We start from the raw sequence: 56,394 nt of genomic DNA, 5'->3' as shown, positions 1-56,394 counted from the left end.
TGGCGCGGGATTCCTGAGCCTGAACGTCCGGACGGGAGCCCGGACGTTCAGGACGGGCATCGGACGTTCAGGACAGCCCCTGAGCGTTCAGGACAGGCCCTGCACGCTCAGGACGGGACGGGGGCCTTCGGCGGTGCGGGCTCCTCCCCCGCCGCCCGGGACGCGAACACGGACGGCGTCATGGCTCCCCAGGCGAGGACGACGACCACGGCCATGGCCCCGAATCCCACCCAGAACGGCGCGACGATGCCGAACGTCCTGGCGACGACACCGCCGATCAGCGAGCCGAGGGCCAGTCCGCCCATGCTGAACAGCAGATGGACGCTGTTGACCCGGCCGAGCAGCCCGGCCGGTGCGGCCCGCTGGCGATAGGTGTCCGCGACGACTCCCCAGACGGTCGCGTGGGCGCCGAAGACGACCAGGGTGACGGCCGCCACCCACGGGGACCGGGTCACCGCGAACACGAGGTGGGAGCACGTCTCGACGAGCAGCCCGGCCCGCAGCAGGGGTGCGGCGCCGAACCGGGCGTCGAGGCGCGCGGCCGACAGCGTGCCGACCACACCGCCGATCGCGGTGGCCGACAGGAGGAACCCGTAGCCGACCTCGGTCAGTCCGAGACGTTCACGCGCGTACAGCACGTATGCCGCGAAGGCGCCACCGAAGGTGATGTTCATGAGGCCGACGACCAGGGCGAGCAGCCGCAGCGCGCGGTGGTTCCACAGCCAGCGGAAGCCTTCGCCGATGTCGCGCCGCATCGACGAGCGGGCCGGTCCCGGCTCCGCGGCCTGCTCCGTGTCGCCGGTGCGCGGACGTATGGAGAAGACGAGCCCGGCCGCGAGGAGGAAGGTGGCGGCGTCCACGCCGAACGGAAGCGCGGCCGCCGCGGCGAAGAGCCATCCGCCCAGGGGCGGCCCGGCGAACTGGCTGCACAGCATCCGGGCTCCCGAGAGCCAGGCGTTGGCCTTGGCGAGGTCTTCCGGGGGAACCACGCTCGGTACGAGGGCCTGGCTGGCGTTGTCCGCGAGCGTCGAGCCGAGGCCCATGAGGAAGACCGCGCCGTACACGGCGGGAACGCTCAGCAGGTCGCCCCAGGCGAGGAGGGCCAGCCCCCCGATCACGACTCCCCGCACCGCGTCGACGACGGCCACCACGATCCGGCGGTCCACGCGGTCGACGAGGGCTCCGCTGAGGAGCGAGAAGATCAGCCAGGGGAGTTGCTGCGCGAAGACGGCACCCGCGATGAGCGCGGGATCGTCGGTGAGGGTCGCCATCAGCAGCGGGCCTGCGGCCAGGGTGACCCCGTCTCCCAATGCTGAAGTTCCGGAGGCGAACCAGAGTTTGGCGTAGTCACGCTTCTGCGGCGTCATAAGGCGCAGACCTTAGCAAACATGATCATTTCTGATCAAAGTAGGTCCCGTGCGCGGGAGTAGCCCTCGCCCGCGTACAACCCGGCCCCTCCGGAGACATGCGGAATCATGAGCCCCATGACCGATGACCACACACGCGTCCAGGAGTTCTTCGCGGCACGCGCCGCCGACTGGGACAGCCGCTTCCCCGACGACGGCCCCGCCTACCGCGCCGCCGTGGCCGCACTCGGCCTGCGGCCGGGCGCCCGGGTCCTCGACGCCGGCTGCGGCACGGGCCGCGCCCTGCCGGCGCTGAGGGACGCCGTGGGGCCCTCCGGGACGGTCCTGGGCGTGGATCTCACCCCGGCCATGCTGGAGGCCGCCGTACGGGCGGGCAGGCAGTCCTGCGGCCGGCTCCTGCTCGCGGACGTGGCACGGCTGCCCGTACGCGCGCAGACGCTCGACGCCGTGTTCGGCGCGGGCCTCGTCGCGCACCTGCCCGACCCGGCCGAGAACCTGCGGGAGCTGGCGCGGGTGGTGCGCCCGGGAGGCCTGCTGGCGCTGTTCCACCCCGTGGGGCGCGCGGCCCTCGCCGCTCGCCAGGGCCGCCAGATCACCCCGGACGACCTGCGCGCCGAGGACAACCTCGGCCCGCTCCTCGCCGGTTCGGGCTGGCAGCTGACGTCGTACATCGACGAGGACGCCCGCTTCCTCGCCCTCGCCGTACGACAGGACTGACGCACCTCAGAGCGCACGAGGACGTCACTCAGGAGCGTCCCGCGAGCACCGCGGCGAAGGCGGGCGGGTTGTCCAGCATGACGTTGTGCCCGGCATCGGGCACGGTGACGACCCGCACGCCGGACGCCTCCAGGTCGTCGCCGCCCGGGACGTCTCCGCTCAGCGCGCCCTGCACGAAGACGCGCTCCACGGAGAGCGCCATCAGCGTCGCGCGCATCGTGGGCCGCGTCCCGCGCGCGAGGCCCATGGCACTGCGGTGCAGGGCACGCGGATCGACGAGGCGCATGGTCGCGGCCCATGCCGGGCCGACCTTCTCCAGTACGCGCGCGTACCCCTCGGCGACGAAAGCGTCCTCTTCGTAGCCCACGATTCCGCTGCTGCCCGCGGTCCTCGGCGGATACGGGTCGAGGTTGGCCTCCGTGAGGACGAGGCGTGCCACCAGGTCGGCCCTGCGGTGGGCCAGCACGATGGCCACGGAGCCGCCCATGCTGTGCGCGACGATCTCCGCGTCGCGCACCTCCGCCTCGTCCAGGGCCGCCGCGACAGCGTCCGCATGGTCTTCCAGGGTGTAGCCGAAGCCGCTGGGGCGGTCGCTCAGGCCGTGACCGGGCAGGTCCACGAACAGCGATCTGCGCCCTGCCAGTTCGGACCGGGCGGCGATGTGCGCGTGGTAGGGCGCCGAGGCCGCCCCGAGGCCGTGCACGTACACCCGCGCGGGGCCTTCGCCCTCGAACTCGGTCCACCGGATCAGACTGCCCTCCGCGTCGAACCGCGCGTTCCTGATCGTCATGTTCCGCTCCCCCTTGAGTGCCGCTGAGTACTGCTGAGTGCCGCTGAGTGCCGAGCTCCGCCGGGCACGGCTTTCCGTTTGAGCACGGTGTTCCGTTTGAGCACGGCTTGTCGTTGAGCGCCGGGTTCCGCTTCTGCGTCCGGCGCCTCGTCGCACAATACATCGCCTCCGAAGTACTACGGACCCGATGTACTCCGCGAGTGCGGCAGAATGCGGACATGCTGGAGCTCGCCATCCTTGGATTCCTGTACGACTGCCCGCTGCACGGCTACGAACTGCGCAAGCGCATCACCGCTCTGACGGGGCACGTCCGTCCGGTCGCGGAGAGCACGCTGTACCCGGCCATCAAGCGGCTCGAGAAGGCGGGGCTGCTGGCCCGCGAGACCCAGCCCGGGGCCGTGGCAGCGCCGCGCCACGTCCTGAGCCTCACCGCGGACGGCAGGAGCGAGCTGCACCGCCGTCTGGCCGAGCCTGAGCGGGGGGACATCACCGACGAGAACCGCTGGTTCACGGTGCTCGCCTTCCTGCGGCACCTGGAGGACCCGGACGCCCAGGCCGCGGTGTTGCGGCGGCGTCTCACCTTCCTCCAGGAGCCCGCCAGCTTCTTCTACGACGGCGACCGGCCGCTGCGCGCGGAGGAACTGGACGACCCGTTCCGGCAGGGCATCCTCACCATCGCGCGAGCCACGAGCCGCGCCGAACTCGCCTGGCTGCGCAAGACCCTCGCGTCACTCGGCTGAGCCCGCGGCGGGCGCCTCCTCGTGCCGCACCGGACAGCCGCGCACGCCGGGCACCGGCCGGGTGCCGAGCTCGCCGATCCTGTAGCCGTCCGGGTAGCCCTTGACCTCCCAGTTCTGCCGTGCGTAGCGCGGGGCCGTGCGCGGCGGGAGGAGGCGGACCGCACGGCCGCGCAGCCGCACCGCGCGCCGGGCCAGCGCACGCGTCGCGGCGGACGGCTGTGCGTAGTCGAAGGCCCGCAGGAGCGACTCGTCGAGCAGCGCCAGGGTCGCCCTGCGCAGGACGGGCGCCAGCGGGCGCGGATACCAGGAGACCATCAGCTCCAGGGTCGCGTCGGAGACACTGCGCGCCCCTTCGTCCCATCCGAAGTGGGCCTCTTCGTAGGCGTCGAGACACTGGGCGAACTCTTCGTAGGAACCGGGGATCTCCTTGATGCCCATGTGCTGGCCCAGAGTGCGGTAGTACGCCGCCGCCGCGGCCATCTCGTGCCGCGACAGCCTGCGCCATCCGTAGCTGTCGATCCAGCGCTTGGGCATCACGACGAACGTGCACAGCACGTAGCGCATGTCGTCATTACTGATGTCGTAGCTGCGATGCATCTGGTTGATGCGGCGGATCGCCGTGTGCCCCTCGTCGCTGTCGAAGCCGTGCTCGACGATCGCGTCCAGGAGCAGCGCCGTGTCGTCGTACCGCTTCTGCGTACGGGTGCTGAACTCCGCCGTCTCGGCCAGGAGGGCACCGATGCTCGGCACCGCGTAGGTGCGGTACAGCGCGAGCTCCAGCGCGCGTGCGTGGTCCCAGGGGAACTCGTAGGTCGCGGACAGTCGGTAGATCTCCAGGTAGTCCTTCTCCGGGTCGAGGCACCGGATCTGCTGGAGCCGCTCGTAGCGCTTCACCGCACGGTTCCCCTTCTGCCGCCGAGCCTTCAACTTTACTTTGAGATACGAAGGATGAGCATCCAGTAGCGGGACCCGCGCGGGGGAAGGTGACCTGAATGTTCGACTGGATCCGCAAGCTCTGGAGGGTGGACACGGCGCCGGGCGACGACAAGCGCACCCACAACCTCTTCGAGGCGGCCGCCGTCTATGTGGCTGCCTGTGCCGAGGACGACCAGGAGCGGATCGACGAGGCCTCGGGCTGGGTCTCGCCGGAAGCGCTGTCCTTCGGAGTGAACGAACTGGCCTGCCGGGCGGTCATCGCCCTCGCCCGTGAGCACGACGAGTCGCCGGGCGCCGTGGCGCGTACGCTCCTCGGCCTGCCCGCCGCGTGACGTCGGTGTGCGTGGGGTCGGGGCAGACGAGCGCCACCGTGAGCGGAACGCCTGTCCCGGCGGCACCGTGAGCGGAACGCCCGTCCGGGCGGCGTGGGCGAGCCGCTCACGGACCTCGCACGGCGTGCGGGGGCGGTAGCTCGGACCCCGTCCACAGCAGCCCTGATGGAAGCGCACGCCCGCCCTCAGAACCGCTGACAGGGCGCGCCAGGCGGCGATGTCTTCCTGGTCACGGACCCTCGACGGCGCCTGGGGCCAGTGGTTATGGTGCGCCGTCGGAGAAACACGTGGGCAGTGATGGGGAGGCCTGCATGGCCGGAACGGACGACGCCGTCGCCGCCGATGACGACGCCCTGTACGTACTGACGGCGGTCCTGCTGACGCCCGCGAAGTTCCCCAGTGTGCTCGGCGACGACTACCCGGAGGCGTGTGCGGCCCTCGACCTTCCGCCGGTGGCCGCCGGGTACGGCCTGGTGCTCGGCCAGGACGGCTCCGGCGCGCGCTGGACGGTCGTGACCGACGACGTCTCGCTCGTCGCCGTCGCGATCGCCTCCTGGGACTGCGGCATGGAGTACGACCTGTCGCCGGGCGAGCGCACCGTGGTCGAGGCGCTGCCCGGCTGGCCGCTGGCGGTGGCCGTGGCCGCGCCGGGCGTGCCCGCGCCGCACGACCCGCAGCCCGAACCCGGGACGCCCCACCGCATCCCCCTGTCGCCACCGGAGTCGGACGCGTGGGGGCCCGCGCAGCGGCGTCTCGGTGCCGACGAGATCGCTCTGCAGTGGGCCGTCTGGCGCGAGCAGATCGACGACGCCGACTTCACGGCGGGCGATGGGGCCGGGGCCGGGCAGCCGCACGACGGCTCCCGGGCGGTCGCCGTCGAGTCCGCGCACTCCGAGCCGCTCACGGGTGTACGACGCGTCCTGGCCGAAGTACGCGCCTACGTGGAGACGCCTCCGCCCCTGGGCCGGGTCCGGTCGTCGTTCGCCTCCGGGGAGGCCCGCACCCTGCGTGCCGACGGTCCCGGCTGGTCCATGGTCGCCAGGACCGACGACATCGCGTTCGTCCTGCTCGACGAGGAGCCGGGCGAGGTTCTTCCGGTGGGGCGCGGGTCCGAACTGCCCGGCCTTCTCGCAGCACTCGACAGGATGGCGGTACGCCCCTCCTGAGATCTGGCTCCTCCTTGGCCGGGCGGTTCAGCGTCTTGCGGTGTTCAGCAGGAGCGCGGCCTTCCGGAGTGCAGGAGGAGCGCGGCGGTCGCCGTGTCGCTGTCCTCGTGCCGTCGCAGCGCCGCCAGTTCGGCCTGCCAGGTGTCGTCCCATGAGGTCGCCCTCCCACCGGCGCCGACCAAGGCGAGGGCCATCAGCCCCGATACCGGGGTGCCGCGTTCTCGCAGCAGTCGGGCGGCGGTGAGCAGTGCGCTCCTGGCACGCGGTTCGTCCACGTCCAGGTACGGCTCGCGTGCGAAGGCGAGCCGTTCAGGGCGTTCCTCGACCAGTTCGAGGAGCCCTTCCCAGCGTTCCTGGTCGCACCGGCCGTGCCGCAGCGCGGCCAGGCAGATGTCCCACAGGAGACGGACCGCCTCGCGGCGCAGTCCAACAGCGCATAGAGCCGTGGCGAGTTCGTCGGCGACGGACAGGGACTCCACCGTCGCGTGCTGGACCTGCGGCACGGCATCGGCGATGCCCGCCAGGCGCCGCAAGGCATCCTCTCTCCCTTGCCGGTCGGCCCCGGTCCCCTGTCGTCGCAGCTCATGGAAGGCGTTCGTGAGGGCACGGAGGCCGGACGGGCCGAGGGGAAGCCACATCAGCTGCCTTGCCGCCGCGTTCCACTGTCGAGGACTGCGCGCCCGGTCGACGGCCACGGCGATCAGCGCCCGCAGCACGTCGTCACTGTCCTGCGCGCACCATGCCGGCAACGCCCTGCACGCGGCGACGGCGGTCTCCTCGTCCGCTTCCTTCAGGAGGCGCATCAGAAACGCCCGGTAGGCCGGGGCCATGGAGTCCCTGACGGGCCCCACGCGCGTGTGGATGATCGCGTCGCGGACGGCGGGTTCGGTGGCGCCGCGCAGCAGCCGTTCGGCGATTCCGGCGCGGTCGATCGTGGCCACGAGGGCGAGCGCCAGGACGGCACGCACATCACGGTGCTGCCGTGGCGTGTCCCAAGCGGACACCAGGGCGTCGTGGGCCGCCACCCCGGGCAGCCCGGCCAGCGCGCGGGCGGCTTCCTTGCGGGTGCCCACCGGCGTGTCCTCAGCGCACACGACCGGCGCGAGCAGCATGAGGGTGTCCTGCTCGGGCAGGGCCTTCAGGAGGCTCCGCAGGGCACCCATGGCCGCGCGGCCGCGGACGCCGCCCGTCGCGGCATGGCGCAGCAGAGCGTCGAGGACGGGCTCGTTCCTGGGCGTCGCCGTGCCGTACGCCGTGCCGTACGCCGTGTGCCGAGCGTCCAGCAGCGGCCCGACGGCCGGCCCCAGCGCTCCCAGTGCGGCCGCGGCGACCGGCTGGGGTGCCGTGTCGGCGAGCGCGGTGAGCAGACTCGGGTCGCGCAGCTGAGCGGCCGCGTCGGCGCGGGCGCGCAGCGGGGCGTGGGGATCTTGGGCGACCCTCGCGTGATGTGTCTCCCAGGCGTGGCGCTGTGCGGGCAGCCAGCGGCCTCGGACGCCCGCGCGCAGCCGAGGGGCCCAAGGGAGGGCACGGGGCCGCACGCGACCGATCAGACCTCCGGGAACGGCCGTGAGGAGTTCGCTCAGGAGGTCGGTGCGTCGGGTGACGAGAGTCTCCAGGACGCGCGGCACTGTCGCGAACGAGGCGTCGATGCCGACCAGTTCGGCACAGCGCTCCTCCCGTAGCGGCCCCGGCGCCACCCAGGCGGCCGCCGCGCGGGCCGCGAGGTGCGGGTCGTCGTCCTCCAGTGCGGTCCGGCGTACCAGGGCGTCGAGGTCGGGCAGGGCGGCCAGGTGAGGCGCCAGGAGTTCGGCGAGGTGGACGCGGCGGTCGGCACGCGCGCGTGACTCTGGCGTTGTGGCCTTCCAGATGGCCTGCGCCGTCGCCCTGTCGATGCGCAGGGGACGCGTCGACCGGGTGAGGCGCGGGTCGCTGACGACGTGGCCCAGCAGCTCCACCGCGTAGGCGGCACGGCCCACGCTCCCCCTCGACGCCGCACCGTGGACGGCCCGGCGCAGCAGCCTGTCGACCGCGGCCAACGTGCCGGTGGTCGAGTCGCGCGACTGCACGGCGGTCAGCGCGGCATCGCGCAGTACATGGTCCGGGAGGGCCGCCAGGAGCTGCCCCGAGGCGCCGGAAAGCTGCTCCAGGGCGGCACGACGCACGTCGTCCTGATCGTGCCACGCCCGTTCGCAGTCACCGGCGACGCGGGCGAACTCATCCGGATCGCCTTCGAGTTCGGCGCAGGCGAGGAGCGCGGGCCAGGCCAGAGCACGCTCGTGCGCGCGATGGCCTTCGGCGAGGGCACGGAGCAGCGGTTCGCCTTGGGCGAGCGGCAGCGCGGGGGCGAGTCGGCACACCATCCAGTCCCGGCGCGACCAGCGCGCCACCCAGGGGCCCACAAGGCGCCCGCGATCTGCCGCGGACAGGGCCGCGAGCGTGGGGAGCGGAATGGAGCGGACGGCGCGCGACCGCGCGGTCCGCTCTCTGAGCAGACGGTCCCGCTCCGGCGCGGGGAGAAGCGCCAACAGGCCGTCCGGGGAGACCTCCACGCGACGGGAACGGCCGGAGCCGACACGGGTCGGCGGGCAGCGTCGCGCGAGATCCACCAGGTCCGCGGGCGGGAGCGCGCGCAGGGCTCGGCGCACGGCGGGCGGCAGGGGCCCTGGCGGCAGCGGGAGTTCGCGCGGGGATCCGTCCTCCCGGGGCGGTGCGGTGCGCAGGATCTCCAGCACGCGGTCGGGCCAGCGCAGCAGGTGGCGGGCCGTGGGCCCGGACACCAGGTCGGGGGCTTGGTCGAGCAGGAGCAGTGCGGCGTCCCGGTCTCGCCGCGCCGCGAGGCTCGCGACCGCTCTGTGTCCGCCCGTGAAGCGACGGCGGTGACCGGCGGCACCCCGGGAGCGGGCGGCGAGCAGGCCCGCGACCGCCCGTGGCGCCGTGCGGGCCAATGTGTGCAGCACGCCTTGCGGCGGGTCGAGCCGAGGCAGCCAGTCGGCGACGGTCTCGGCGGGGCATGCGGGCAGCAACAGGGCGGCGTCCCGCGCACCGTACTGCTGGTGCACGGCTGGCAGGAGGCGGGCCGCGAGGGCGGAGCGGCGGCCGTGCCGCAGGACGCGGTACGTCTCGTGCCGGGCCGCCCCCACCGGACTCAGCGCGAGCTGCTCCAGGGCCTCGTCGGCGATGGGCAGCCGGATGGCCGCCGCCAGGGCGCGGCGGCGCAACAACGGGTCGGTCAGGGCATCGGCGACGGTCGTGAGGTCGCGGCGGGCGACGGCGAGGAAGAGCGCGGTGTGCCGCTCGTCGGGCGTACCGGCATCGAGGGCGCGGCGCAGGGAGTCGTACGCGGCCGGGGCGAGGGTGCGGGCGTAGCGCGCGAGCGCGCCGGTGCGTGCCGGGAAGGGCAGCGCGTCGAAGTGGGTCCTCAACCAGGCCGGTGTCAGCGGCGCTGGGGCGCTCTCGGGTGTGGCCTGAGGCTGGACGTGGTGCGTCTGGTGCGTCTGGTGCGTCTGTTGTGTCTTTTGCGTCTGTGACGACGCTTCGTGTGCGGCCATCAGCGATCACCGTGGGATCGCTGGGCCTCCTTTCCGGAAGTCATGGGCGTCATGGTGCTGGGCTGCGCCGGCTGACGCAACGGGTTTTCGATCTCGCCGGGCTGTCTCCTTCTCCCACGCCGTCACTGGGCCTTCTCCATCACTGGGCCTTCTCCATCACTGAGCCTTCTCCGCTCCGGCCCTCCCGAGCCTGCTGCGCCCTGGCTTCCCCGAGCCTTCTGCGATCCGGCTTCCCCGGGTCCTTCTCCTCCTGAGTCAGCCCTTCCCAGAACGGCTTCTCCCCGCCCACGGGAGGCCCGTCGCACACCACGTCCCGTGGGCGCAGCAGCGGCCGCCGGACCTGCGCCCCTGCGCCGATCCCGGCGTGACGCCGGAGGAGCCACGGCGTCTCAGCGGCCGAGCTCCTTGCGGCTGACGCGGCGCAGCCTGCGCCGCTGCGACGGGTCGAGTGTCAGATAGGCCGCCGCCGGAACGCCGAGCACGATCAGGAAGGCAGCCCACCAGGGCAGCCAGATCAGCAGAATGAGCCCTACCGCCACGCCTCCCGCAGCGATCTTCGCTTTCTTCGACATGTCCGTCGCCTCCTTCGCGGCTGGTGCCGCTCTCTGCCTTGAGAAACGGGATCGACCCCGTGTCCAGTTCCGGAACGCGACCCTGACCGGTCCCTGAGGTGCGACCCCGAGAGAACCCCGAGTCACGCCCTGGGGGTCTCCTCGACGCCCTCGGCCCCACTCGGCGCCACCCGGCCTCACTCCGCCCTGAGCGGCTCCCCCACCTCGTACATGTGGCGAAGCACCTGCCGGTAGGAGTCGATCAGGCCCGTCTCTGCATAGGGCATACCCACAGCATGGCAGTGTGCGCGGACCAGCGGCTGGGCGAGGCGCAGGTGCGGCCGGGGCATGCTCGGGAAGAGGTGATGCTCGATCTGGTAGTTGAGGCCGCCGAGGAGCCAGTCGGTGACCTGTCCGCCACGGATGTTCCGGGAGGTGAGCACCTGCCGCTGGAGGTGCCCCCAATGCTCGCCGTCCGGATTGGGCATCTCCATGCCCTTGTGGTTGGGCGCGAAGGCCATGCCCAGGTGCAGGCCGAACAGGGCCTGGTGGAGGGCGGCGAACGCGAGCGCGTGCCCCAGGGGCATCGCGGCCAGGAGCAGGGCTCCGTAGCCCACGAGGTGAGCCACCAGGAGGGTGCCTTCCACCGCGCGCCCGCGCGGGCTCTGACGGCGCAGGCCCTGGAAGCCGTACACCTTCATGGCTATGCCCTGCAGCAGCGTGAGCGGGAAGAACAGCCAGGCCTGGTGACGGGTGAGCCAGCGCCGGAAGCCGACGCGGACTCCGGCCTGCTTGCTGGTGAACACCAGGACGTCGGCGGCGACGTCAGGGTCCTTCTCGATGTGGTTGGGGTTGGCGTGGTGACGGTTGTGTTTGTCGTTCCACCAGCTCACGCTCATGCCCAGCAGGAGGTTGCCGTGGAAGAGCCCGATGAGTCTGGCGGCCGTACGGTTGCCGGTGATCTGGGAGTGTCCGGCGTCATGGCCGATGAACGCAGTGCGGACGCACAGCACGGAGAGCACGGGGGCCAGCAGCAGGACCCACCAGGTGTGCCCCAGGGCGAACAGGCCCACCGCCACGGCCGTCAGCGCCGCCGCGTTGGCGATCACGCTGCGGGCGTACCAACCGGTGCGCCGTTCCAGGAGCCCCTGAGCCTTGACCGTGCGCAGCAGCGGTGCGAAGTCGCTTCCGGCGGGCGGCCGCCGGGACGCGCCCTGGGGGCGATCCGCGACGGCTGTGCTTGCCTGGGGCATGGTCGGTTCTCCGGCTTCCACGAGGACGGGCTGACCTGAGGAAACGTACGGATCGGTGACCGTTGGCAACCATGGCGCCACCACCCGTATCGGGCCGGGTGCCAGCAGGAGGCCATAGGGGTGCTGAGTACACCCTCACCACAGAGAGTGATCGGGATCACGGACTCACGAGGCCCATGCGTCCGGAATCATGTTGTACTCTCGGCCGCTCCGGTCTCATTAGTCAAATTTGAGGAATGCGCCATCGCTGTGCACAGGCTCCCCGCTGTCACTCCCTCCGAGATCTCAGAACTCTCTCAGTGCTCCGTCGTCTTCGTGCCCGGTGATCCCGGGCGGACCGGGCACGTCGCCTTCTGGCACCCGGACGACGACGCCCCGCCCACCACGGCCGCGGGCACCGTTCAGGACCTGACCGTCGCAGTGCCGGACGACGACGGTGTCCGCCTCCATGTCGTACCGGCGGTGCTGCTCCCGGTCCGGGCCGCACTGCCCGTCCTCACCCGTGTGCGGGCCGCCTCCGGGGCTCACCCGACCGCCGCCTTCTGGGGTACGGCCGCCGTACTCGCCCTGCAACTGGCGGCCCGGGGGCTGCTGTTGCCGGGGCTCACCGAAAGTGACCACGACGCGTGGCGCGCGGGCCCGCTCGGCGCCGCGGATGTGGAGCGGTTGCGCGAGCTGGCCGCCGCGATGCCCCCCGCGGCGCACACGGTCCCGCTCGACGGCGCCGTGCCGCCGCGCCTGCCCGCGCCCGAGCGGCTGCTGCGCCAGTTCCTCGACGCGGTCGCCGACACCCTGCCGCGCTCCCCCGCCGCCGTTCCGGCCGCGGGCCACCGGGCCTTCGCCGCGCCCGAACCGCAGCACGTACCGGAGCAGCGCTCCTGGGCCGCGGACGTCGCGGCCGGGCACGACGCGGGGGTGCGGATCTCGCTGCGGGTCGAGGTACCCGGGCTCCTTGCCGAGTCCTCCCAGGAGACGCGGCTGCCCTTCCGGGCCGTGGTGCAGATCCACAGTGTCAGCGACCCGTCGCTCGTCGCCGATGCCGCGGAGGTGTGGTCCGGCTCCGGTGCCGCGGCGGAGGCCTTCGGTCCGCGGGCCCGGATGGACGCGCTCCTGGCTCTGCGACGCGCCACGCGCGCGTGGTCGCCGCTCGGCCCGCTGCTGCAGGCGACGGTCCCCGACGCCCTGGAGCTGGCCGACGAGGAGGTGACCGCTCTCCTCGGTGAGGGCGCTCGCGTGCTCGCCGTGGCGGGCGTCGACGTGCACTGGCCGAAGGAACTCGCGCGCAGCCTGACCGCACGCGCCGTGATCGGCCCCACCGACGACGAGGCCCCCAAGGGCCCCGACAAGCTGACCTCGGACACGCCGTCGTACCTCTCCGCCGACGCGCTGCTCGCCTTCAACTGGCGCTTCGCCCTGGGCGACCAGCAGCTGACCCGCGAGGAACTCGACCGGCTCGCGGAGTCGAACCGGCCCGTGGTCAGGCTGCGCGACCAGTGGGTGCTCATCGACCCCGACGAGGCGCGCCGGGCCCTCGCGCAGCAGGACCGCAAGGTCACCCCCATCGACGCGCTCGGCGCCGCCCTGACGGGCACCGCCGAGATGGACGGCCGTCGTGTCGACGTACAGCCCACCGGATGGCTCGCGACGCTGCGCGAGCGCCTCGCGGACCCCGAGGGCATGGAGCCCGTCGGGCAGCCCGCCGCGCTCGCCGCCGACTTGCGCGACTACCAGCTGCGCGGCCTGAACTGGCTGGCCCGGATGACGTCCTTGGGGCTCGGCGGCTGCCTCGCCGACGACATGGGCCTGGGCAAGACGATCACGCTGATCTCGCTGCACCTCCACCGCCAGGGCGACACGTCCACGGCAGGACCCACCCTCGTCGTGTGCCCCACGTCCTTGATGGGCAACTGGCAGCGCGAGATCCAGAAGTTCGCGCCGGGCACGGCGGTACGCCGCTTCCACGGCACCCAGCGCGACCTGGAGGACCTGGCCGACGGCGAGTTCGTCCTGACCACCTACGGGACGATGCGCCTGGACACGGAGCGGCTAGCCGAAGTCGGCTGGGGCCTGGTGGTCGCCGACGAGGCCCAGCACGTCAAGAACCCGTACTCCGCGACGGCCAAGCAACTGCGCGCCATCGGGGCACGCGCGCGCGTGGCGCTCACCGGCACCCCGGTGGAGAACAACCTTTCCGAGCTGTGGGCGATCCTCGACTGGACCACCCCGGGGCTGCTCGGCAGGCTCAGCACCTTCCGCACCCGCTACGCCCAGGCCGTCGAAGGCGGCACGGACCCGACCGCGGCCGAGCGGCTCGCCAAACTGGTGCGCCCCTTCCTGCTCCGCCGCCGCAAGTCCGATCCGGGCATCGCCCCGGAGCTGCCGCCCAAGACGGAGACCGACCGCGCGGTGTCGCTCAGTACCGAACAGGCGGGCCTGTACGAAGCGGTGGTGCGCGAGGCGCTCGCGGAGATCTCCGGGGCGGACGGCTTCGCCCGCCGCGGCCTGATCGTGAAGCTGTTCACGGGCCTGAAGCAGATCTGCAACCACCCCGCGCAGTACCTCAAGGAGGACGCGCCGCGCCTCACCGGCCGCTCGGGGAAGCTGGAGCTCCTCGACGAGCTGCTCGACACGATCCTGGCGGAGGACGCGAGCGTCCTCGTGTTCACCCAGTACGTGCAGATGGCCCGGCTCATCGAACAGCACCTGGCGGCGCGCGGCGTCCCGACCCAGTTCCTGCATGGCGGCACCCCGATCGCCGAGCGCGAGGCGATGGTGCAGCGCTTCCAGGACGGGGAAGTGCCGGTCTTCTTGCTGTCGTTGAAGGCGGCCGGCACCGGCCTGAACCTCACGCGGGCCGAGCACGTCGTGCACTACGACCGCTGGTGGAACCCGGCCGTCGAGGCACAGGCCACGGACCGCGCCTACCGCATCGGGCAGACGCAGCCCGTCCAGGTGCACCGCCTGATCGCGGAGGGCACGATCGAGGACCGCATCGCCGAGATGCTGCTGCGCAAGCGCGAGTTGGCCGACGCCGTCCTGGGCTCCGGCGAGACCGCCCTGACCGAGCTGACCGACGCCGAGCTGGCCGACCTGGTGGAGCTGCGAGGGGGCGCGCGATGAGTGACGCGTACGACGAGACCTGTCCAGGGACACACGAGCACGGCATCAGTGACACCGACGGGAGTGACCATTTGACGGCGTACGACGGCGAGTCGGTGGCAGGCGACGGCGAGCGGACCTTCGCCGCCCTGCCGCCCGCGCACGGGCGGGGCTTCGCGCAGACCTGGTGGGGCCAAGCCTGGCTGCAGGCGCTGGAGGACACGGCCCTGGACACCGCGCAGCTCAAGGCCGGTCGCAGACTGGCGCGCGCGGGGGCCGTGGGCGCGGTCTCCGTACGCCCCGGACGCATCACGGCCGTCGTACAGGGCAAGGACGGTACGCCGCACCGCTCGGACGTACTGCTCCAGCGGCTGAGCCCGCAGGAGTGGGACCGCTTCCTGGGCATGACCGTCGAGCGGGCCGGGCACATCGCCGCGCTGCTCGACCGGGACATGCCGCCTCATCTGGTGGAGGACGCGGCGGCAGCGGGCGTCGAGCTCCTGCCGGGCATAGGCGACCTGGAGCCCGAGTGCGACTGCGAGGCGTGGGACCACTGCGGGCACACGGCCGCGCTCTGCTACCAAGTGGCGCGGCTGCTCGACCAGGATCCCTTCGTCCTGCTCCTGATGCGGGGCCGCGGCGAGCGTGAGCTTCTCGACGAGCTGCAGGTCCGCAGTGTCGCGCACCAGGACGTCGCGGACGCCCTGCCTGCCGAGCCCGCCGACACCGCCCAGGAGGGCGTGGACGCCGCTCAGGCGTACGCGGACGGGGTGATCCTGCCTCCGCTGCCCGAGCTGCCTGCGCTGCCCTCAGAGCCCGGTCTGCCGCCGTCGCTGGACACGGAGACGGACCCCGCGCCCGGCGTCGACGTGATGGCGCTCGCGTTCCTCGCGACCTGCACGGCGGTCGAGGCGCACCGGCTGCTCGCTGAGGCCCTCTCCCCCGGTCACGAAGGGCAGCCCGTCGAGGCCGAGTTGGCGCTCGCCGAGGACGCCGTGCGCCTCGCGGCGGCCGCGCCCGCGGCGATCGGGGCCCGGCTCGCGGACGGCTCGGGCAGGGACTCGGACGGGCTCACGCGTGCCGTGCGGGCGTGGGAGTTCGGCGGGCGGGCCGCGCTCGCCGTCCTTGAGGAGGAGTGGACTCCGGAAGGCGAGGCGCTGGCACGCGCCCGTGCCGTGCTCGACGCGGCGTGGGACGAGGACGAGCGGCCGACGCTGCGCGCCGCCGCCAACCGCTGGACGGTCGTCGGCGCCGACGCCCAACTGCGCCAGGGACACGACGGCCGCTGGTGGCCGTACCGCAAGGAGCACGGTCGCTGGATGCCGGCGGGACCCGCGGCCCACGACCCGGCGACGGCACTGGCGGTTGTGACGAGCGGGGAGTGACCGCGACCGCTCGCCCGGTCACGGTGGCCCCGCAGCGCTGAGCCGTGGCTGAAACATGTACGGCGACACCGGCGTATCCACACGCGCGCCGTGTGCGCCGGGAACACCGGCGCGCGCACTCGCCCCGGTCAGCGATTGAGCGCGGTCATGGCATCGAGGACCGTGGAGCGCACCGGTGCAGTCGGCGGAGCTGGCCGAAAGGGGGATGACGAAGCAGGTGCCCCACCGCTGCTGACCGGCTGGTGATGACCGTCGGCGCCTCCCGCCCCTCGCGGGAGGCGCCGTCGGCGCACCGGGAGCGCCGGGTCCCAGGGACCGCGTTCAGGGCGCGGCGACCACTACGGAAGCGCGATCTTCACGAACGACACGTGATTCATCCGGAGGACTCCCGTCGGTTCACTCTCACGACACCTGGCGTTCGCGGGGGCGGCGAAGGGTGGCGCCGTTACCGATCTCGTGCCCCAGGAGGCTCCGATGTCCGCGCCCGTCGCCGGTCAGCGCCGTATCCGCAGATCCACCGCTGTCGGCGTCCCGCTCGCCGTCCTCACCGCCCTCGCGGTGACCGGCACCGCCATCGGCGCCCCCGCCGACACCGGGCGCCCGGGAGGTGCCGCACGCGTCACCGCCAAGGCCACGCTGGGCGACATCTCTCTGGGCAAGTTCAGCAACCGTCTGCTGCCCGGCACCGTGCGCAACGACCGCGGCGTCGACCTCGGCGGCATCGGCAGCGACATCTACCCGGCGGGCCGCAAGGGCGAGTTCTGGACGGTCACCGACCGCGGACCGAACGGGCAGATCAAGATCGACGGCAAGAAGCGCCGGACGTTCCCCGTCCCCGGCTTCGACCCGGCCATCGTGAAGATCCGCGTGTCCGGCCGGACCGTGAAGGTCATCGACGCCCTGCCGATCACCACCCGCTCCGGAAAGCCCGTCACCGGGCTGCCCAACCAGGAGGGTCGCGACGAGGCCCCGTACTCCTACGACGCCTCCAAGCCCCTCTCGTACGACCCGAACGGTCTGGACACCGAAGGGATCGTCCGGGCCGCGGACGGCAGCTTCTGGCTGGTCGACGAGTACGGCCCGTCGCTGGTGCACGTCTCCGCGCGCGGGAAGGTCATCAAGCGCTACGTCCCCAAGGGGCTGAAGCTGCGCGGCGCGGACTACCCGGTCGTCGAGGCGCTGCCGGGAGTACTCCTGCACCGGAAGGTCAACCGCGGCTTCGAAGGGCTCGCGCAACTGCCGGGCGGTGACCTGGTGATGGCGGTGCAGAGCCCGCTGTCGCTGCCGGACGAGGGCGCGGGAGAGGGTTCGCGCACGGTTCGGCTGCTGCGCTTCTCACCGGGCAAGCAGGCGGTGACGGCCGAGTACGCGTACCGCTTCGACCCGGTGGGTGTCGTCGACCCCGGGGAGGACGACACCTCCGAGCTGAAGATCTCCTCCCTGGTCGCCGTCGGCCGCGACCGCCTGCTCGTGGAGGAGCGCACCGACAAGGCGGCCCGGCTGCAGCTCGTCCGTCTGGACCGGCAGGCGAACATCCTCGGCAAGAAGTGGGACGACGCCGCGACCCGCCCCTCCCTGGAGCAGCTCGACGATCCGCGGGCCTCGGGGGTGCCGGTGCTGCGCAAGCGCCTGGTCGTGGACCTCGGCACCGTCAAGGGGGTGCCCGGCAAGATCGAAGGCGTGGCCCGGGTCGACCGCCGCACGCTGGCGCTCATCAATGACAACGACTTCGGGATGACGGACGGCCCTGAAGCGTTCGACAAGAACGGCCGCCTCGTCGACAGCGGTGTGGAGACTTCCGTGACGTACGTCAGGCTTCCCCGGGCGCTGTAGCCGCCCGGGGCTCCAGGACCGCTGGGGCCTTCAGGGCGCTTCGTTGCCCGCAGGCGTCGGCAGGAGCGACTCGAGGTCGCTCGGCAGCCCCGTGGGCAGCGTCGGGAAGTCACTGGGCAGCTCCGTGGGGAGCTGACTGGGGAAGTCGCTCGGCAGACGCGTGGGGATCCGTGTCGGGATGCTCAGGGAGGGCGTGGGGCGGGTCTCGCTGCTCTTGGTGCTCTCCGAAGGCCGCTTGTCGTCCGGAGAGTCCTCGCTTCCGGTGGCGACGAGGGCCACGGCGACGATCACCCCGACCGCCACGAGCGCGGCGAGCAGGATGAACAGGCCGTTGCGCCGCCCGGGCGGCCTCCCCTCGGGCGGCGGCTGCCAGCCGCCGCCTCCGGGAGGCGGCCCGTACCCGCCGGGAGGAGTCCCGTGGTCACCTCCGCCAGTAGGCGGCCCGAAACCACCACCTCCTGGGGGCGGGCCGAAACCACCACCCCCGGGAGGGACATCACCGGGCGAACGAGGAGGCTGCGGCGGTACGGGTGGGGTGGCCATACCGTCAAGAGTCATCTCGAAGCGGTCATGACGCGAGCCCTGCGCGGGAGTTGATACACACACGGGCTACGGAACGGACGGTTCCGGTACACGCGGTCCAGGACTCGGACGGGGCCGGCCGTCAGCCCGTGGGCCCGACCGTCAGCCCGTGGGCCCGACCGTCAACCCGTGGCCCGGCCGTCAGCCCCGCGCCCCCAGCAGGTGGTCCATGGCCAGCTGGTCGAGCTGTTCGAAGGCCATGCCGCGCGCGGCGGCCGCCCCCACGTCGAACTCCTCGTAGGCGCCGCGGTCGGCGAGCAGCCCCATGAGGCCGTCGTCAGCCGTGGGCCGCGCCAGTTCGTGCAGGCGCGATGCACGCAGCGCCTGGCCCACCTCCGGATCGGCGCGGAAGGCCGCCGCGCGCTCGCGCAGGATCAGATAGTTGCGCATGCAGCCCGCGGCGGACGCCCACACGCCCTCGAAGTCCTCGGTGCGCGGCGGCTTGAAGTCGAAGTGGCGCGGCCCGTCGTAACCGCCCCTCTCCAGGAGGTCGACCAACCAGAAGGCGCTGCGCAGGTCTCCCGCGCCGAACCTCAGGTCCTGGTCGTACTTGATGCCGCTCTGGCCGTTGAGGTCGATGTGGAAGAGCTTGCCCGCCCACAGGGCCTGGGCGATGCCGTGCGGGAAGTTGAGGCCCGCCATCTGCTCGTGGCCCACTTCGGGGTTCACTCCGTAGAGCTCGGGCCTCTCCAGGCGCTCGATGAACGCGAGGGCGTGCCCGACGGTGGGCAGCAGGATGTCGCCGCGCGGCTCGTTCGGCTTGGGCTCGATCGCGAAGCGCAGGTCGTATCCCTGCTCGGTCACATAGGCGCCGAGGAGGTCGAAGGCCTCCTTCATCCGGTCGAGCGCGTCGCGTACGTCCTTGGCCGCGCCGGACTCGGCGCCTTCCCTGCCGCCCCAGGCGACGTAGGTGTGCGCGCCGAGTTCGACGGCGAGGTCGATGTTCCGGATCGTCTTGCGGAGCGCGTACCTGCGGACCTCCCGGTCGTTGGCCGTGAACGCGCCGTCCTTGAAGACGGGGTGGGTGAACAGGTTGGTGGTCGCCATCGGAACGACAAGTCCGGTGGCGTCCAAGGCCGTACGGAAGCGCTTGACGTGGGTGGCGCGATCGGCGTCCGAGGAGCCGAACGGGATGAGGTCGTCGTCGTGGAACGTCACTCCGTAGGCGCCGAGTTCCGCGAGGCGGCGTACCGCTTCGGCCGGGTCCAGCGGCGCCCTGGTGGCATCGCCGAAGGGATCCCGGCCCTGCCAGCCGACGGTCCACAGGCCGAAGCTGAACTTGTCCTCCGGGGTGGGCTGGTAGCTCATGTGCGGCTCCTTGACGGCTCCTGGACTATTTCGTCATGGCGATTGACAAATTAGTATCCTCACGCGCCGCTGAGAAGGCCGAGGCTCGCATCGGGTATCTCTGAGCGGGCACGCCCCAGGGCGGAAGCACGCCCAGGGGTGGGCACATCCCCATGAGTCGGGCCGAGCGCCGGGCGAGCCCCCGGAGCTCTTCCGATCAGCGCAGAGCAGCGGAAACGGAGTCGCCGATGTCATCAGCGCCAGCAGCCGAGGGCCCCCTTGTCGTCGGAGTGGACAGCTCCACGCAGTCCACCAAGGTCCTGGTCGTCGACGCGGCCACGGGGCAGGTCGTCGCCAGTGGTCAGGCACCGCACACGGTCACCACCGGCGCGCTGCGCGAGAGCGATCCGGAGCAGTGGTGGGCAGCCCTGGGCGAGGCGCTGCGCCAATGCGGCACCCACGCGCGCGAGGCGGCCGCCGTGTCGGTCGCCGGACAGCAGCACGGCCTCGTCACACTGGACCGGCAGGGCAAGCCCGTCCGGCCCGCGTTGCTGTGGAACGACGTGCGCTCCACGCCCCAGGCCCGGCGGCTCGTCGAGCAGATGGGCGGCGCCAAGGCGTGGGCCGACCGCTGCGGCAGCGTGCCCGGGCCGTCCTTCACCGTCACCAAGTGGGCCTGGCTCGCCGAGCACGAGCCCGCGTCGGCCCGCGCGACCGCCGCCGTGCGTCTCCCCCACGACTACCTCACCCAGCGCCTCACCGGATCCGGCACCACGGACCGGAGCGACGTCTCCGGCACGGGCTGGTGGGCGTCGACGACCGAGTCGTACGACGAGGAGGTCCTCGGCCTGGTGGGCCTTGATCCCGCGACGCTGCCGCGCGTGGCACCCCCCGGGGAGGTCGTCGGCACCGTCCGCGGCGGCGACGAACTGCCCTTCTCCAAAGGCACTCTGGTGGCGCCCGGAACCGGCGACAACGCGGCGGCCGCCCTGGGACTCGGCCTGCGCCCCGGCACCCCCGTGCTCAGCCTCGGCACGTCCGGCACCGTGTACGCGGTCTCGGAGCGCCGCAGCACGGATCCGACGGGCACGGTCGCCGGGTTCGCCGACGCGCGCGGTGCCTGGCTGCCCCTGGCTTGCACGCTCAACTGCACCCTCGCCGTCGACCGCGTGGCCGCGCTCCTGGGCCTGGACCGCGACGCGGTGCGGCCCGGCGGGTCCGTCACCGTGCTCCCGTACCTCGACGGGGAGCGCACCCCGGACCTGCCGCACGCCTCGGGCCTGCTGCACGGGCTGCGCCACGACACCGCACCCGGCCAGATCCTGCAGGCGGCCTACGACGGGGCCGTCCACGCCCTCCTGGGCGCTCTCGACGCCGTCCTCGGCACGGACGCGGACCGCTCGCAGCCACTGCTGCTCATCGGCGGCGGAGCGCGCGGCACCGCCTGGCAGCAGACCGTACGCCGCCTTTCAGGACGCCCGGTCCAGATCCCCGAGGCCGGTGAACTCGTGGCGCTCGGCGCCGCCGCGCAGGCGGCAGGCCTGCTGACCGGTGAGGACCCGGCGGCGGTCGCCCGTCGCTGGGGCACCGCGCGCGGGCGGGTGCTCGACGCCGTGGAGCGGGACGAGGCCACGCTCTCCAGGATCACGGACGTACTCCGCGACGCGGCTCCCCTCTTGGACGGGCGTGCTACGGCATTGGACGGAGATGCCAATGCGCTGACCGGAGACGCCACGGCATGAGCGCTCCGCCGCACGCGACGCGCGCCGGAGCCTCGGGCGCACGGCTGCCCGACACCCAACAGGGCATGCGTCGCCGCAACCTCGCCCGCGTCATGCACACGGTCGCCGCGCGCGGGCCGTTGTCGCGCGCTTCCGTGGCCTCCAGGATCGGGCTGACGCGCGCAGCAGTGTCCACGCTGGTGGATGAACTGATCCGCTCGGGGCTCCTGGAGGAGTTGGGCCCCGAGCGTCCCGGCAGAGTGGGCCGCCCCGGTTCCGCGCTCACCATCAGCGGGCGCGGGCCCGTCGGCATCGGTGCGGAAGTGGGTGTCGACCATCTCGCCGTGTGTGCGGTCGACCTGCGCGGTGACGTACGCGCGCGTACGTCACGACGGGTCGGCAACCGGGGACGCGCACCGGAACCCATGCTCGCCGACCTCGCCGACCTGGTCCACAAGGTCACCCGGGACGTGGAGCGGGAAGGCCTGCGTCCGGCCGGTCTTGCCGTGGCGGTGCCCGGCCTGGTCGCCCGCGACAGCCACACCGTCGTACGCGCGCCCAACCTCGGCTGGCACGACACCGACATCGGCGAGCTACTGGCGCCGGAACTGCCGCTGACCGTCGACAACGAGGCCAACTTCGGCGCCCTGGCGGAGCTGTGGCTCGGCGACGGCGCACCGGACGACTTCCTGCACGTCTCGGCGGAGATCGGCATCGGCGCGGCACTCGTGGTCGAAGGGGCCCTTCTGCGCGGCAGCCGGGGCTTCGCGGGCGAGCTGGGGCATGTGCCGGTGCGTCCCGACGGACCGGCCTGCGCGTGCGGCGGCCGTGGGTGCCTGGAGCGGTACGCGGGCGAGGAAGCGGTGCTGCGAGCCGCGGGGCTGCCGCCGGGTCCTGGCCGGGTCGACCTGCTCACCGAACGCGCCGCGGCCGGGGACGCGCGGGTCCTCGGGGCGCTGCACGACGCCGGAACCGCGCTGGGGATCGCACTCACCGGCGCCGTCAATCTCCTCGACCCGCGGGCCATCGTGCTCGGTGGCGCCCTGTCCCGCCTCGCCCCGTGGCTGCTGCCGTGCGTGGAGGGAGAGTTGGGGCAGCGCACCACGGGCCCTGGCTGTACTGTCGCCGTCTCTCGCATCGGCTCGGAAGGACCTCTGCTGGGGGCGGCGCACTCGGTGGTGCGGGCGGTGCTCGACGATCCGGCGGGGGCGGCCTAGCCCGCCAGATCCAGCCCAGCGGGCCTGGCCGACTTCACACCCCTTCGCTCAGCCACGCCTGGACGGCTTCAGCCCCTTCGAGCGTCCGCGGCTCGATCCCGCCGGGCCCACGGGGAACCTCCATTCCCGTCCCCCATACGAGTGGTCAGGTTTTCCACAGCCCCCGTGCCGTCCACAGATGCGCCGAGAGCACTTCCGCCTCAATCACCAGCGCCCGTACGGTTATTCACGTGAGCCGACCGCTTCGCACATGGCGGGGCGGGGCCGCGATGATCGGGGGATTCACGTGTCGGGGATTCATGTGTCGGGGATTCGCATGCCGAGGTTTCGTGTGTCGCGGATCTGTATGCCAGAGATCCGTCCGTCGCGGATCCGTCCGCCAGGGACGTCCGTGTCTGGTCCGTCCGCTGGGGATCCGCACGTGAGGGGCAATCGGGCCGGGATCGGCGCGTCAGCTCCACGTAGCCGTGGCCGGAAGTGCCACCCTCGTGCCCGCGACGGCTCACGCGTGCCGGCCGCACGCCTCAGCCGTACCGCATCCCCACGTCTACCTCACGCCCCAGACCCACCACTCGCCCCAGAGCCGCGCGACCCCAAGCCCCACCGCCCGGCCCAGCCGCACGACCTCGACCACCTGCTCAGCCCGGACCAACCGCGCAGCCCGGACCATCCGCTTGGCCCGGACCGGCCCAACAGCCCGCCCCAACCACACGGCCCAGAGCGGAGCACCACCCGATGAGCACGATCCGATGAGCACCCCACCCCTGCTCGCCGCCCGCCCACAGAATTTCGACTTCACCAATCTGGACGCCAGTCGACACGCCGCTCACACTGTGCAGGCAACCCCGGCGAACGTCCGCGCCACGAACCACACGTTCAGGGCGAAGCTCCGCGAGGAGCGGCTGCCCGTGCGTGAGAGCCACCGCGGCCCGCACACCCGGCTGCGGGAGACGGCCACGACGCCGACCGGCTCAACAGCTCACGGATCGGCAGCTCACGGATCGACAACCCTCGGCGCGACCGCCTCGGGCCCCGCACAGCGCCATCGCGGCCATGCCGCGCGCCACGAGATATGAAGCTCTCCCTGCAAGATCCAGCCCTCCACACCCCCTGAGACGCACACGCCGTGCGGCCCAGCCCCTCCCCCCACCGAGAGGCAGAACAGCCATGGATCAAGCAAGTGAACGAGCGACGCGCCAGACGCCCGACGCGGCAGGAGACGGCTCCCGACCACAGGCGGCGCGCACGCCGAGAGCCCTGCTCAGCAGGCGCCGGCTCCTCCAGGGCGCGGCCCTCGCCGCCGTGCCTTCGGCTCTGCTGACGTCCCCCCACGCCGTGGCGCAGACGCGCGCGGCCGCCTATCCGCCCGTCGAATGGGTACCGGCCAGCTCCTCGAACTACACGGCCTCCAACCGCCCCACCAGCTACCCCATCACGTATGTCGTCGTCCACGTCACCCAGGAGACGTACGCCGACACGCTGGCCATCTTCAAGAACCCGGCGAAGAAGGTGTCCGCGCACTACGTGGTCCGCTCGTCGGACGGACACATCGCGCAGTGCGTCAGCGAGCGGAACGTCGCCTGGCACGCGGGCAACTGGACCTACAACACGCGCAGCATCGGCATCGAACACGAAGGATGGGTGGATCAACCGGAGTACTTCACCGACGAGATGTACGAGCAGTCCGCCCTTCTGACAGCGGCGATCTGCGACAAGTACGCCATCCCCAAGGACCGCCAGCACATCATCGGCCACGTCGAGGTTCCCGGCGCCGATCACACGGACCCCGGACGGTACTGGGACTGGTCGCGCTACATCCGCATGATCAACTCCGTCTGACGGCCGGGGAAGACCGGCCAGCGGGGTCGCGCTGGCGCTTGTCGGCTTCTGTTCCCGGGGTGACGATGGCAGCACCGCACCGCTGCCATCGCCGTCACCGCCGTCACCGCCGTCACCGCCGTCCGGGAGGCCGACTTGACCGATCCATGGGTGGCTCTCGAGCCCGGCGCCGACCCCGCTGAGCGGGTGCGCACGATGCGCCGTGCCCATGAGCGGTTCACCACGGCGGGCGCCGTGACCCGCCCGGTGCGGTCCGTGGTGGCCGACTCGTGGCGGCGTTCGGCGCGGGCCCGGGTCAGCCCCGCGGACACCGGGGCCTCGGTCGAGCTGACGGCCGGGGACCTGGGCGCCTATCGGGCGGAGCATCCGCTGTCGCGGGTGATGCCGCTGTTCCGGGAGCTGATGGGCGGCTTCGCCAAGGACGGCGAGCATCTGCTGGCGGTGTGCGACGCGCACGGCAGGATGTTGTGGGTCGAGGGCCACGCCACGACGCGGGCGCGGGCGGGGCGGATGAACTTCGTGCCGGGCGCGCGCTGGGCGGAGTCGGCGATGGGAACCAATGCGCCGGGGACGGCCGTGGCCGTCGACCGCCCGGTGCAGGTGTTCGCCACGGAGCACTTCGTCCGCGAGGTCCAGTCGTGGACGTGTGCGGCCGCGCCGGTGCACGATCCACGCACCGGGAGGCTGCTCGGGGCTGTCGACGTGACCGGCGGGGACGGCCTGGCGCATCCGCACAGCCTGGCCTTCGTGCAGGCGGTGGCGAGGGCGGCGGAGTCGCAACTGGCCCTGCTGGCACCGGAGGTGGACCCCGCGGACACCCTGGAACTGACGGCGCTCGGCCGGGACGAGGCCTTGGTGCTCGTGGGTGGACGCAAGCGGCGCCTGAGTCGGCGGCACAGCGAGATCATGGTGTTGCTGGCCCGGCACCCGGAGGGCCTCAGCGGTGACGAATTGCTGTGCGCGCTGTATGAGGACGAGGCGGTGACGCCCGTGACGTTGCGGGCGGAGCTGACGCGGCTGCGGCAGGTCCTCGGGCCCGAGGTGCTGCGGTCGCGGCCGTACCGCCTCGCGGTGCCGGTCACGTCGGATGTGGACGTGGTGGAGCGGCGCCTCGGCTGCGGGGCGGTGACGGCGGCGTTCTCCGTCTACTCGGGACCGCTGCTGCCGGGGGCGCAGGCGCCCGCGGTGGTGCGCCTGCGGCGGCGGCTCACGGATCAGATGCGGGCGGCGCTGATCGCCCGCGGCGACCCGGACCTCCTGTCGGACTGGGCGCACGCGCCGTGGGGCGAGGACGACGTGGAGGCATGGCGGGCGCTGGCGGCGGTGCGGCCGACGGCACCGGTGGTGGCTCGACTCCGGGCCCTCGACCAGGAGTTCGCGACGGACGGCTACGGCCGCGCGCCCCGACCGTAAGCGCGGTCCCCCGTACATGCGCCCGCACACGTGCCGAAGTGCGCGCCGCCCCGACCGCACGCAACGTACTTGCAACCTGGCTCTCCGTACGCTCCGGCCGAGAGCTGCCCAACGGCGGGCAGCGTGTCCGGGGAGGCAGTCAAGATGGCCCGTTACGCGGCGCCCGGTACCGAGGGCGCAGTCGTGTCCTACCAGGCCAGGTACGACCACTTCATCGGGGGCGAGTACGTGCCGCCGGCGCGTGGGCAGTACTTCGAGAACCCGAGCCCGGTCAACGGGCAGCCGTTCACGGAGATCGCCCGGGGTACGGCCGAGGACGTGGAGCGGGCGCTGGACGCGGCGCACGCGGCCGCGCCCGCGTGGGGGCGTACGTCCGCCGGTGAGCGCGCGGCCGTCCTCCGGCAGATCGCGGACCGCATGGAGGCCAACCTCGAACAGTTGGCGGTGGCGGAGAGCTGGGAGAACGGCAAGCCGGTGCGGGAGACGCTGGCGGCGGACATTCCGCTCGCCATCGATCACTTCCGGTACTTCGCGGGGGTGATCCGCGCGCAGGAGGGGACGCTCAGCGAGGTCGACGACGACACCGTGGCGTACCACTTCCACGAGCCGCTCGGTGTGGTGGCGCAGATCATTCCGTGGAACTTCCCGATCCTGATGGCGACGTGGAAGCTGGCGCCCGCGCTCGCCGCCGGGAACGCCGTGGTGCTCAAGCCCGCCGAGCAGACCCCGGCGTCGATCCACGTGTGGCTGAGCCTGGTGAGCGACCTGCTGCCGCCCGGAGTGGTGAACGTCGTCAACGGCTTCGGCGTGGAGGCGGGCAAGCCGCTGGCGTCCAGCCCGCGCGTGACGAAGGTCGCGTTCACCGGCGAGACCACGACGGGGCGGCTGATCATGCAGTACGCCTCGGAGAACATCAAGCCGGTCACGTTGGAGCTGGGCGGCAAGAGCCCGAACATCTTCTTCGACGACGTCTGGGCGGCCGACGACGACTTCCGCGACAAGGCCCTCGAGGGCTTCACGATGTTCGCGCTCAACCAGGGAGAGGTCTGCACCTGTCCCTCGCGTGCGCTAGTCCAGCGCGGGAACTACAGCGAGTTCCTGGAGGCGGCGGTCGCCCGCACCGAGCTGATCAAGCCGGGCCACCCGCTGGACACGGACACGATGATCGGCGCCCAGGCCTCCAACGACCAGTTGGAGAAGATCCTCTCCTACCTGGACATCGGCCAGCAGGAGGGCGCGAAGGTCCTCACCGGCGGCCAGCGCATCGAGTACGACGGCGAGTTGGCGGGCGGCTGGTACGTACAGCCGACGATCTTCGAGGGCGACAACCGGATGCGGATCTTCCAGGAGGAGATCTTCGGCCCGGTCGTCTCGGTCGCGTCGTTCAACGACTTCGACGACGCCATCAAGATCGCCAATGACACCCTGTACGGGCTCGGTGCGGGTGTGTGGACGCGCGACATCAACACCGCCTACCGCGCGGGCCGTTCCATCCAGGCGGGTCGCGTGTGGACGAACTGCTACCACGCCTACCCGGCGCACGCCGCCTTCGGCGGCTACAAGCAGTCCGGCATCGGCCGCGAGACGCACAAGATGATGCTGGAGCACTACCAGCAGACCAAGAACCTCCTCGTGTCGTACTCGCCGAAGAAGCTCGGCTTCTTCTAGAGGCACGTAAAAAGGCGCCTGACCTGGGCTTTTGCCGGTCAGGCGCCTTCCGCTCGGCCCGCTCAGAGCAGGGCCCGATTTACGCTGTAACTCCCAGTTCCTCCCACCGCTATCCCGCCTCTGACCAGCTCTTCCGGACCAGTCACGGACCAAAACCCCGACTCACCCCGCAGGCGCCGAGCCCTGGCTGACGCGGTCCCACTCCTGCATGGACTGCTCAATCAGCCGGTTGGCCTGCTCCCTGACGCCATCCAGGAACTTGGCATAGTGCCGGAAGAGGACTTCGATGCTCTGGCCCGCGCGGCGAGCGCATTCGGCCGGGTCCACACCGGAGAGGCGGCACGATCCGTGCTGAAACGACTCCTCCCCCTGACCCTGGCGACGTTCGCCGCAGTCCCAGCGCGGCCGCCAAGGTGAGACCGCCGAGCACGAAGGCCAGCGCCCTGCACGTGATGCCATACGCAGACGCGTCCACATAGTTGCCGGCCTGGTTCCGGAACAGGTCCAGAGGCCCGTTCAGCCGTGCAGGCCGGTTCCGGATGGCGCGGTTTGCGCCCGGGCGTAACGAGAGCGCCGGTGGGGCGCTACTGATCGTTTGCTCTGTTTCATCATGAGTCATGGCGATTTCGTAGCCCTGCTGCCACGGGACGGAAGGGGTGGTCGAGCCGGAAGGCCGCGCTTTGACAGCAGTGGGTCGTTTCATCCCGGCACCTCCTGTCACCTCCCAGCACGCCCCTGACCACCGGCCTTTGCCTTTGCCCCCTGGCCGTGCCGGCCGCCGCGCGGTACATCTCAAACATGAACCCGCACGACGGGTGTCCTGGCAGCCTGTCGGATGAACGCCGGGAGCTGATCGAACGGGTCCGTCACGCACACGGGTTCCGCGGTCTCAGCGATGGACGCTGCCCGATAGCCGCCCCGCTGCCCGAAGATCCGCACTGCCGCATCCAGCGTCTGCTGCTCACGCACGGCCCGCGGCATCCTCGTCGGCCGCCGCTTCTCGCCCACCCGCCCCCCGCCTTCCCGCGCTGTCCGTTCACAGGTCAGCCCGCGGTAGACGGAGGCCAGGCAACGATTACCGGGCAGGCCCGCCCACCGGCGCGATCAACGCATCGGCCCGGGCCCCCAGCTTCGCGGCGACCCCGTCGCGCAGCGGCCCGTATACCTCGTCGTTCAGATCGAGTATCTGCGACCCGCGGAACACTTCGGCACCGGCATGGAATTCCGTACGCAGCAGCCGCCCGATCTCCGTGGCTTCATCCTCGACGCGGAAACGGAATCTGGCGAGCTGCATGGTCACAAGACCGGCCGCCTCGTCTACGGCGACGACCTGGAAATTCCCGGCACGTTCGACATGGCTCTCCTTTTCGAAGAGCTTCGCCGCCGGGTCATCGTCGGGCAGCGCCGTGAGAACCTTCAGCGCCGCGGTCACCCGTTCCACCGACGGCGCATCGGAAATGCGGGCGAGCACCTTCAGGATCACGGGCCCTAGACGATAGGGGAATTTACGGGGCTTGTGCCGGGCGAGCCCCTCATGTTCCTTGATGACCCAGCCGACCCGTTCGAGAGTTTCCCCGTACGAGCGGTACCAATTCTCCGCTTCTGCATGCCGGTCGTACTTCTTGTTGGCCACCAGCTGGGCCAGGAGAACGGAATGGAGCACATCCCTTCCGTGCCCTTCGGAAACCGCGGCCGAGAGGACGACGAGGGCGCCGCCGTCGACCGCGGCACCCGCACCGCCCCGCGGGACCGGGGTCAAGGGGCCCGGTGGTACGGGTTCGGGCCCCAGGTCCCAGTCCGTCATCGCATCCAGCGCCGCCAGGCGCTCCTGCTCGGGCTTGTCCATCACGAGGTCAGGTTCCGGACGTCCGTCCGGCGTCCTAGATCTCCAGCTCGTCGATGAACTTGTCGGCCTTGTCGCCGAGCTTCCTGATGATCGCCTCGCGGACCTGTTCGTACACGTCCTCGTTGAGCGTCATCGTCTGACGGGACTGGAACATCGTCGTGCTGGAGCGCGGGAAGCTGAAGAACAGCACACGCGTGACGCGTTCGCTGGTCGTGAAGTGGAACGCGCCGATCTTCATCACGACGGTGTCGCGTGCCGAGACGCCGCACGCCGAGATCTGGAAGTTGCCCAGCTTCTCGCTGTGCGAGCTGCTCTCGAAGAGCACCACGCGACGGTCCCTGTCCGGCAGGGCCTTCAGCGCCGCGATGGCGGCCTTCGCCACCGTCAGTTCGCTGCCCGTGGCGATGGCCTGGAGCAGCGCGATGACGGCCCGGTCCACGGTGAACCGGGAGCCGGCCACCGAGAGCTTGGCGAACGAGAAGGACGGCACGACCCAGCCGACCTGCTCGAGCACCGACCGGTAGAAGCCGTACCACTTGTCGGTGTCCTTCTCCCGGTCGAACTTCTTGTTCGCCGCGAGCTGCGCGAGCAGCGTGGAGTTGAGGACATCGGACTTCTGCTGGCCGTTCAGGCCGTCGGTGAAAGCGACGACGGATCCCGCGACGACCGCGGCCGACTCTTCTTCCGCCTGCAGCGCAACGCCTGCAGGGAAATAGTTCATTTCTGGAAGATCGAGCTCCAGGCCATCAATGAACTGGAGTGAATCAGTGACCTTTTGCTTCCGTTCGACTTCAATGTCGGAAGACGTCACAACGCCCCCTCTGTCGAATGCCACTTGGCGCCGCTCAGCGGCGCGATAATTTGGCGGGGGTGAACCCCGCTGATGCTCCTTGAATACAGGAGCAGTTCCCCCTCATCGGCCAGTGGAATCGGCAAGCGAAATCCGCTGGTGAGTGTCATACTATGCCCGCCGATGGAACCGTCAAGAGCACGGAGAGGCAATGACCAGGACTCGCCTCGAACATGTTTCTGGGCGGGGATGGTGCGAAAGGGAAAGACCCCAGGGGCTGAGGCGGTCGCAGGCACCGCACGCGACGACGGGGACTTTAGAGGCACCCAATCAGCTTTCTCAGCGTTGCCGCTCCAGCGTGAGAATGGCCTTGGCGATTGACGTCATGCGGTTCGGGCTGCATCGGGACTTGCGGGGGATGCGCCAGGACTTCAGGCGGGCGATGCCTCGTTCGACCGGTGCCCGTGTCGCGGCCAGGGCCCGGGTGATGGTCTGCTCGGTGGGGGTGAGTTCCAGGGGCCTGCGTTGGATCCGGTGGTCGGCCACGGGCCACCGCCCTGGTAGGCGAGATCGGCCAGGATGGGAACGCCCTGGCGCTCGCAGATCCGGATGATCCGGTGGGCGCGGGTGGCGGTCAGGTGGTGAGTGCCCGGCAGGACGGGCGAGAGCCACAGCAGCCGGCCGCCAGGGTCGGTGACCACCTGCACATTCACACCGTGGCGTCGGTGTTTGTGGGAGTAGTTGGCCCGGCCGTCGCCGACGCGGTCGCCGTCGGTGAGGGTGCCGTTCAGCAGGACGACGTCCGCATCGCTCTCGCGCAGGCCCCTTCAGCGGGCCCGGTGCTCGTTCGGCGAGCGGGCGGACGGCCGCGCTGGTGTAGGCGTGGGCAGTGGACTTGCTGATCCCGAATCCGGCGACGGTCGTTGCCAAGGTGGTGTGTTCACGCAGGTACACCAGTGCCACCATCACGCGCCGGGACGGGCGGAGCTTGAATCGGCGGCCGCCCTCACGGCTGACGATCAGCAAGGTGACCCACCCCACGAGTGCGTGCAGCAGGTCGAGTGCCGCAGGACGGACGACCAACGAGGCCCCCGAGTCACGCGATGGAGGCGTCAGACATCTCGGTCAACAGCCCGGGGCCTCGCTCGCTGCGCTTCACGGCCCGTCACCCGACCGGTGGCCAACTCAAGGAAGCCCAGTGATCTCACTGCCACGCACTGCGGATACGAGTACCAGGACTTGATGGAGCCAGGCCGCGTGGTCGACCTGCTGCTCGGCGGGATCATCAGTGTTCATGTCGACGAGAAGCTGGTGGCGGACGACCGCTCCGACGACCTCACGGTGATCAACGCGGACGGATCCCGTGAGCGGCCCCAGTTCACGCACCCGGACGAGCAAGACGCCCTCGGCTACAGCACGTTCACGACCGATGACCGCGGACTGAGGCTGGACCGCCTTGTGGCGGCTGCCGTCGCCGACCGGGACGGACCGGGCGCGGGGCGCCACCGCCCACCGGCTGCGCATCGTGATGCGCGATGCACATCCGGACGACGCCGCACTGCATGCGGTGATGGCGCCCGCCCGCTCCTCCGACATGCCGTTCCTGCCGGGGATGGACACCACACTCCTACGGTTCGACGCGGAAGCCCTCTGGCGAGGGTTCAGCCTGCCCGCGCGAGGCCGACGCAAAGCGGGCTACGTCTTCGGGTTGCTGACCAGCGGTGGCAAGGCAGTGTCCAAGCAGGACCTGGTGCGAGCACCTGGTGGTGGCTGCGCCGAGCGTTCCCTGGGCCCGGCCCCTGCGTGTCGGGGACAGGAGGAGTACGTAGATGAGAGGACCCGGCTTGGGCGGAAGGAGGCGCCCGGCCCGCCGTCCGGCGTGGCAAGGGGAGCGCTGTGTGTTCTGGTGCCGGAGGGTACGGGTGCCAGAGATGCGGAGCGCGGGCGTGCAACTGGCGCGGGCATCGACTGTGTCTCTATAGGCAAGAGCGCCCTCGGGGGAGTCGTCGACAAGAGTTGACGTTGCTTCAGGCGGTGCACTGGACACCCATTTCGGGGAGGGCGCATGGAACGCAGGGGATACACCCGGGTGGCGGGAGCCGCCGTGGCACTGGCGGCAGGGGGCGTCATGGTCATGGCCACCGGGGCGGCAGCGGCCCCGCCCGCAGCCGCAGCCGCGTACAACAAGGTATGCGGTCCCGGCTACAAAGTCGTGAATCAGATCAACATAGGGAAGGCGGGGACGTCGTATCTGACCTATAGCTCCGCGACGGGCAAGAACTGTGCCGTGACTATCCGCACCACAGCGGGTCCCGCCGTCCACATGTACGTCTGGGTCCAACGGGACGACACCCGGGACTACGCCGATGACGACGGGTATTACCGATCGTATGCGGGTCCGGTCTACCTGGACGCCAGAGGCTATTGCGTCTCCTGGGGCGGTGTGATCGCTGGCGAGTCGGCCGGCAGGAGCGGCACCAACTGCGGCCGGATCGCTCGGTGAGCCGCACCGGCCGGACCGGGTGACGTCGCGTAGCCAGACCGCGGTCAGCGGGCGATATTGCCGCTGACCGCGCGCTTGTGCGTCCACCGCGGCGCCACGCCACACGTGCCACGCCGCAGAGCTCGTGCCCGCCGTCCGTCCAGGTTCGCGGTCGGCGCATCCGGCCACAGGGTAATTTTAGAAATTTACAGCCAAAGTTTTGTTAATTGGTGCATTTAAAGACATTTGATCACTCTGTGGGATGTGGTGAGCTCCCTTCCTGGCTAAGCTGATGATTTGCCAGCCGGAGAATTTCTCTGGCTGTGCACCATGGAAGGCGTACCTCATGCGCTATACGCGCACCACCACCATCCCCCGCACAGCCTTGATCGCCGCGATCGCTGTGGTCGGCCTGGCCTTCACCCCGGCCCTTGCTTCTGCGACGGCCCGGGCCGAGACCCCCCGGACGTCAACCAGTCTGGGCGTCCTCGGAATGCCCGGAGTCAACGGTGCCGACGGCGTGGCAACCAACGGCGGCGTCGGCGGCCTTGGCGGTACTGGCGGAGCGGCCGGAGCCAACGGCAATGGCGGCAACGGAGGTGTCGGCGGCAACGGCGACGGCAGCGCGAGCACCGGCGGTGCCGGTGGCACGGGCGGCGCGGGCGGCGCCAACGGCAACGGCGGCAGCGGCGGCAGCGGCGGCGCGGCCACCCTCGGTGGCACCGGCGGCCAAGGCGGCGTAGGCGGCGTAGGCGACGCCGGAACCGGCATCGCCGGCGGCAAGGGCGGCAACGGGGGTGCCTCCACAGCCGGCGGCAGCCACAAGGGCGGCCTTGGTGGCGCCGGCGGCGCGGCCAGTCCGGTGTGCCCGGGCCAGCCCGGCGGCAATGGCACCGCTGCCACGTTCACCGCCGACGGCACCACCGGCGCTACCGGTGCGGCCGGCAGGTCCACTCTCCCCTGCTGACCCGACCGCCGGGGAACGGACCAAGCCCGCGTCCCAGCCTCTTCGGGGCCACAGCACAACCCCAGGCCCCAGAGGCACCCCAAGGCGCCACGGCACGGACAACGGATCACTGAGCTTCTTCGAGTCGGCCACCGATCAACCGATCAGGTGACGGCCCATGAAGCGCGAACGAGCGAGGCCCCCGGGCTGTTGACCGAGACGTCTGACGTCTCCATCACAGTGCCCGGGGGCCTCGTCGGGCGCGCATCCTGCAGCACTCGACCTGCCGCACCCACGCGTGGAGCGGGTCACCCTGCTGATCGTCACGCATGAGGGCGACCGCCGAAGCGCGCTCCGCCCGTCCCAGCGCGATGGCGGCACCGGCGTACCTGCGCGCACACCACTCTGGCGTAGATCGCCGCCGAGTTCGGGATCAGCGAGTCCACCGCCCACGCCCGCACCAATACGGTCGTCCGCCTGGTCGCCGAACGAGCACCGGGCCTACTGAAGGTCCTGCGCGAGAGCGACGCGGACTTTGCCCTGCTGGACGGCACCCTCGCCGAGTGCGGCCGCGTCGGCGACGGCCGGGCCGACCACTCCCACGAACACCGGCGCCATGCAGTGCACGTGCAGGTCGTCACCGTCCCAGGCGGCCGGTGGCTGTGGCCTTCGCCCGCCCTGCCGGGCCGCACTCACGACCTGACCGCCGCCCGCACCCACCGGATCATCCGGAATTGCGAGCGCCAGGGCATTCCATCCTGACCGATCTCGCCTACCAGGGCACCGGCCCGTGGCTGACCACCGGCATCGAACGCAGGCCCCGATGCAGCCCGAACCGCATGACGTCAACCGCCACGGCCATCCTCACGCTAGAGCGGCAGCGCTGAAGAAGCTCAATGACCGTCGGATCAGCTGAAGCCGGGGCGGTGTTCAGGTCAGCGGTGCTGCCTGGTGGTGCGGGGTGGCTGGGGATCGGAAATGGTAAGGGCGATCTTGCCGGACATGCCAGGACTGGATCGCGGGTCGGCGCACGATGCCGATGCGGGTCGCGCGCCGCTGCGCTGAATCTGCCCCCCAGCGCGTGGATTCCGGACACTTCGCGTATGGCGGCCCCGGCGATCTTCTCCACAACACCGTCCGCGACGGTCGCCTTGCCGCGGAGTCGCGGCCTACTGCGTCGCTCCGGTCTGCAGCTTTTCGCCGACGGTGGCATGAGGCTCTCTGGATTAGGGCTCGGGCGGGGTTGGGCTGATCGGCTCCGTCACGCGAAGCCACCTCCTTGAGGGTTCACGGACTTCCGTATGCAGACGACCGTTGGTTGCCGGACGTCGTATTCGTCTCCACGCACCGTGTTGCACACCGGATATGCAACCGGGTACCGCCGAGGACAGCCCCTGAGAATGGGCGGCTTCCGACCGCCGTCTGGTGCGGGTTGGGGGGCTATCCTGAGGTACGGACGTCCTGGACCCCGGCGGACCTGTTGTTGCTCGACACAGATGGCTGCGGGGAGCGGACCACGTCGTCCGGTCGCCCGGTGGCATCCCCTTGGAGGGAACTGAGCGGTTCCTCGTTCTGGTGGACAGATTGGTGGACCGCCTGTTCGCCTGTCTCCGCCGGGAGCGTCCCGTCAGGAGCCTGGAGTCAGGCTCCTCACTCTGGCTCCGCCCGGCGGATCTCTGGAACTGAGGCGTCATGTCCTTACCGCAGTTGAACGTCTACCGGCACGACAGAAGGACCCGGGCCCTGATCACCCTGGCCGGTGAAATCGATCTGGAGACGGTACCGCTGATGCGTGCGGCGCTTGAGCGATGCCTCCGGGACGGCATGCGCACCATCGACGTCGATCTGACCCCTGTCACCTTCTGCGACTGCAGCGGCCTCAACGCCTTCATCGAGGCGTTCCTACGCTCCACCGCGGCTGGGGGAACACTGCGGCTGCACTACCCGCCGCCCATGCTGGCGAGGATGATCGACCTGACCGGTTGCGGCTCCGTTCTTATGGGGCTGCCTGCCGTTCCAGGACCAGCCCTTCTCCAGGACCCCCTCTCTCCCGTCCTTGTTCCACTCCCCGTGGCGTGTTCCGAGACCTTGCGTCGGATCGCTCCTGCTGTCTCGGGCGGTGCGCTGTGATGGCCTGGCCCCGGCGGAAGCAGCCACGCAAGCCCGTTGCCGACGAGTCGGCCGGCGTGACCGCGGTGCGGCTGCGTCGGGTGAACCGCCGGCTGGTGGAAGGCTTGCGCCAGGATCTGGCGGATCTGTACGTCGAGTCCTGCGTAACGGACCCCGGCAAGGAGTACCGCAGCCCCAGCCGGGAGGACTTCCTGAACCGTCTCACCGGTGACACCCGCCGACCGGGGTTCGCCATGGTGATCGCGGAGACGGACGGCTTAGTGGGGTGTGCCTTCGGTTTCCCGGTGCGCGGCGACGGCTTCTGGTGGATCGGCTTCGAAGGTGCGCTGTCGCGCAGCATCGAGCAACTCACCGAGTCAAGCAGCGTCTTTGCGATCACCAACATCCTGGTCCGTCCGCATCCGCAGGTCCTGGGCCAGGATGTGGCCCGCCGTCTACAGGAGCGGGTCCTGACCGACCATCAGGCGTCGCTCGGCACCACCTTGGTGGACCAGGCCGATCGCCGGGCCCTCGAAGCCCACCGGTCCTGGGGATGGCAGGACATCGGAGAGATCTGGCGACCGACCGGCCACACGATGTTCCGCGTGCTGGTGCTTCCCCTCGGAGAGCGAGCCGTGGCGAGGCTGGAGGGGTTGACCCATCATGCCTGGACGCGGTGGCCCGGATGATGCCCGACAGCCGGTCGGCACGGATTCGCGTGCTGGTCGCCGAGCAGGCGGCCCGGCGTGGTGGCCGTGTCGGGGTCGTGGACGTGTGTACGGCGGCGGTGGCCGCGCTGCCGGTCGACGGGGCCGGGCTCTCGGCGATGTCCCGGACCACGGCGAGCCATCCACTGTGCAGTACCGATGACATCAGCGAGCAGCTGGAGGAGCTGCAACTCACATTGGGCGAGGGCCCGTGCGTGGACGCCTTCGCGCACGGCGCGGCCGTCCTGACTCCCGACTTACGCATCGGTGAACTGCAGGAGTGCTGGCCGGTGTTCGCCGATGCGGCGCTGGAGGCCGGAGCGCTCGCGGCTTTCGCGCTCCCTCTGCAGATCGGGGCGATCAACCCCGGGGTTCTGGACCTGTACGCCCAGGTCCCGGTCCGGTTGGGCGAGGAGGAGCTGGCCGACGCTCTGGCCTTCGCCGAGTTCGCGACGCTGGTCCTGCTGGATGCCCGGATCGACGCGACAGGCGCACCACCCGACGACAGCGCGGCGAAGGAACAGAGCGCGGACCTGGGCGGGTACCGGGCGGAGATATCCCAGGCCACCGGCATGCTCACCGTTCAGCTCGGCGTCGGTATCGACGAAGCCTTCGTCCGGCTGCGCGCCTATGCCTTTGCCCGCGGGCGTCGGCTCACCGTCGTGGCCGCCGACGTGGTGGCCCGCCGACTCCGCTTCTCCCCCGGTACGGAGCCGACCCGGAGCGCCGAGGACCCGTGACTCCCTCGCTCGGTCCAGTGAACGCACGATGTGCCGCACTTCCCGTCCGATTTCGGCAGAGCTAGTCTCGATAGAGGGTGTAGAGGATGAATGAGCAGCTCCTGGCCAAGACCTTCGTCGAGTTGGCGGACAATCTGGTCGCTGACTTCGACCTGATCGACTTCCTGCGTCTGCTGACCGACCGCTGCGTGGGGATGCTGGGCGCGAGCGCCGCCGGCGTGCTGCTCGCCGACCGCGACGGCGACCTGCGCGTGATGGCCGCTTCCGACGAGCAGGTGCGCCTGCTGGAGCTCTTCCAGCTCCAGAACGACGAGGGCCCCTGTCTGGACTGCTACCGCACGGGTACGCCGGTGACCGTTCTCGACCTGCGTACGGAGACCTCCCACTGGCCCCGCTTCGTCGCCCAGGCCCAGCTTCACGGGTTCGGCGCGGTCCAAGCCCTGCCCATGCGCTTGCGGGACGAAGTCGTCGGCGCGCTGAACCTCTTCCGCTTTGCACCCGGCCCCTTCGACCCGGTGGGCACGCCCGTCGCCCAGGCCCTGGCCGACGTCGCCACCATCAGCCTCCTGCAGCAACGGTCCACCCAGCGCACCATGGTCCTCAACGAGCAGTTGCAGACCGCGCTGAACAGCCGCGTCCTGATCGAACAGGCCAAGGGTAAACTCGCCGAACGCCACAACATGGACATGGAACAAGCATTCACCGCCCTGCGCGGATACGCCCGCTCCCACAACCGCCGCCTGTCCGACGTGGCCCGTGCCTTCATCGACGACACCGAGCCTCTCGCTGGTCTGGCGTCCTGCCCCTGTGCCGCAAAGAGCTTCGGCTGCCGTTGAGGCATCGCCGGCGTTCTCAGAAGCCCTCTCTGGCTGACGCAACTTCGGCCGAACTGCCCGGCATGGTTGCTCCGGGGCGGGCAAGGTCTCTGCGCCGGGAGCGCCGGATCCGGGGCCGGCCCACCCGAAGGAGCCACGACGGGCTGATCCTGACCGCCGGTTCCGGGCACGGTGGATCTGTCTCCCGGCCCGGTGCGGCTTTCCGCGGCCGAACGCCGCACCGGCACATCTCGGGCGAGAGGGCTCTCATGGGTGCCGATGTACTCGCGCGTCACCGGCGTCCATGGTCGAGGTGAGCCCGACCGCGTATGCCGGAGGAGAGCCGGCCGTGGTCGGGCTCGCTCACACCCAGCATCCAGCCCGCACAGGAGAAGAGCACCTGGCGTTGATACAGCTCTGGGCAGCCGCACCGGTTGCGGTCCCGAGCCTTGTCCTGAGTGCGACGGTCAGGCCCGGCAGCGCCCGGTGTGGACCTGGTGCCCGTAGAGGTCCCTGTTCACAGGCGGCGCCAGCGGGCCGAGGCGAAGGAGAAGGCTCCGAAGAGGATCAGGCCGATCGCGACGGCGACCAGGAGCCAGGGACCGATCGGGGTGTGCGTGAAGCTGCGCAGCGTGGCGTCCACCCCCTTGGCCTCGGTCGCGTCGAAGCGGATAGCCGCGATCAGGATGAAGGTGCCGGCCGCGGCGAACACCAGGCCGCGTGCCACGCCTCCTCCCACCCCCAGGACGGTGACGACCTGCCGGGTGCGGTGGCTCGTCGCGCCCAGGTCCAGCTGGCGCAGGAACTTGCGCATCGCCGCCCGTACCGCGAGCACGACACCGATGCCGATCAGGAGACAGCCCCCGGCCCCCACAAGGACCTGGCCGTACGAGAGCTTCAGCACCGATGCCGTCCAGTCCTTGGACTGCGCGTTGCCGCTGGAGCCCTGGCCGCCACCGGCGGCGAACACCGCGGTTCCCCAGCAGACCGAGGCGTAGAAGATCGCCCGGCCGCCGTCCAGAAGCCGCGAGGAGGCCTTCCGCTCGGGCCCCCTGCTCAGGACCGCGCGGGAGCCCCGCCACAGCGCCATGCAGGCGAAGCCGACGACCAGCGCCCACAGCATCACCTTTCCGAAGGGCTGCTCCGCGACCTGGTCCAGCGCCCCCTGACGGTCCGCCGACTCCCCTCCACTCCCCAGGGCCATCTGAATCGCCAGGGCTCCGATGAGGACGTACACGACGCCACGCGCCACGAAGCCCGCTCGGCCCGCAGCGGTCAGTGTCTCCTCCTTGGCGGCGTGGGCGGCCGAGCCCGCGCCCTCGCTCCTGTCCTGTGCTTGAGACGACGTCACGAGGCCCTCCCCACAGCCATGGGCGCGCGAGGCACGTGCTGGCCCCCGAGCGCCCCCGCAAGGAGGCGTGATGCGCCGTACTCGCAGCAGCCTGTTCACCACCTGCAGGGGGTACCCGGCCACCATGCGAACCCACGAACCGCGTCCCGCCGAACGCACGGACCTCGCCTCCCTGGCAACGAAGGGCTTGACCGGCAACCGCAGCGCTCGCCGGGCCGCCTTGCGCGGCACCGGCTCGCTGGCCCTTGCCGCTGCCGCCATCCAGGTCGCTACCAAGGTGCTCGACCAGCGCCGACCGCTGCGGTATCCGCCGAGCGGGATGCCCTCGTCCCACCGCACAGCCGGCGCTGCCGCTTTCGCGACGGCCGCCACCTTGGAGACACCCCGGCTGGGAGTCGTCCTCATCCCCGTCGCGGCAGGCATCGCCGCCGCCCGCGCCCTCTCGGGCGCGCATGCGCCCGCGCGCATCCTGGTCGACACCGTGCTCGGCGTGGGAGTCGCGGCGGCGACCTGCCGCTGGTGGCCGCTGCACCGCGGTGAGCCCGCAGACAGCGCCCGGCCGAAGCTGCCGGTGCCCGCCCTTCCGTCCGGCGAGGGTCTTGTCGTCGTCGTCAACAGCGACGCCGGCGGCGAGGTCCCGGCCGAAGTCGAACTGCGCACCCTGCTGCCCAAAGCGGACCTGCGGGTCTGTGCGGCCGGCAAGGACCTGCACACCGTGCTGCGGCAGGCCGCCGCGCAGGTACAGGCGCGCGGCGGCGCGCTCGGCGTGGTCGGGGGCGACGGCACGGTCAACGCGGCGGCCGTACTGGCCGTCGACAACCGGCTGCCGCTCGCGGTGTTCCCCGGCGGCACCCTCAACCACTTCGCCGCCGACCTCGGCCTTTCGACCTTGCAAGAGGCCGCCGACGCCGTGGAGGAGGGCCGCGGCGGAACCGTCGACCTCGGACGGATCACCGGCGACGGCACCTGCACCTATTTCCTCAACACCTTCAGCATCGGCGTCTACCCCGAACTCGTCCGGGCCCGCGAAGCCCGCGAGACGTCCCTGGGCAAATGGCCCGCCCTCGCCGTCGGCCTGCTCCGCGTCCTGGCCGACGGCGCCCCCATCGACATCACCCTCGACGGACGGCCCCGGCGGCTGTGGCTGCTGTTCGCCGGAAACAGCCGCTACGACCCTCCCGGCTTCGCCCCCTCCTACCGCCCCACCCTGGACGACGGACTCCTCGACCTGCGCCTCGTCGACGCAAAGCACCCCTTCGCCCGCACCCGCCTCGTCGCGGCTTTCCTCACCGGCACCCTCGCCCGCTCCCGCGTCTACCGGGAGACCACCGCCACCTGCCTGCGCATCGACGGTGTGGGCAAGGCAGGCGACTACACCCGGGACGGCGAAGTGAGCTCCGCCGCCGACACCCTCGTCCTCGACAAGAGGAGCCGCGCCCTCACCGTCTACTTGCCCGCTCCCCGGTGATCCCGTGTCATCGGTCCACGGCAACGCGGCGCCGTCCGGGGCTATGCTGCACAGCAGACGCCCCAGACCCCGGCCACGCACTGCCCGTTGGGCACGATGCCTGTCCCGCACGTCTTCCGGTCTCCTGAACCGAGGCGCCCCATGCACACGCCGCAGCACTCACACGAACCCGACGGCTCAGAGCCGTCCGCCATGGACGCCGTGCGTCTGCGCCGGCTGAACCGCTGGCAGGCCGAGGACCTGAGTGAGGATCTGGCGGACCTCTTCGTCGAGTCCTCCGTAGCCGCGCCGGGCGAGGAGTTCCGCGGGCGCGAGGAGTTTCTGCGCCGCCTGGCCGACGACGTACGCCTGCCGGGGTTCGACATGCTGATCGCGGAAACAGAAGCCCTGGCCGGGTGTGCCTACGGATTCCCCGTGCCGCGAGACGGCTCCTGGTGGCAGGGGTTCGACGGGCCGTTGCCACAGAACATCGAGCAACTCACCGCGTCCGGGCATCTCTTCGCGATCGCCGAAACCCTCGTGCATCCCCACGGCCAGACCCGCGGACTCGCGCGTCACCTGCAGGAACACCTGCTCGCCGACCACGAATCGTCCCTCGGCGTCACCTTGGTGGATCCGTCCCACGGCGCGGCCCGCGCGGCCTTCGAGGCGTGGGGCTGGCAAGAGGTCGGGCAGGTCCGTCGCAGCCTCCCCGGCCCAACAGTGCTACGCGCTCTGGTCCTTCGGCTCGGGCAGCGCACAGCGGAGCATCCGGACGGCCTCGCCCACAATGCCCGGACCCAACGCTCCGAATAGTCGTCAGGGTTGGCGGTCAGAGCTCGTGGAGGCGGGGAGGATCGTGTGGAGCTGGCTCCGGAGCAGGAGGCACTGCGGATCGCGGCGGTGCGCCGTTACGACGTACTGGACACTCCGCCCGACGGAGCATTCGACAGAATTGCCGCCCTTGCCGCTCGCCTCTGCGACGCACCGGCCGCGACAGTGGCGATCGTGGACACCGACCGGGTCTGGTTCAAGGCCGCGTACGGACTGACGGGGGTCACCCAAGTCGGCCGGGACCCGGGCCTGTGCACCTCGGCCATCCTCACCGACGGCCCTCTGGTCATCCCCGACACGCTCCAGGATCCACGCGCCCGCACCCACGAACTGGTCACGGGGCCGCCGCGGGCGCGCTTCTACGCAGCCGCCCCGATCGTCACCCGCGACGGTCACCACCTGGGCACCGTCGACGTGCTGGACACCGTGCCGCGCCGGATCACGCCTGAGCAGGCCGCCGCCCTGGCCGACCTGGCCGCGCTGGTGATGGACGCACTGGAACTGCGGCTGTCCGCGCTGCGGATGCTCCGAGTGGAGCGGGAACTGATGGTGGCCGAACACGCGGCGCGCGAGCGGGCCGAGCGGGACCGGGCGGAGATCGCCGCCTATGCCTCCACCCTGCAGCGCACCCTGCTGCCGCCCGCGCTGCCGGAGGTGCCGGGCCTGGAGGCGGCCTGCCACTACACCACCGCATCGGTCCGCGACGTCGGCGGCGACTTCTACGACGTCTTTCCGCTCAGCACCGGGCGGTGGGCGTTCTTCCTCGGCGACGTCAGCGGCCGGGGCGCCCCCGCCGCCGCCCTGACCTCACTGATCCGCTACACGCTGCGCACCACTGCCCTGCTGGAACCGGACCCGTGTGCCGTACTTCGGGTGCTGAACTCCACCCTCTTGTCCGCCCACGCGGACGGCAGCCGCTTCTGCACGCTGGTCTTCGGCACCCTCGCCCCCGACTCCGCGGGCGGCTTTGCCGTCACCCTGGCCGGTGGCGGCCACCTTCCGGCCTACTCGCTGTGCCCGGCCCGCCGCAACGGGCCCGACCGAGCCGTCGCCCGAGCTGAGCAGGTGAGCCTGCCCGGAGGCATGCTCGTCGGCGCCCTGCACCAGGCCGACTTCGCCTCCCGGACCGTACAACTCCTGCCCGGCGAGGCGCTTTTCCTCTACAGCGACGGCATCATCGAGGCCCTCACCTCCAGGGGCGCCCGGTTCGGCGAAGCCGGACTTGCCGCCCACCTCACCCACCACGCCGCCACCAACCGGGCTCTCGGCGCCTCCGCGATCATCGACGACCTCACCGGGCTCCTCGCCACCTTCCCCACCGGTCCCGCCGACGACGTCGCGCTCCTCGCCCTGAGCGCGAGCTCGACGACACCGGCCAGGGCGCCCTCCGGCGCATCGGGCACCGCCCACACCAGCGTGCCCCTGACCGCAAAGGTTTGGGACCCATGCGCAGGGCCACCTGATGAGGGCGTCCGCCGATCGGCCGGGACGAAGGCACCGGAGAGTTGAGGTCACAGCTCCCGGTATCGCCCGCTGAACACCCGAGCCGTCACCTGTGGTCATGGAGGCACCTGAGCGCACGGCGCAGTTCACGCCGCATCTGCTCGGGGAGCTCCTCCTCTTGCGTTGTGGCGACCAGAGCCGCCGTCACGTCACGGAGCTTGACGTTGCAGTGCTGCGACACGTCCACCAGCAGGCCCCAGGCCCGCTCACTGGAACACGGAGCCAGGGCCAACAGCATGCCGCGCGCCTGGTCGATCACCGCACGGCCCGACGCCATGGCCTATGCATGCCTTCCTGGGGCGCCACAAGCGGTCAGCGACGGGCGAGTTGCCGCTCGCCGGCCGCACCGGGCTCGTAGGGCAGCCCGTAGTGCTTGAAGATCCCTGCCTCGTGCTCGGCGGGCAGAACGTCATCGGTGCCGATCGAGGGGGCCGTCTTCACCAGTGCTTTGGCATAGGCCACCTTGAGGTATCCCGGCCCGGTGATCGCGTCGTCGAGGGGGACGAACATCAGCTGACGCCGGGTGGGCAGCCCGGCCCTCACGGTGGCCATGGCCGGTTCGTCGGTGGTGGTGTCCACATAGATCGCTTCGAGGACACCGATCTTGCGCGAGTCCGTGTCCACCACGTCGAGGCCGCGCCACTCACGGACATCGGCTGACTGGATCATGGTCTTCTCCCGTCTGGGTTCATCCGCTGGGTGACGTGTGCTCGGCGCGGGTCGTCATGTCCGGTCTGCCCCGTGCAGGCGCCGCAGCGCACCGCGTAGCGCCTGGTCCAGGTGCTTGGGGAACGGGCTTCCCTCGGAGGTGGCGACGAGGGCGGCGGCCACTTCTCGACGTGAGAGATCGCAGTGCCGCGCGACGTCCGTCAACAAGGTGCCGGCCTCCCTGCGGGGGCACGGAACCAAGGCCATCATCATCCCGAGGGCCTGGTCGATCACCGCCCGGCCGCCCAGGGCCCGGCGCAACCGGGCGATCTCGGCCCGCAGTTCGACGACGGCCGGGTCCAGGGCCGCATCGCCCCAGGCCACTTCGGCTGCCATCATCCACCGGTCTTCCTGGAACCTGAGTTTCTGATACACGACACCTGCCTCACCACGCACTGAATGCGCCCGTCCGACAGAGTCGGCGCGGGACGCGTGGGCACCGGAATCCGCATCGATCACCGATGGTGCTGCTCGTCCCGACGGTCCTGGCGCCTCCAGAGTCCCTGGCGCTGTCGCCGGTAGCGGCGGCCCCATCGGTTCTCGCGGTCTCTGTGGTCCCGGTAGTCGCGGTACTCGAAATTTCCGCCCTGTCCCCGGCTGCCCGCACGCCCCCAGCCGTAGCGCACGGCCACGAAGATCAGCACGGCCGCGAGGGCCCACCACAGGGGATTGAGGAAGCCGAGGCCGAACAGGGCCACGATCAGGATGGCGAACAAGACGATCACGGAGGGCCTCCCCAGGCGGAACGGATCGCTGCCGGGGACTGGGGCCTCGCTTCGCAGCGTAGTCCTGTCAAGAGGCAGTGGATACGCCCGGCCCGACGGCGAACAGGACGGAACCGGTGAGAGCCAGCATCAGAATGCTGAGACCCGCCCCCGCCACCCGCGACGAGGCCGACACGATCTCGGGCTCGGCCTCACGCTGGAACAGCGTGCGATGCAGCGCGGCCGGGGTGGCGAACAGGGCCGCGGCCAGCACCGCGAGCAACAGCGTGGTGAGGTACGTCGCGCGCTGTGCCGGATCCAGTTCGGGAAAGCGGGGGGTGAACGCCGGCGTCAGCGGGAACGCGAACAGGATCTGGACCCGGGTTTGAATGACCCTCAGTTCCTGCAGCAGCTCACGGTCGTTCCGGTCGGCCCGCTCCAGCGCCGTCTCATCGCGGGGTGTGCGGACGTTGTCCTCGGGGTCCTCGGCGTACTCGGTCATGTCCCGGCATGCCACTCGCTGCCGTCCGGTCCTTCTGCGGGTCGTCACCGCCCGGCTCGCCCCGTCGGCGGGAACCGAGCCGCGGGGTGCGCCAGCCCTCGTCCATACCTCTGCTGCCTTCCTGCACCGCCTATAGGCTGGCTGCTTGCGACCTGTTCAGGGCAGGTGGCGGGGGCTAGCGTGCGCGGTGCCGCCCCGGCCCCCGGCAGCATCTCTTGGTTGTCGCGCCCCAGGGCGCCCCCGCGTATCGGAGCAGGCGTCCACCGCGGCACGATCACGCGCGGCGCCGCCTCCGCCTCCGCCGCCCCCACAGCGATTGCGGCTCAGGCCCGATGCGCCCCGCGCGGGCAGCCCCGCCGGTGCCCGTCCCGCCGCACACACGCTTCAGCAGGCGGTACCCATGTACGCGCTGGTCGTTCTCGTTCCCTTCGTACTGCTCGCCACGGTGATGGGCCTGTCCTGGTGGGAGGACCGCATCCTGCCGTCCACCGATCCGGCCGACGCTCCCGGCACGGTTCCGGCAACCTCAACAACCCCGGACCAGGCGCCCGACCCCGCACTGCTCAAGGGTCGTTGACACAGGAGCCGGGCGGGCGTTGACTGACGGCACGGCGTAGGGCTATGCCACTCCGGACCGTTCGGGCGACGCATTCCACCTTCCCCATTCGCCCGGACCCCGCGGATACCAGGAACCATTCCGCGCGATCTGGAGGCCCGGCGATGCTCATGTGGATTCTCCTCCTTCTGCTGATCCTAGTGATCTTCGGGTTCGGCTTCACCATGCAGATCCTCTGGTGGGTCACGGCCGTACTGCTGGCCCTGTGGGTCATCGGTTTCCTCATGCGAGGCCGCGGTGGCAGTCGCAGCAGCGGCAGTCGGCGCCGGTTCAGCCGCAGCGGCAGATGACCTCGTGCCCCACCCACCCAGTGGACGAACCAAGGACAGCCATGAGTACTGGACAGACGTTCAGGAACAAGGCACAGGACCTCAAGGGCCGGATCACCGAGCGCATCGGCCGGGCCACCCGGAACAGGCGACTGCAGCGCGAGGGCAGGACCGACCGGATCTCAGGGAACCTGAAGCAGTCCAGCGACAAGATCAAGAACGCCTTCCGTCGCTGACCACCAACGCCCCGGGTGGCACTCACGGCGCGTGGACGCCACCCGGCAGGCACACCAGCAGGACACACAACTCAAAAGAGGCCAAAAGAGGTTGAGAGAAATGAAGCGCAGCAGCGTACGAGGCCCGAGCCGCAGAGGGCAGCCATGATCACCGTCGTGATCATCGCCGTGGTGGTCATCGCGGCAGGCACCCTCCTCTTCATCGGACGCACCCGGGCTCCCGGCGGTGGCAGGCGCAGCCTGCAGCGGCGATTCGGCCCCGAGTATCAGCAGTCCATCGACCGCCACGACGGTGACGTGAAAGCGGCCGAGCGGGAACTCGACGAGCGTGTCAAGCATCACCTTTCACTCCATGAGCAGACGCTGCCACCCGAGGTCCGCGCACACTACGCGGCCCAATGGGCGGATCGCCAGGAGCAGTTCGTCGAGTCACCGCACCAGGCTGTCGCCGAAGCCGACGCGCTCCTCGCACGACTGGCAGAGGACCGTGGCTATCCCGACGGCGACCAGTTCGAGGAGCAGCTCGCCGCGCTCTCCGTCCACCACGCCCACTACGTCCACGGCTACCGCAGCCTGCACACGGCCGCCCGCGGCCAGAGCGGCACCGAGGAGATGCGGGCGGCCATGATCGAAGCCCGCCCCCTCTTCGAGGCGTTGGTCACCGATCAGTCGGCGGGCTCGCGCCGGCATCGTCCGCAATCCCCCGACGCCGGCAGCCACACACCGCGGACACGAAGCCGGCGCCACGCGAAGGGAACTGGCACACGATGATGTACGACCAGGAACGCGCACAACAGCCACGGGCCGATAGGCCGAACCTCGCCGAGCAGCATGCCTCGCAGTTGCCCGGCTCCGAACCGGCTCGCACACCCGATCAGCCGGTCATCAGCGCCACCGATCCCGACCACACCCCCAGCCTCGTGCTTCTCCCCCAAAGCGATCGGGACAAGCTCATCATGCGGCTCCAGCAGGCCCTCAACACCTTCGTCGAGAGCCCACGACAGGCCCTGGAGGAGGCCGACGGCGTCTTCGACGAAGCCGTCACCCAGCTGACCGCGACCCTCGCCGAGCGGCACCGTGTCCTGCGTGCAGGCTGGCGGGGCCAGGACACTGAAGCACAGACGGAGGAACTACGGCTCGCGCTAAGGCAGTACAGGGAGACCACAGAGTTGTTGCTGCGCATGTAGCGCCCGCCGGTCGGTGAAGCTGCCGCCCAACAGGAAGCACAGCCGCCGCAGGAACTCGGCGCGCAAGCCCGTACCGGTTGACATGCCGCGGCTGCGTACCGAAACCGATCGCCACCAGACTCAGTCCCTCATCCGATTGCAGCGTGACGGTGCCCGCCAGTAGCGCCATGAGGTCCCTCATTTCCATCTGCCCGCCTACCGCCGCGGTCAACCTCACCTACCCTCGGCGCGGTGAACAGCACGCCGCGAGCACCGCGAGCAGCAACGTCGTGATGTACATCGCACGCCGCATCATGTCGAGCATGGCGAAGCGGGTGGTCAAGGCGAGCGTCAGCAAGGACGCGAACAGGATTTGGAGGCCGCTCTGGACCATCCGCGGCGCCTGGAGCAGCTCGCCGAAATTACGGTCGGCCCGCTCCGACGTCGTCTCCTCGCACGGCGTACGGTGACCAGGGCTCACTCCCCAGGTGAACACCTGGGTTCCGTCTGTGGACGTCATTTCCCCGGTATGGCGAAGCGCAGGATGCGCCCCCAGGTGGAGCCGTACTGTCGCCACAGCGGCCCGGTGACGTAAGGAATGCCGTACTTCTCGCAGAGTTCCCGCACGCGCGGGGCGATCTCGGCGTAGCTGTTGCTGGGCAGGTCGGGGAAGGCGTGGTGCTCGATCTGGTGGCCGAGGTTGCCGCTGAGCACGTGGAAGAGCGGGCCGCCCTCGATGTTGGCCGAGCCCTGGATCTGCCGCAGGTACCACTGTCCACGCGTCTCGCCCTCGATGTGCTCTTCGGTGAAGGTCTGGACGTCACCGGGGAAGTGGCCGCAGAAGATGATGGTGTTGGCCCACAGGTTGCGCACGGTGTTGGCGGTGAGGTTGCCGAGCAGGCAGGGCAGGGCGGAGGGCCCAGCGAGCAGCGGGAAGAGGACGTAGTCCTTGGCGAGTTGGCGGGTGGCCTTGGAGAGGAACCCGCTCAGGTCGGCCGCGAAGGACCGCCATGTCTTACGTCCCGCGGCGACGGCATCGGGCTCCAGGTCGTACAGCGCGATGCCCCACTCGAAGAGCGGGGCGAGGACGAGGTTGTAGAGCGGCTGGGCGAGATGGCGCGGGCGCCAGCGCTGGTCGGCGCATCCGGAAGACGACGTATCCGAGGTCCCGGTCGCGGTCGACGACGTTGGTCCAGGTGTGATGCAGGTGGTTGTGGGTGTGTTTCCATGCCTCGGCGGGGGTGAGGAAGTCCCACTCCCAGGTGGTCGAATGGAGAGCATGGCGGTGCCCGCCACCCAGGCGGGCGGGAACAGCGAGACGGCCAGAGCTGTCCGGCCTCCCGCCTCCAGGCCGCGCTGGGTGGCGATCACGGTACGGATGTAACGGGCGTCATCGGCGCCGCGCGCGGCGATGACCTCGGAGCGGATGCGGTCGAGCTCCTCACCGAGTTCCTCACCGAGGTGCTTTCCGGGGGTCGTCTCGGTGGAATCGAGCGGGGTCACAGTCACGGGGACTCCTTGGTGGCCAGGCGTCAAGGGCCAGCGGTCCGGCCGCCGCCGAGACACAGGTCTGGATCATCTGGCCGGTCCGTTCGTGGACTTCACCGGTACGCAGGTCGCGTACGCGGCCGTAAGTCAGTGGGGTGAGGCAGCCGAAGCAGATGCCGCGTCGGCATCCGTACGGCATCGCCACACCCGCCGACTCGCCTACGGCGAGAAGCGGGGGCGTGGCGTCCACCGTGCTCTCGGCACCGGTGCGCGTGAACATCACCCGGCAGCCGGGGTCGGCGTCGAGCTCCGGCGGCCGGACCGGCGTGAGCCGGAAGCGCTCCGCATGGAGACGCTCGCAAAGCCCTCACGGCCCCGGTGGTCCTCCGCCGTGTCGAGCAGGGCGGCGGCGGCCGGACCGCAGGCCCAGGTCTCATGCTCCCGCCAGTCGGGCCGGAGCCGCCCCAGATCTTCCGGAGTGAGCCTGCCGTGTTGCCGGGAGTGGTGTTCGTAATAGTCCAGCCAGTCCACCTGCCTTCGGGCCATGTGCAGTTCGGAGGGGAAGATGCCGTCCCGGGTACGGGGCGCGCTGTGCACCAGCACGACGCCGGGGTCGGGGCTCGGCGTCTCATGGGCGTACGCAGCATGCCCATGACCGGGGTGATGCCGCTGCCTGCGGCGACCATCAGGATGCGGGGCGGAGGTTGGTCCAGAAGAACGAACTCCCCTTGTGCCGGGCCGAGTCGAAGGACAGTGCCCAGAAGGGCCCGGTGGACCAGCCGCGGCGACACCGTGCTGTCGGTCACCGCCTTGGCGGTGACCGACAGGAGCCCGTTCTCTTGGCCTGGCACCCCCGGCCGGGCCGGAGGGTGAGCGTGGCGGCGTCCGCAGTCCCCAGGCTCACCGCTGTCACCCGCCCCATCGGGGAGCGGGCATCGAGGGGGGCACCGGTCCGAGATGGCCGTCCGGCTTGCCAGCCGGGAGACGGCGGTCAGCAATCCACGTACGAGAGCCGGTACGGCAGGCATCCACGGAGTCCTCTCGTCTCACAGCACGAGGAGTGCTGTGTACGTCGAGTCGTCCCGGGCCCGGCTGAAGCAACGAAACCACGACTGCGCGAATCGACGCGCGGCCAGGAGGCGCATCCCGCCACACGCGAGCTGCGGAATCCGGCGAATGTGTATCCGTGCAGCGCGGTGGACTGCGAGGACATGTCAGGGCAGACCAGGCGGAAATGACTGGAAGACGGCGCCGGTTGCGCGCCGCCCGACTGCCGAGAAGGCAGCTTCTGTTCCCAGGTCGACCCGGGAACAGTAGCGACTCCGCCCCACCTGACAACACGACAGAATGTCTGCCAAACACGTGTCAGACGCGCTTCGGACGATCGCGCCACCCCGGGCGGCCCGGAACGGTCAACCGCTCAAGGCTTCCTCGGCGTCATGCCGCGTCGGCCAGTTGTCCCGCCGCTCCCGGGCCACCTCCGCACGGCTGCCGGTCAGCTCTTCAGGCAGGGAGGCCGACCGTGCGTGGGCCAGTGCGGGGATGGCGGGCTCCGGGATCATCGCCTCTGCGGAGAGCACGGCACGCCCGTCGCTCCGGCGCACGAGCCGCCCGTCGGACTCGGCACTGCTGTCCCCACCCTGGCGGCTCTGATGTTCAAAGAAGCGGAGCATCTCCACGGGGAACGGCATCACGAGGGTGCTGTTCTTCTCGGCCGAGACGTCCACCACGGTCTGCAACAGGCGCAGTTGGAGTGCTCCGGGGGTGTCGGCCATGGTCGCGGCGGCATCGGTCAGCCGCTGGGACGCCTGGAACTCTCCGTCGGCGGCGATGACCCGCGCGCGGCGTTCCCGCTCGGCCTCGGCCTGCTTCGACATCGAGCGCATCATCGACTCCGGAAGGGCGATGTCCTTGATCTCGACGCGCTCGATGCGCAGCCCCCAGGGTTCCTCGGTGGGGGCGTCCATCACCTTCTTGAGTTCCGCGTTGATGTGGTCACGGTCGGAGAGCAGCGTGTCCAGGTCGGCCCTGCCAATGACCGAGCGGAGCGACGTCTGGGCGATCTGGGAGACGGCGGCAGGATAGTCACGCACGTTCACCAGGGCCTTGACCGGGTCGATGACCTTGAAGTAGACAACCGCGTCGACGGTGAGCGTCACGTTGTCGGCCGTGATGGACCCCTGCGGCGGGATGCCCAGGACCTCGGTCTGTACGGACACCTTCCGCATCCGGTCCCCGATCGGCCGGATGACACGGAGGCCCGGCCCGCGGATATCCGGCAGCAGCCGCCCGAAGCGGAAGACCACGCCCTTCTCGTACTGCTGGACGTTGTGCAGGCTCAGGGCCAGCAGGACCAGCCCGGCCACGGCGCACACCGCCAGCACGGTGATCAGAACACCCATGGTTCTCACTTTCCTTACGTCGATGACGGCCCCGGACCCGAGCGGCCCGGGAAGCACACGGCACGGGAGAGCCCCGGCCTGTCGTCTGAGATGCGGCCGGGGTCTCGGGATGCTGTCGAGGCTGTGGCGACCCGGCGTGCCGCCCGCTTCAGCCAGGAGGACTCCGTGATGCGCCGGTCCGGTCGGCAGCGAGGCCACCACGCGACGTCGAACGCCCCCGTCACCTCGCCGTCGGCGGAACACAAACGGTCGGATCGGCCTGCGACACCGTGCGCGGGCGCGCCGCGTCCACCATCAGCCGGTCCACGCACGAGGTGTGAAGCGAACCCCGCTCCGGACCGACCGGAGCCGGCTCGGCGAGATCAGATCAGATCAGATCAGATCACCGAAAGCGACGACGGCATGGAAGCCGGTGCACGAAATACCCTCGGTAACACCAGCGTACTCCGTCGACTGTCCAAGCGGACTCCCCGTCCCGGCAGCGCGGCCGGTCCCGGACCGGGCACGTGCAGCCTGCCCAGCCGGGTTCGGCGACAACACCCCCCCCCAGGCCCGCGCCCGGGTGCCGCGGACCCGGGGGTGGTCCGAAAGCCACCCTCAAAGAACTACGACTCACAACCCCACGCTGTCCCACAAAGCAGTGGCCATACTCTCCATCAGCCGCCTGGCCTCCGCGTCCGTGGCGGCAGGCGGCACCACCCGTAGGTCCCACCGGCCACGGCCGGGCGCCAGCAGACAGACGGTGGACGGGGAGTGCTGGGTGGTCGTGCGGCGCAGGCGTACGACCTGATGGGCGACGAGCAGTCGACCCGGGAACGGGGACCATACGGCTTCGTCCACGAGAACGCTGGTGACCTGTCCCCAGGCGTGCGGCAGTGCGGCCAGCAGCCTGGGCAGTTCGGACACCAGATCGGGCGAGCGGGGCCACCAGGCGCCGTCGATGCGCCGAGGCATGTGGCCCTGTGTCGGCTGGGACACCAGACGCAGGCGGACGGCGGACAACGAGGAGAGCGGGGGCGGCGGGGCAAGTGTCATGAGAACTCCTGAACGGGATGCGGTCGCTCGCGTTCACGCGTGGCGGGCGGCGAGACGGTCCGGGGTGGGGCAGCGCACGTCCCAGACCCAGCTGAGACGTTCGAAGAAGCGGATCACGGCGGCGGACGGGTCGAGCTGGCCGCGGTCGACGCCGTGCCGGGCGCAGGTGGGGTCGGCACGGTGCAGGGTGTGCCGGCTCTCGCCGAACGAGAGCAGGGCCAGGGGCCACAGGTTGGTGGCGCGGTCGTGACCACGGGTACGGAACGGCCGCTCACCGATCACATGGCAGAGGGAGTTCCCACGCCACGTGACGTGGTGGAGCAGGGCGAGACGGACAAGTCCCGCCCACAGCAGGGCGGTCAGGGCGGACACCCAGCTGCCGCTGATCAGCCACCCCGCGGCGAAGGGCAGGGCGAGGATGAGCACACGCAGGGCCGAGGAGGCCCGGGGCACGGTCCGGACGTCACGGTCGGCCGGCAGATCGGGAGCGTAACGCGACGCGGGCGTACGGTCGTTGCGGAACAGCCAGCCGACGTGGGCATCCACCAGTCCGCGCAACCGGCCGCGTACAGAAGCGCCGTAGCGATACGGAGAGTGAGGATCGCCCGGCCAGTCGGTGGAGGCGTGATGGCGAAGGCGGTCTCCCCTGTTCGAGCGAAGCCGGGAGCTCGGGGAAGGATGGCGACGCCGAGGCCCGTGACGGTGCAGAGCACCGCGGCGAGCAGGACATCGAGGGGATGGAACAGGCGCCCCCCCCCACAGCAGCCGGACGGCCGGGCCGAGTGAGCGACGTGCGCGGTCCTTGATCTCGTTGACGACAGTGCGGCCGGGGTCTCGGTCTGCGCCTCTTCGACGATGGGTGCGTCACCGATGGGTGCGTCACGGCATCGCTGAGAGCGGATGCGAGTCGCACGGACGGTGAGTACGGGCGCTTGGACTGGCTGGGACATGGAGAGTGGGCAGCGGGGCCATCGGGCGATCTCGCCCTGGTGGACACGATCTGCGGGCGGTCTGCTGGAGCCGAGCGGACCGGCGGCGCACGAGGGGCCCAGCGTGCGTCGAGCGCCCGTTCCGGACGGGCCGGAACGAGGGCCAGACTGGTCCGAACGCCGGAGTACGACGTGTCCTCGACGTTGTCAGCGTACTCCTGCCGCTCGGGACGGCCGCTCCCGCGCATCTGTGGGGTGCGGTGGCCGCCACCGGTCGATGCTCGACGGCGGGTTGGTCGGTCGTGAACTGCTGGCTGCTGCTCTACCTACGGCACCGGGCGGTGAGATCTGCTCGTCATCCCGCCCGAGGCCGAGGCGAAGTCGGCGGCCCGCCTGATGGCGGCCGCGTCCGACTGCGACGGTCCGCCGCTGACCGCGAGCGCGCTCGTCGCCGCGGACCGAGCCGGGCACGCAGCCCGACGGCCTACCCATCGCTGGATCCGCGCGAGGCAGGGAGTACGAAGGCGGTGCCTGCGCGACGTCCCCAGCGGTACCGGCTTACGGGCCCAAGCAGGCCAGCACTGGCCCACAGGGCGACCAGGCACCCAACCGCCGACGCACGACGTTGGACGCGAGCTCCGCATGATCACCCACGCTCGAAGGGCGAGGCCCCGTCATGTACGGGCGCCCCGAATGGGCCGGTCGTACGCCCTTCACGGCAGCAGGTACCTGCCTTACGCTGCGTACGAGGCAGATGAGTCGGCCGGTGAGGTGAGCACCGCCGCCATCCATCGGCCTCTGGCTCCCAGCCCCCGAGTCGGCTCGGCATCATCGAAGCCCGGCTGGGGCCGTATCGCCGACAACCCGCGGTTCCAGCCTCCGTCCTCCTGCCAGGTGCGGGGTACTCCCGCGACCCCGCTGCCACGGAGGACTCGCGTGGGGACGCGGTGAAGGAGGGGCCCGCATCCTCGCGCCCACGGTCGCCGCCCGGGGGTGCGGCGGCCGTGCGAACCCGAGCGCTCCTCGTGGTCCGTTGAGCCCGGGCAGGGAGTAACCTGGAGGTGTCGAGAGCATTTCGCACACTGGCTTCCACGCTGACGTCGTTCTCGGTGAGCAAATACGCCGGGCCGCCGTCCACGGACAGTCGCCTGGAGACGGGTTCGCGTCATGTCCGCGACCATCAGCCTCCTCCCACAGCTCCCAACCGAACCTGCGGCCCCCGCCGTCCGACTCGCGCTGAAAGCCCCGGGGTCGCCCCGTGGCCTGCTGGACGGCGCCTGGTGGCCCCGCTCCCGCGACCTGGTGCGGGAACTGCCCGATCTGACCGACGTGTTGGACGCGCACTGGGGGAGTGTCACCCGCATCGCCGTCAACCCCACCCACTGGCCCGTCATCCCGCGCAAGGTGCCCGTCCACGGGCACGTGGTGAAGGTCGGCTGGTTCACGACGGAGCTCGACCCGCACAAGGTCCTGCTGCTCTCCTACACCGCCGGCCGCTGGGACCTCTTGGTGATCCCGCCCGGTACCGGCGCCGAGGCGGCCGCACGGCTGATGGCCGCCGCGAGCGACCCCGCAGGCCCGGCGCTGACCGCGAGCGCGCTGATGGCCGCGGAGGCAGTCCGCCACGGCGACTCGTCCGTCGACCGGGTACAGGGTCCCGAGGAGGCGTGGGAGTACGAGGGCGGCGCGTCCTCGACCCACTCCGCCGCCATGTCCGTGGCCGACCGTGCCGGAACGGGGCGGTGACCGTCATGGACACAGCCCTGACCATCAGCGTCATACTGACCCTGTTCATGGGCGTGGCGTACGTGATCCAGCACCTCAACGCCCAGCGTGCCGGGCAGATGGCGCCGCTCAGCCACGGCCGGTTCCTGCCCGGTGGCCGAGGCGCTCGGGGCAGCGCCGTGCGACCGGTTCCGGGCCTGCCCGGGCCGCCCGCCGTTCCCGAACGCCGCGACCACCGCGTCGGGGGCCGCGGGCGCCTGCGTCCTCGGCGCCGGATCCAGCGGGCGCGCGGCCGGCGCTGACCCGGAGCGCACTCGACACCGCCACAGGGAATCCATCGCCGCCACGGGGGTACCCGCCCCGTCGCAGGCCGGGACCGCCGAACCCGGTCGCGAGCCACGCCCGAACCACAAGCCCGGCGCGAATCCACAGCCCGTCCGACGTCGACCGGCAGAGAGCAGGCCCCATGAGCGACCCCGTCACGGTTCCGCCCGCGGGCATCGGCGAAACGTACTGGCCCCAGGAGGAGTTCGCCCAGATCCGCATCGTCGCGGCCCACCCCGACACGGCCCGGCGCATCGCCCGGCTGCTGCACCAGGTCTTCGTCACGGACGAGCCCCGCAGCTACCCGTCGGACGGCGGCGGCACCCGTCTCCACTTGACTGTGTACACGGCACGCGAAAAGACCTCGCCGTCCGCTGCCCGCACCTGGCTGGCGGCGAGCGACTCGCAAGCACGGCGTACGCACGACGAGGAAGTGTCCTGACCCCGGATCACGAATGAATGCTCCGCAGCCCCAGACCCCGGCAGCGCCGTCCAGAGCGCCCCACTGAGGCCAAGGAGCCCTGCATGTCCGTCCGTTCGATCCCCCGATCCGCGACCTCTGTGCCGGACGAGGTGCGCCCTCGCCCCGCGTACGACGGAACAGCCCCCTTCCCCGCAGGTGAACCAGTGCCGCCGCGTACCGGCGGCGAGCGGCTGTACGTGGCGGTGACCGCCGCGATCGTCGTGGTGCCCTTCCTCGCTCTCGGCCTCGCCGGATGGCTGCTGTGGGGACGCCTCATCCACCCCGCCGACGTGCTGCTCGCCCTCGTCCTCTACACGGTCACGGGCCTGGGCGTGACCGTCGGCTTCCACCGCGGCCTCACCCACGGCAGCTACCAGGCCATCCGCCCGGTGCGCATCGCGCTCGCCGTAGCGGGCTCGATGAGCTTCCAGGGGGACGTCACCGGCTGGGTCGCCACCCACCGTCGCCACCACGCCTTCACCGACCGCCCCGGCGACCCGCACTCCCCCTACCGCTACGGCACCCACCTGCGCGGCCAGCTGCGCGGCCTCGCGCACGCCCACATCGGCTGGCTCTTCCGCAACGACCCTACGCCCGCCGCCCGTTACGCGCCCGACCTGCTGGCCGACCCCGGCATCCGCGCGGTCACCCGGGCCTTCCCCGCCCTGTGCGTCCTCACCCTGGCGCTTCCGTTCGCCCTGGGCTGGGCCATCGGAGGCACCTGGCAACGCGCCGTAACGGCCCTTGTCTGGGCGGGCCTTGTCCGCATCGCGCTGCTCCACCACGTGACCTGGAGCGTGAACTCCCTGTGCC

At 70.9% G+C, this 56,394-nt stretch carries 51 protein-coding genes and 6 pseudogenes (2 of these 57 cut by a window edge); 31 read left to right on the top strand and 26 right to left on the bottom strand.

The annotated features are described in order from the left end of the window. On the top strand, positions 1 to 17 hold the end of the coding sequence (sbnA, locus tag CP982_RS37180) for a 2,3-diaminopropionate biosynthesis protein SbnA (RefSeq protein ID WP_150514495.1). The gene continues 991 nt to the left of window position 1, outside the view; only the last 17 of its 1,008 coding nucleotides appear in the window; the start codon falls outside the window, past its left edge; its stop codon occupies positions 15 to 17. 90 nt (positions 18 to 107) lie between these two features. Here sbnA and CP982_RS37175 read toward each other — a convergent pair whose 3' ends face one another. Beyond that, positions 108 to 1,367, bottom strand: a complete 1,260-nt coding sequence (locus CP982_RS37175) for an MFS transporter (protein WP_150514494.1) — start codon at positions 1,365 to 1,367, stop codon at positions 108 to 110. A 117-nt stretch (positions 1,368 to 1,484) separates the two neighbouring features. Between CP982_RS37175 and CP982_RS37170 the strand changes: the two genes are divergently transcribed. Then, a complete protein-coding gene (locus tag CP982_RS37170) occupies positions 1,485 to 2,084 on the top strand; it encodes a class I SAM-dependent methyltransferase (RefSeq protein ID WP_150514493.1) in 600 nt (199 codons plus the stop codon). Positions 2,085 to 2,112: 28 nt separating this feature from the next. Here CP982_RS37170 and CP982_RS37165 read toward each other — a convergent pair whose 3' ends face one another. Then, on the bottom strand, positions 2,113 to 2,868 hold the full coding sequence (locus tag CP982_RS37165; RefSeq protein WP_150515920.1) for an alpha/beta fold hydrolase: 756 nt from the start codon (positions 2,866 to 2,868) through the stop codon (positions 2,113 to 2,115). Between the two features lie 224 nt (positions 2,869 to 3,092). On the opposite strand from CP982_RS37165, the gene CP982_RS37160 reads away from it, so the two are divergent. Continuing rightward, positions 3,093 to 3,614 (top strand): PadR family transcriptional regulator, encoded by a 522-nt coding sequence (locus CP982_RS37160; protein WP_150514492.1) that lies wholly within the window; start codon positions 3,093 to 3,095, stop codon positions 3,612 to 3,614. Here CP982_RS37160 and CP982_RS37155 read toward each other — a convergent pair. Then, positions 3,603 to 4,508: an oxygenase MpaB family protein gene (locus CP982_RS37155; protein WP_150514491.1), complete on the bottom strand. Its 906-nt coding sequence runs from the start codon at positions 4,506 to 4,508 to the stop codon at positions 3,603 to 3,605. The two genes, CP982_RS37160 and CP982_RS37155, sit on opposite strands and share 12 nt — an antisense overlap. Positions 4,509 to 4,606: 98 nt before the next feature. On the opposite strand from CP982_RS37155, the gene CP982_RS37150 reads away from it, so the two are divergent. After that, positions 4,607 to 4,882 (top strand): hypothetical protein, encoded by a 276-nt coding sequence (locus CP982_RS37150; protein ID WP_150514490.1) that lies wholly within the window; start codon positions 4,607 to 4,609, stop codon positions 4,880 to 4,882. A gap of 311 nt (positions 4,883 to 5,193) precedes the next feature. Further along, entirely contained in the window at positions 5,194 to 6,048 is an 855-nt protein-coding gene (locus CP982_RS37140) for a hypothetical protein (protein ID WP_150514489.1), read from the top strand. 44 nt (positions 6,049 to 6,092) lie between these two features. Here CP982_RS37140 and CP982_RS37135 read toward each other — a convergent pair whose 3' ends face one another. From CP982_RS37135 to CP982_RS37125, 3 genes are all read right to left on the bottom strand, one after another. Further along, complete coding sequence (locus tag CP982_RS37135) at positions 6,093 to 9,470, bottom strand: hypothetical protein (RefSeq protein ID WP_150514488.1); 3,378 nt, start codon at positions 9,468 to 9,470, stop codon at positions 6,093 to 6,095. A 515-nt stretch (positions 9,471 to 9,985) separates the two neighbouring features. Then, on the bottom strand, positions 9,986 to 10,168 hold the full coding sequence (locus tag CP982_RS37130) for a hypothetical protein (protein WP_150514487.1): 183 nt from the start codon (positions 10,166 to 10,168) through the stop codon (positions 9,986 to 9,988). 176 nt (positions 10,169 to 10,344) lie between these two features. Then, on the bottom strand, positions 10,345 to 11,400 hold the full coding sequence (locus CP982_RS37125; RefSeq protein WP_150514486.1) for an acyl-CoA desaturase: 1,056 nt from the start codon (positions 11,398 to 11,400) through the stop codon (positions 10,345 to 10,347). Positions 11,401 to 11,649: 249 nt separating this feature from the next. Here CP982_RS37125 and CP982_RS37120 point away from each other — a divergent pair, with 249 nt between their 5' ends. The 3 genes from CP982_RS37120 to CP982_RS37110 all read left to right on the top strand — a co-directional run bounded on the left by CP982_RS37120 (position 11,650) and on the right by CP982_RS37110 (position 17,717). Further along, positions 11,650 to 14,520 (top strand): DEAD/DEAH box helicase, encoded by a 2,871-nt coding sequence (locus CP982_RS37120; RefSeq protein ID WP_150514485.1) that lies wholly within the window; start codon positions 11,650 to 11,652, stop codon positions 14,518 to 14,520. Beyond that, entirely contained in the window at positions 14,517 to 15,884 is a 1,368-nt protein-coding gene (locus CP982_RS37115; RefSeq protein ID WP_229879009.1) for an SWIM zinc finger family protein, read from the top strand. The genes CP982_RS37120 and CP982_RS37115 overlap by 4 nt, the downstream gene beginning before the upstream one ends. 474 nt (positions 15,885 to 16,358) lie before the next feature. Continuing rightward, entirely contained in the window at positions 16,359 to 17,717 is a 1,359-nt protein-coding gene (locus CP982_RS37110; protein WP_150514484.1) for an esterase-like activity of phytase family protein, read from the top strand. A 30-nt stretch (positions 17,718 to 17,747) separates the two neighbouring features. On the opposite strand, the gene CP982_RS37105 is transcribed toward CP982_RS37110, so the two are convergent. Together CP982_RS37105 and xylA are read right to left on the bottom strand one after the other, a co-directional pair. Then, positions 17,748 to 18,020: a hypothetical protein gene (locus CP982_RS37105; protein WP_229879008.1), complete on the bottom strand. Its 273-nt coding sequence runs from the start codon at positions 18,018 to 18,020 to the stop codon at positions 17,748 to 17,750. 420 nt (positions 18,021 to 18,440) lie between these two features. Further along, on the bottom strand, positions 18,441 to 19,607 hold the full coding sequence (xylA, locus tag CP982_RS37100; protein WP_150514483.1) for a xylose isomerase: 1,167 nt from the start codon (positions 19,605 to 19,607) through the stop codon (positions 18,441 to 18,443). Positions 19,608 to 19,834: 227 nt separating this feature from the next. Here xylA and xylB point away from each other — a divergent pair, with 227 nt between their 5' ends. The 5 genes from xylB (at position 19,835) to exaC (ending at position 27,444) form a co-directional block, all read left to right on the top strand. Further along, positions 19,835 to 21,328 carry a xylulokinase gene (xylB, locus tag CP982_RS37095; protein ID WP_150514482.1) on the top strand — a complete coding sequence of 498 codons (1,494 nt, stop codon included), beginning with the start codon at positions 19,835 to 19,837 and terminating at the stop codon, positions 21,326 to 21,328. Then, positions 21,325 to 22,524 (top strand): ROK family transcriptional regulator, encoded by a 1,200-nt coding sequence (locus CP982_RS37090; RefSeq protein ID WP_150514481.1) that lies wholly within the window; start codon positions 21,325 to 21,327, stop codon positions 22,522 to 22,524. Before xylB ends, CP982_RS37090 begins: the two co-directional genes overlap by 4 nt. 1,167 nt (positions 22,525 to 23,691) lie before the next feature. Continuing rightward, a complete protein-coding gene (locus CP982_RS37085; protein ID WP_150514480.1) occupies positions 23,692 to 24,363 on the top strand; it encodes an N-acetylmuramoyl-L-alanine amidase in 672 nt (223 codons plus the stop codon). A gap of 135 nt (positions 24,364 to 24,498) precedes the next feature. Beyond that, positions 24,499 to 25,776 carry a GAF domain-containing protein gene (locus tag CP982_RS37080; protein ID WP_150514479.1) on the top strand — a complete coding sequence of 426 codons (1,278 nt, stop codon included), beginning with the start codon at positions 24,499 to 24,501 and terminating at the stop codon, positions 25,774 to 25,776. Positions 25,777 to 25,920: 144 nt separating this feature from the next. Next, on the top strand, positions 25,921 to 27,444 hold the full coding sequence (gene exaC, locus CP982_RS37075; RefSeq protein ID WP_150514478.1) for an acetaldehyde dehydrogenase ExaC: 1,524 nt from the start codon (positions 25,921 to 25,923) through the stop codon (positions 27,442 to 27,444). 162 nt (positions 27,445 to 27,606) lie between these two features. Here exaC and CP982_RS37070 read toward each other — a convergent pair whose 3' ends face one another. The 6 genes and pseudogenes from CP982_RS37070 to CP982_RS37045 form a co-directional block, all read right to left on the bottom strand. Next, entirely contained in the window at positions 27,607 to 27,771 is a 165-nt protein-coding gene (locus CP982_RS37070; RefSeq protein WP_150514477.1) for an integrase, read from the bottom strand. A 531-nt stretch (positions 27,772 to 28,302) separates the two neighbouring features. Continuing rightward, positions 28,303 to 28,425: pseudogene (locus tag CP982_RS42805) on the bottom strand (TetR family transcriptional regulator); the annotation flags it as partial. 94 nt (positions 28,426 to 28,519) lie between these two features. Beyond that, positions 28,520 to 29,293, bottom strand: a complete 774-nt coding sequence (locus CP982_RS37060; RefSeq protein ID WP_150514476.1) for a hypothetical protein — start codon at positions 29,291 to 29,293, stop codon at positions 28,520 to 28,522. Positions 29,294 to 29,324: 31 nt separating this feature from the next. After that, positions 29,325 to 30,101 (bottom strand): hypothetical protein, encoded by a 777-nt coding sequence (locus CP982_RS37055; protein WP_150514475.1) that lies wholly within the window; start codon positions 30,099 to 30,101, stop codon positions 29,325 to 29,327. A 318-nt stretch (positions 30,102 to 30,419) separates the two neighbouring features. Further along, positions 30,420 to 31,163 (bottom strand): annotated as a pseudogene (locus CP982_RS37050) (transposase). A 102-nt stretch (positions 31,164 to 31,265) separates the two neighbouring features. Next, positions 31,266 to 31,703: a hypothetical protein gene (locus tag CP982_RS37045; protein ID WP_150514474.1), complete on the bottom strand. Its 438-nt coding sequence runs from the start codon at positions 31,701 to 31,703 to the stop codon at positions 31,266 to 31,268. Positions 31,704 to 32,145: 442 nt separating this feature from the next. Here CP982_RS37045 and CP982_RS37040 point away from each other — a divergent pair, with 442 nt between their 5' ends. From CP982_RS37040 to CP982_RS37005, 7 genes and pseudogenes are all read left to right on the top strand, one after another. Beyond that, on the top strand, positions 32,146 to 32,583 hold the full coding sequence (locus CP982_RS37040; RefSeq protein ID WP_150514473.1) for a spore-associated protein A: 438 nt from the start codon (positions 32,146 to 32,148) through the stop codon (positions 32,581 to 32,583). Positions 32,584 to 32,908: 325 nt separating this feature from the next. Then, positions 32,909 to 33,529, top strand: coding sequence for a hypothetical protein (locus CP982_RS37035; RefSeq protein ID WP_150514472.1), 621 nt, complete (start codon positions 32,909 to 32,911; stop codon positions 33,527 to 33,529). Positions 33,530 to 33,731: 202 nt separating this feature from the next. After that, positions 33,732 to 34,395, top strand: a pseudogene (locus CP982_RS37030) (transposase family protein). An 805-nt stretch (positions 34,396 to 35,200) separates the two neighbouring features. Beyond that, the gene (locus tag CP982_RS37020) at positions 35,201 to 35,638 is read left to right on the top strand and encodes an STAS domain-containing protein (RefSeq protein ID WP_150514471.1); all 438 of its coding nucleotides are present in this window, start codon (positions 35,201 to 35,203) and stop codon (positions 35,636 to 35,638) included. Continuing rightward, positions 35,638 to 36,306 (top strand): hypothetical protein, encoded by a 669-nt coding sequence (locus CP982_RS37015; RefSeq protein WP_184925392.1) that lies wholly within the window; start codon positions 35,638 to 35,640, stop codon positions 36,304 to 36,306. Before CP982_RS37020 ends, CP982_RS37015 begins: the two co-directional genes overlap by 1 nt. Then, positions 36,303 to 37,064 (top strand): ANTAR domain-containing protein, encoded by a 762-nt coding sequence (locus CP982_RS37010; RefSeq protein ID WP_229879007.1) that lies wholly within the window; start codon positions 36,303 to 36,305, stop codon positions 37,062 to 37,064. Before CP982_RS37015 ends, CP982_RS37010 begins: the two co-directional genes overlap by 4 nt. A gap of 86 nt (positions 37,065 to 37,150) precedes the next feature. Continuing rightward, positions 37,151 to 37,900: a GAF and ANTAR domain-containing protein gene (locus CP982_RS37005; protein ID WP_150514469.1), complete on the top strand. Its 750-nt coding sequence runs from the start codon at positions 37,151 to 37,153 to the stop codon at positions 37,898 to 37,900. 496 nt (positions 37,901 to 38,396) lie between these two features. On the opposite strand, the gene CP982_RS37000 is transcribed toward CP982_RS37005, so the two are convergent. Further along, positions 38,397 to 39,230, bottom strand: coding sequence for a DUF1206 domain-containing protein (locus tag CP982_RS37000; RefSeq protein ID WP_229879006.1), 834 nt, complete (start codon positions 39,228 to 39,230; stop codon positions 38,397 to 38,399). Positions 39,231 to 39,354: 124 nt separating this feature from the next. On the opposite strand from CP982_RS37000, the gene CP982_RS36995 reads away from it, so the two are divergent. From CP982_RS36995 to CP982_RS36985, 3 genes are all read left to right on the top strand, one after another. Beyond that, positions 39,355 to 40,698 (top strand): diacylglycerol/lipid kinase family protein, encoded by a 1,344-nt coding sequence (locus CP982_RS36995; RefSeq protein ID WP_170316575.1) that lies wholly within the window; start codon positions 39,355 to 39,357, stop codon positions 40,696 to 40,698. 192 nt (positions 40,699 to 40,890) lie between these two features. Next, on the top strand, positions 40,891 to 41,493 hold the full coding sequence (locus CP982_RS36990) for a GNAT family protein (protein WP_229879005.1): 603 nt from the start codon (positions 40,891 to 40,893) through the stop codon (positions 41,491 to 41,493). 45 nt (positions 41,494 to 41,538) lie between these two features. Beyond that, positions 41,539 to 43,020: a PP2C family protein-serine/threonine phosphatase gene (locus CP982_RS36985; protein ID WP_229879004.1), complete on the top strand. Its 1,482-nt coding sequence runs from the start codon at positions 41,539 to 41,541 to the stop codon at positions 43,018 to 43,020. A 40-nt stretch (positions 43,021 to 43,060) separates the two neighbouring features. On the opposite strand, the gene CP982_RS36980 is transcribed toward CP982_RS36985, so the two are convergent. The 5 genes and pseudogenes from CP982_RS36980 to CP982_RS36960 all read right to left on the bottom strand — a co-directional run. Next, entirely contained in the window at positions 43,061 to 43,291 is a 231-nt protein-coding gene (locus CP982_RS36980) for an ANTAR domain-containing protein (protein ID WP_150514466.1), read from the bottom strand. A 35-nt stretch (positions 43,292 to 43,326) separates the two neighbouring features. Beyond that, positions 43,327 to 43,683 carry a PRC-barrel domain-containing protein gene (locus CP982_RS36975; RefSeq protein ID WP_150514465.1) on the bottom strand — a complete coding sequence of 119 codons (357 nt, stop codon included), beginning with the start codon at positions 43,681 to 43,683 and terminating at the stop codon, positions 43,327 to 43,329. Between the two features lie 54 nt (positions 43,684 to 43,737). Next, positions 43,738 to 44,097 (bottom strand): ANTAR domain-containing protein, encoded by a 360-nt coding sequence (locus CP982_RS36970; protein WP_242785931.1) that lies wholly within the window; start codon positions 44,095 to 44,097, stop codon positions 43,738 to 43,740. An 80-nt stretch (positions 44,098 to 44,177) separates the two neighbouring features. Next, positions 44,178 to 44,447, bottom strand: coding sequence for a hypothetical protein (locus tag CP982_RS36965; protein WP_150514464.1), 270 nt, complete (start codon positions 44,445 to 44,447; stop codon positions 44,178 to 44,180). Between the two features lie 94 nt (positions 44,448 to 44,541). Then, positions 44,542 to 44,928: pseudogene (locus tag CP982_RS36960) on the bottom strand (DUF6328 family protein); the annotation flags it as partial. 400 nt (positions 44,929 to 45,328) lie between these two features. Between CP982_RS36960 and CP982_RS41975 the strand changes: the two are divergent. From CP982_RS41975 to CP982_RS36940, 4 genes are all read left to right on the top strand, one after another. Next, the gene (locus tag CP982_RS41975; protein WP_170316299.1) at positions 45,329 to 45,505 is read left to right on the top strand and encodes a hypothetical protein; all 177 of its coding nucleotides are present in this window, start codon (positions 45,329 to 45,331) and stop codon (positions 45,503 to 45,505) included. A gap of 370 nt (positions 45,506 to 45,875) precedes the next feature. Continuing rightward, the gene (locus CP982_RS36950) at positions 45,876 to 46,049 is read left to right on the top strand and encodes a CsbD family protein (protein WP_150514462.1); all 174 of its coding nucleotides are present in this window, start codon (positions 45,876 to 45,878) and stop codon (positions 46,047 to 46,049) included. A gap of 144 nt (positions 46,050 to 46,193) precedes the next feature. Next, positions 46,194 to 46,820: a hypothetical protein gene (locus CP982_RS36945; protein WP_150514461.1), complete on the top strand. Its 627-nt coding sequence runs from the start codon at positions 46,194 to 46,196 to the stop codon at positions 46,818 to 46,820. Then, complete coding sequence (locus tag CP982_RS36940; protein WP_150514460.1) at positions 46,817 to 47,236, top strand: hypothetical protein; 420 nt, start codon at positions 46,817 to 46,819, stop codon at positions 47,234 to 47,236. The genes CP982_RS36945 and CP982_RS36940 overlap by 4 nt, the downstream gene beginning before the upstream one ends. Before the next feature lie 224 nt (positions 47,237 to 47,460). Here the strand turns inward: CP982_RS36940 and CP982_RS36935 are convergent. From CP982_RS36935 to CP982_RS36910, 6 genes and pseudogenes are all read right to left on the bottom strand, one after another. Next, positions 47,461 to 47,735: pseudogene (locus CP982_RS36935) on the bottom strand (DUF6328 family protein); the annotation flags it as partial. Further along, positions 47,732 to 48,718 (bottom strand): annotated as a pseudogene (locus CP982_RS36930) (fatty acid desaturase family protein). The pseudogenes CP982_RS36935 and CP982_RS36930, both read right to left, overlap by 4 nt. Beyond that, positions 48,669 to 48,983, bottom strand: a complete 315-nt coding sequence (locus tag CP982_RS43300) for a 2Fe-2S iron-sulfur cluster-binding protein (protein WP_150514458.1) — start codon at positions 48,981 to 48,983, stop codon at positions 48,669 to 48,671. Before CP982_RS43300 ends, CP982_RS36930 begins: the two are co-directional and overlap by 50 nt. A gap of 1,132 nt (positions 48,984 to 50,115) precedes the next feature. Continuing rightward, on the bottom strand, positions 50,116 to 51,105 hold the full coding sequence (locus tag CP982_RS36920) for a slipin family protein (protein ID WP_150514457.1): 990 nt from the start codon (positions 51,103 to 51,105) through the stop codon (positions 50,116 to 50,118). 612 nt (positions 51,106 to 51,717) lie between these two features. Continuing rightward, positions 51,718 to 52,140: a DUF5994 family protein gene (locus tag CP982_RS36915; RefSeq protein WP_150514456.1), complete on the bottom strand. Its 423-nt coding sequence runs from the start codon at positions 52,138 to 52,140 to the stop codon at positions 51,718 to 51,720. A gap of 33 nt (positions 52,141 to 52,173) precedes the next feature. Further along, positions 52,174 to 52,686 carry a hypothetical protein gene (locus tag CP982_RS36910; RefSeq protein ID WP_229879002.1) on the bottom strand — a complete coding sequence of 171 codons (513 nt, stop codon included), beginning with the start codon at positions 52,684 to 52,686 and terminating at the stop codon, positions 52,174 to 52,176. A gap of 1,550 nt (positions 52,687 to 54,236) precedes the next feature. Here CP982_RS36910 and CP982_RS36905 point away from each other — a divergent pair. The 4 genes from CP982_RS36905 to CP982_RS36890 form a co-directional block, all read left to right on the top strand. Beyond that, positions 54,237 to 54,815: a DUF5994 family protein gene (locus CP982_RS36905; RefSeq protein ID WP_150514455.1), complete on the top strand. Its 579-nt coding sequence runs from the start codon at positions 54,237 to 54,239 to the stop codon at positions 54,813 to 54,815. 5 nt (positions 54,816 to 54,820) lie between these two features. Continuing rightward, complete coding sequence (locus tag CP982_RS36900) at positions 54,821 to 55,096, top strand: hypothetical protein (protein ID WP_150514454.1); 276 nt, start codon at positions 54,821 to 54,823, stop codon at positions 55,094 to 55,096. A 164-nt stretch (positions 55,097 to 55,260) separates the two neighbouring features. Continuing rightward, positions 55,261 to 55,560 (top strand): DUF1800 domain-containing protein, encoded by a 300-nt coding sequence (locus CP982_RS36895; RefSeq protein WP_221515364.1) that lies wholly within the window; start codon positions 55,261 to 55,263, stop codon positions 55,558 to 55,560. Between the two features lie 83 nt (positions 55,561 to 55,643). Then, on the top strand, positions 55,644 to 56,394 hold the 5' portion of the coding sequence (locus tag CP982_RS36890; protein ID WP_150514453.1) for an acyl-CoA desaturase. 251 nt of this gene lie beyond the right edge of the window; the window shows 751 of its 1,002 coding nt (coding positions 1–751); it begins with the start codon at positions 55,644 to 55,646; its stop codon lies beyond the right edge, outside the window.

Source organism: Streptomyces spectabilis, from assembly GCF_008704795.1.
GTDB classification, from domain to species: Bacteria; Actinomycetota; Actinomycetes; order Streptomycetales; family Streptomycetaceae; genus Streptomyces; species Streptomyces spectabilis.
This window is presented reverse-complemented; position numbering and strand designations above follow the sequence as displayed.

What these genes read in the sequence shown, in the direction of transcription:
- CP982_RS37175 (WP_150514494.1), bottom strand. Translation starts at nt 1,367, where the DNA reads ATGACGCCGCAGAAGCGTGACTACGCCAAACTCTGGTTCGCCTCCGGA.
- CP982_RS37170 (WP_150514493.1), top strand. Translation starts at nt 1,485, where the DNA reads ATGACCGATGACCACACACGCGTCCAGGAGTTCTTCGCGGCACGCGCC.
- CP982_RS37160 (WP_150514492.1), top strand. Translation starts at nt 3,093, where the DNA reads ATGCTGGAGCTCGCCATCCTTGGATTCCTGTACGACTGCCCGCTGCAC.
- CP982_RS37150 (WP_150514490.1), top strand. Translation starts at nt 4,607, where the DNA reads ATGTTCGACTGGATCCGCAAGCTCTGGAGGGTGGACACGGCGCCGGGC.
- CP982_RS37140 (WP_150514489.1), top strand. Translation starts at nt 5,194, where the DNA reads ATGGCCGGAACGGACGACGCCGTCGCCGCCGATGACGACGCCCTGTAC.
- CP982_RS37130 (WP_150514487.1), bottom strand. Translation starts at nt 10,168, where the DNA reads ATGTCGAAGAAAGCGAAGATCGCTGCGGGAGGCGTGGCGGTAGGGCTC.
- CP982_RS37125 (WP_150514486.1), bottom strand. Translation starts at nt 11,400, where the DNA reads ATGCCCCAGGCAAGCACAGCCGTCGCGGATCGCCCCCAGGGCGCGTCC.
- CP982_RS37115 (WP_229879009.1), top strand. Translation starts at nt 14,517, where the DNA reads ATGAGTGACGCGTACGACGAGACCTGTCCAGGGACACACGAGCACGGC.
- CP982_RS37110 (WP_150514484.1), top strand. Translation starts at nt 16,359, where the DNA reads ATGTCCGCGCCCGTCGCCGGTCAGCGCCGTATCCGCAGATCCACCGCT.
- xylA (WP_150514483.1), bottom strand. Translation starts at nt 19,607, where the DNA reads ATGAGCTACCAGCCCACCCCGGAGGACAAGTTCAGCTTCGGCCTGTGG.
- xylB (WP_150514482.1), top strand. Translation starts at nt 19,835, where the DNA reads ATGTCATCAGCGCCAGCAGCCGAGGGCCCCCTTGTCGTCGGAGTGGAC.
- CP982_RS37090 (WP_150514481.1), top strand. Translation starts at nt 21,325, where the DNA reads ATGAGCGCTCCGCCGCACGCGACGCGCGCCGGAGCCTCGGGCGCACGG.
- CP982_RS37085 (WP_150514480.1), top strand. Translation starts at nt 23,692, where the DNA reads ATGGATCAAGCAAGTGAACGAGCGACGCGCCAGACGCCCGACGCGGCA.
- exaC (WP_150514478.1), top strand. Translation starts at nt 25,921, where the DNA reads ATGGCCCGTTACGCGGCGCCCGGTACCGAGGGCGCAGTCGTGTCCTAC.
- CP982_RS37040 (WP_150514473.1), top strand. Translation starts at nt 32,146, where the DNA reads ATGGAACGCAGGGGATACACCCGGGTGGCGGGAGCCGCCGTGGCACTG.
- CP982_RS37035 (WP_150514472.1), top strand. Translation starts at nt 32,909, where the DNA reads ATGCGCTATACGCGCACCACCACCATCCCCCGCACAGCCTTGATCGCC.
- CP982_RS37020 (WP_150514471.1), top strand. Translation starts at nt 35,201, where the DNA reads ATGTCCTTACCGCAGTTGAACGTCTACCGGCACGACAGAAGGACCCGG.
- CP982_RS37015 (WP_184925392.1), top strand. Translation starts at nt 35,638, where the DNA reads ATGGCCTGGCCCCGGCGGAAGCAGCCACGCAAGCCCGTTGCCGACGAG.
- CP982_RS37010 (WP_229879007.1), top strand. Translation starts at nt 36,303, where the DNA reads ATGATGCCCGACAGCCGGTCGGCACGGATTCGCGTGCTGGTCGCCGAG.
- CP982_RS37005 (WP_150514469.1), top strand. Translation starts at nt 37,151, where the DNA reads ATGAATGAGCAGCTCCTGGCCAAGACCTTCGTCGAGTTGGCGGACAAT.
- CP982_RS36995 (WP_170316575.1), top strand. Translation starts at nt 39,355, where the DNA reads ATGCGAACCCACGAACCGCGTCCCGCCGAACGCACGGACCTCGCCTCC.
- CP982_RS36990 (WP_229879005.1), top strand. Translation starts at nt 40,891, where the DNA reads ATGGACGCCGTGCGTCTGCGCCGGCTGAACCGCTGGCAGGCCGAGGAC.
- CP982_RS36980 (WP_150514466.1), bottom strand. Translation starts at nt 43,291, where the DNA reads ATGGCGTCGGGCCGTGCGGTGATCGACCAGGCGCGCGGCATGCTGTTG.
- CP982_RS36975 (WP_150514465.1), bottom strand. Translation starts at nt 43,683, where the DNA reads ATGATCCAGTCAGCCGATGTCCGTGAGTGGCGCGGCCTCGACGTGGTG.
- CP982_RS41975 (WP_170316299.1), top strand. Translation starts at nt 45,329, where the DNA reads ATGTACGCGCTGGTCGTTCTCGTTCCCTTCGTACTGCTCGCCACGGTG.
- CP982_RS36950 (WP_150514462.1), top strand. Translation starts at nt 45,876, where the DNA reads ATGAGTACTGGACAGACGTTCAGGAACAAGGCACAGGACCTCAAGGGC.
- CP982_RS36945 (WP_150514461.1), top strand. Translation starts at nt 46,194, where the DNA reads ATGATCACCGTCGTGATCATCGCCGTGGTGGTCATCGCGGCAGGCACC.
- CP982_RS36940 (WP_150514460.1), top strand. Translation starts at nt 46,817, where the DNA reads ATGATGTACGACCAGGAACGCGCACAACAGCCACGGGCCGATAGGCCG.
- CP982_RS43300 (WP_150514458.1), bottom strand. Translation starts at nt 48,983, where the DNA reads ATGTTCACGCGCACCGGTGCCGAGAGCACGGTGGACGCCACGCCCCCG.
- CP982_RS36920 (WP_150514457.1), bottom strand. Translation starts at nt 51,105, where the DNA reads ATGGGTGTTCTGATCACCGTGCTGGCGGTGTGCGCCGTGGCCGGGCTG.
- CP982_RS36915 (WP_150514456.1), bottom strand. Translation starts at nt 52,140, where the DNA reads ATGACACTTGCCCCGCCGCCCCCGCTCTCCTCGTTGTCCGCCGTCCGC.
- CP982_RS36905 (WP_150514455.1), top strand. Translation starts at nt 54,237, where the DNA reads ATGTCCGCGACCATCAGCCTCCTCCCACAGCTCCCAACCGAACCTGCG.
- CP982_RS36900 (WP_150514454.1), top strand. Translation starts at nt 54,821, where the DNA reads ATGGACACAGCCCTGACCATCAGCGTCATACTGACCCTGTTCATGGGC.
- CP982_RS36895 (WP_221515364.1), top strand. Translation starts at nt 55,261, where the DNA reads ATGAGCGACCCCGTCACGGTTCCGCCCGCGGGCATCGGCGAAACGTAC.